The following is a 57,671-nucleotide window of genomic DNA, read 5'->3' on the forward strand; positions in this document are numbered from 1 at the left end:
GCTACGTTCGGAACTGATAAGCGCTGAAAGCATCTAAGCGCGAAGCAGGCCTCGAGATGAGTTCTCACTAGACTTTTAAAGTCTCTGAAGGGCCGTTGAAGACTACAACGTTGATAGGCAGGATGTGGAAGTGGTGCGAGCCATTAAGCTAACCTGTACTAATTACCCGTGAGGCTTAACCATACAACGCCAAACGCGTTTTATGACAGCGTAACGAACAGAAGTTAAGTTACTAAAGTAGATTTTACGAAGCTGTAAGCCATAAGCTTTAAGCTGTAAGAAAATATCAGATTTCCAGATTTATGTAGGGTGAACCGCAACGCTTAACGCGAAATCAGTTCACCTTGCGCAAAGGACTCGTAAGCGCTACGCGCTTTGTCGAGAATCCTTTCCACGCCTTTTGCTTGGTGACAATAGCGTTTTGGACCCACCTGACCCCATGCCGAACTCAGTAGTGAAACGAAACAGCGCCGATGATAGTGTAGCAGCTGCTATGTGAAAGTAGGTCATCGCCAGGCTCCAAATAAGAGAAAGCCCGATTCGAAAGAGTCGGGCTTTTTTGCGTTTTAGCTGTCAGCTATCAGCCATCAGCCATCAGCGGTCAGCCGTCAGCTGAACTGTGGGGTTTTTTAGTACAGAGACTCCCTCAGCAACAACCCCCGTAGGAGGCACTTCAGTGCCGAATTCAGGCCATAAAAACACATTCACGTCTAAAGCCATTCCTACAAGTACACTTTGCCTAGAGCCTAGAGCCTAGAGCCTAGAGCCTAGAGCCTAGAACCTAGAACCTAGAACCTCCACCTATCGGCTGATCGCTGACGGCTGAAAGCTGATAGCTCTGTGATGTGTTGGGTTTCGCTCCGCTATACCCAACTACGCCAGACATTAAAACTTTCCCCTCGCTAACTTTCCCCTCGCTAACTCCCAACTTGTAACTCACGAACTTGCTCAGCTACTGTTCATTAAATTAACTTTGCTTTGTTTATGGCTTTGATTTAGGATCAAATCAGTTTAAAAGCAAGAACTAATGGCCTGTGTCTAGATTACTTATTTGTTTATTATTATTATTTTCGAGTGCTTCAACTTTCGCTGTTGAGGTGACTAATTTATATCAAGATACTCTTAAAGTTGCAGACAAATCACGTGATGCTCGTTTGGCAGCAAGCCGTGAAGCACTGCTAAATGTGCTGGTGAAAGTGAGTGGTGATACAAGCGCAGATCAAAACCCTGTTGCTAAACAGCGCACGCGTGACATTTCAGATTACATGCTCAAATTCGAATATGACGAAAAAGCTGATGGCAGTTTAAATCTGGTTGTTAAGTTTGAAGCCAATAAGATTAATGCATTAATCAAAGATCTTGGCTTGCCATTGTGGGGGACACGTCGTCCTTTAGTGGCTATCTGGTTAGGCATTGAAGATAACTGGCGCCGTGAACTGGTGACTCAAGAGTCTTATCCGCAGCTTGAACAGCTTATATACGACAAAGCAGGTCGTCGTGGTTTACCTGTGGTTGTGCCATTACTTGATTTACAAGACCGCGCTATTGTTGGCATACCAGAAGTATGGGGTAATTTCTCTGAACCCGTAGAGCGGGCATCGAGTCGTTATAGTGCAGAGCGCAGTATTACTGCAAGAATGTATCAACAAGCTGATTCAGAAACCTGGATCCTAGATTGGCGTTTCACTAATGCAGAATTATTCGATACTAATCGCTTGATGGGTGATAAGCAGCAAATTGTTGCAGATATGATTGACAGTTTAGCAGGTGGCTTAGCAGCAGAATATGCCATTGATCCAACAATGATTGGCCAACTTGCAACAGCAACTTTCTATCTTAAAGGTATTAATAACTTTGTTGATATTGAATTTGCTAAACGCCGTTTAGAGAGCTTAAGTGTTGTTACTCGCGCTGTGATATCTGTACGTACGCCTGATACCGTACAATTTATAGTTAATCATACTGGCAGCATGAACGACTTTAGAAAAGCGTTAGAACTTGATAGTGCCTTTAAAGCCTATCAAGACCCGCGAGATTTTTATCAAGTGGTGAATAGCGACGAACTTGAATATCAGTGGCAGGGGCTTTAATCGCAGTGCAAGAACCAATGCAAATGGCATTGCCAGTTACTTTGCCTGATGATGAAACATTTACTTCTTATTTTGGTGGCGAAAACTCTCTTGAAGTGAGTCATCTTAAAGATGCGTTCACAAAGCTCAGTAATAAATTTCAATATACCTACTTATGCGGTTTAGGTGATTCTGGTAAATCCCACCTATTGTACGCGACCTGTATTCATGCCCAAGAACGTGGTTTATCAACCATGTTACTTTCAATGCGTGAAGTGATTGATTATGGTCCTGTTGTGCTTGAAGGTCTGGAAAATCTTGATGTGTTATGTATCGATGACGTGCACTTAGTGGCAGGCAACGATGCATGGGAGAAAGGATTATTTAACTTTTTTAATCGCTTTAATGAGCCGGGTAAATACCTTGTGGTCACAGCTGATTTATTACCTGACATGCTGCATATCAATCTTCCTGATTTAGTATCGCGTTTGAAGTGGGGCACAACATTACAAATTCGCTCTATGAGCGATGATGATAAAGCGGAAGCCCTCGTACGCCGTGCTCATATGCGCGGCCTTGAACTAACTGATGAATGTGCGCGCTTTTTATTAACGCGATTAAGCCGCGATATGCGTGCATTATTAGACGTTTTAGACAAACTAGACCATGCCTCAATGGCTGCACAAAGAAAATTAACAATTCCTTTTATAAAATCAACGTTAAAGCTTTAGTAGGGCTAGAATCTAGTCCTTGCTTTCAGTTATCATTAGCTATTACAAAAATCCTTCTGTGAAAGACCAGGTACTCAATGAACTTAGAAAATATTTTAGCGCAAGCACTTGAGGCAGTCGCCAGTGCGAATGAAATCGCGCAACTAGAAGATATCAGGGTTAATTACCTTGGTAAAAAAGGTGAAATCACCAGCTTACTTAAAACGCTAGGCAAGATTGCCCCTGAAGAGCGTAAAGAAGCGGGTCAAGTGATTAACCAAGCAAAACAAGAAGTACAAACAGCCATTAACGAAAAGCGTGAGTTACTAGCAAGTAAGGCTCTTGAAGAGAAACTAGCTGCAGAAACGATCGACGTAACTTTACCGGGTCGTGTTATGCCAACAGGTGGCTTACACCCAGTAACTCGTACTATTGAACGTATTGAAAGCTTTTTTGGTGAGTTAGGTTTTGAGGTTAAATCAGGTCCTGAAGTTGAAGATGATTTTCATAACTTCGATGCGCTAAATATTCCTGAGCACCACCCAGCGCGAGCTGATCACGATACTTTCTATTTCAACCCTAAGCTTGTGTTACGTACACAAACGAGTGGCGTACAAATCCGTACTATGGAAACTGAGCAGCCACCACTACGTATCATTTCACCAGGTCGTGTTTATCGTAACGATTATGACCAAACACACACGCCAATGTTCCACCAAGTGGAAGGCTTAATGGTTGATACAGATGTAAGCTTCACTGAGTTAAAAGGTATTCTGCACGACTTCTTACGTAACTTCTTTGAAGAAGATATGGAAATTCGTTTCCGTCCTTCTTACTTCCCATTTACTGAACCATCAGCTGAGGTTGATGTTATGGGTAAAAACGGCAAGTGGTTAGAGGTATTAGGCTGTGGCATGGTTCACCCTAACGTTCTTAAATCAGTGGGTATTGATCCAGAAAAATACACAGGCTTCGCATTCGGTATGGGTGTAGAGCGCTTGACTATGTTGCGTTACGGCGTAAACGACTTACGTGCATTTTTCGAAAACGATTTAAAATTCCTAAACCAGTTCCGTTAAGAGTGAAGATATAAAATGAAATTTAGTGAAAAGTGGTTAAGAGAGTGGGTTAACCCAGCAATCGACACACAGGCTCTTTCGGAACAGTTATCAATGGCTGGTCTTGAAGTTGATGGTGTTGAGCCTGCAGCAGCAGAGTTCACAGGCGTTGTTGTTGGTGAAGTTGTTGAGTGTGGTCAACACCCTGATGCTGATAAATTACGTGTAACTAAAGTAAACGTAGGTGGTGATGAGCTACTTGATATCGTGTGTGGTGCACCTAACTGTCGTCAAGGTTTAAAAGTAGCTGTTGCGACAGTTGGCGCTGTATTACCTGGCGACTTCAAAATTAAAAAAGCCAAACTTCGTGGTCAACCTTCACACGGTATGCTGTGCGCATTCGTTGAGTTAGGTATCAGCGAAGAAGGTGATGGCATCATGGAATTACCAAGTGATGCACCAATCGGTACAGATTTACGTGAGTACTTAAGCCTAGACGACAACATTATTGATGTTGACTTAACACCTAACCGTGGTGATTGCCTAGGTATTAAAGGCCTAGCGCGTGAAGTAGGCGTACTTAACAGTGTTGATGTAAACACACTTGAAATCGCACCAGTTGCTGCAACGATTGATGACAAAATATCGATTGAGCTTGTGAATGATGACGCGTGTCCTCGTTATTTAGGCCGTGTAATTAAAGGTATTAACCTTGATGCAGAAACACCACTTTGGATGGTAGAGAAGCTTCGTCGCAGTGGTATTCGCTCAATCGACCCTGTTGTTGATGTAACAAACTACGTGTTATTAGAGCTAGGTCACCCAATGCACGCATTTGATTTAAATGCGATTGAAGGTGGTATTAAAGTACGTAGCGCAAACGCGGGTGAAGAGTTAGTTCTGTTAGATGGCAACACAGCTAAACTAAACGAGTCTACGCTTGTTATTGCTGATCACAACAAAGCGCTTGCTATTGCAGGTATTTTTGGTGGTGAAAAATCAGGTGTAACTGAAGCAACATCAGATATTTTATTAGAAAGTGCGTTCTTTAACCCTGTCGCTATTGCTGGTCAAGCACGTAGCTACGGTTTACACACTGATGCGTCACACCGTTACGAGCGTGGTGTCGATTTTGCACTGCAAAAAGATGCAATGGAACGTGCGACAGCATTACTTCTTGAGATTGTTGGCGGTGAAGCAGGCCCAGTTGTTGAAGCAGTCGCAACTGACAAATTACCAAAAGTAACAGAAGTACGTTTACGTCGAGAGCGTTTAGACCGTGTTATTGGCCACCACATTGATGATGCAAAAGTAACTGACATCCTAACGCGTTTAGGTTTAGACGTGAAAATTGTTGATGGTGTATGGAGTGCTGACGTACCTAGCTATCGCTTTGATATTCGTATCGAAGAAGATTTAATTGAAGAAGTTGCGCGTGTTTACGGCTATAACAGTATTCCTAACGTTGCACCAACTGCTAAATTAAAAATGACTAACCATGACGAGTCACATGTTACGGTTACTAAATTCCGCAATACGCTTGTTACTCGTGGTTACCAAGAAGCAATTACTTACAGCTTCGTTGATCCAAAAGCACAAGCAATTTTACACCCGCAAAGTGATGCGCTTGTATTGCCACACCCAATTTCGGTTGAAATGTCGGCAATGCGCGTGAGCTTGATGCCGGGTCTATTAGCGTCTCTAGTTTATAATCAAAACCGTCAGCAACCACGAGTACGCTTATTTGAGCACGGCTTAAAATTCTTACGTGACGAAAATGCTGAAAACGGTGTAAACCAAGTTGCTGTCATTGGTGGTGTAATCTCAGGTCTTGCACACGGTGAACATTGGGTTCAAGAGAAGCGTAGCGTTGATTTCTATGATTTAAAAGGTGATGTTGAAGCACTTTTAGCGATTAGCAATGATTCATCACGTTTTGAGATAAAAGCAGAGCAGTCTGATGGCTTACACCCAGGCCAATCAGCCGTTATTTATGTTGATGGTAAAAAAGTAGGTTTCTTTGGTGCAGTGCACCCACAGGTGCAAAAGTCACTAGATATCAACAACACAGCATTTGTGTTTGAAATCGAAATGTCTGCACTAGAAAAAAGAAAATTACCAGAAGCGGTGGCAGTGTCGAAATTCCCGTCAAACCGCCGTGATATCGCGATTTTAGTGGAAGATCACGTAAAATCTGGCGATATTTTAAATGTCATAGAAAAAGTTGGCGGAAATCAATTGGTTGACCTAAACTTATTCGATGTGTATAAGGGCAAAGGTATTGAGCCAAATTATAAGAGTTTGGCGATTGCTCTAACACTGCAAGCGGTTGATAGAACGCTCGAAGAGAAAGATATCAATCAAGTAGTTGATAATGTGGTGGCCGCACTGGCCGAACAATTTAACGCATCGTTGAGGGACTAGATATGGCGCTTACTAAAGCCGACATAGCTGAACACCTATTTGAAAAACTCGGGATCAATAAAAAAGATGCCAAAGATTTAGTTGAAGCGTTTTTTGAAGAAATCCGCTCAGCGCTAGAAAAAGGCGAGCAGGTTAAGCTCTCTGGATTTGGTAACTTTGATCTTCGAGACAAGAAAGAACGTCCAGGCCGCAATCCGAAAACAGGTGAAGATATTCCTATTTCGGCGCGCAGAGTTGTGACTTTTAGACCAGGTCAAAAGCTAAAAACTCGTGTAGAAGTTGGCACAAGCAAAGCAAAATAAGAAAAGGCAGCGTTAGCTGCCTTTTTTATTTATCTGAGCACTGCACATTAGCGAGTTGGAATTATCAAAACCCGCGTGGTGATACGAAGCTTCCTTCTTGGATACTGTCGTAGGTTTTTTGTGCTAAATCATCTAAGCTGCCTAGGCTTTTGCCTGCGGCAGCGAGTTGATGCTCAATAGGTAAAATATCGACATCTTCATACCCTGATAATTGTGCTACACGTGCAAAGGTGTAGGCATGTTTATACTTTTCGTGTTTGTAGAATAAGCTCACAAGAGTAGGGTAGATCTCAGGATTGGGTGCTTCACCTGCTTTATTTAACTCTAGCGTTTTGTAGAGCAAATCAATGGTTTTTTCATCATCAAACTTCACGTAGTAGCTTGCCAAGAAAAACTGCATTTCGGCATCTTCAGTCACCCGTTTATCTTGCTTTTCTTCCAAGGCGAGCAATTTAGTTAACGCAGATTGGTCGTTATTACGCGACCAATGGTAATACAATAAACCTGGGTGGTCAGTATTTTTGGTATCTTGAAAGATTCGAGTCATTTCTTTGATGCTTGTTAAATGACCTTCAACACGAGACGTGGTTTTTTCTTTTAGTTTTATGTGCTCAATCTTGGCGGCAAGCGATACACATTGATCGTATTTCTCAAAGTCTTTTAATAATTGGTATTTGTTTTCGTCTGTTGGTGACTTATATTCAACATAACGTTGAATGATGACCTCGGCACGTTGCTCTTTACAGTGACTGTCTTTATTTAAATCACTGCAGAAGCCAGGTGTTTCGTCGCACACTTTCGCTAGTGTAAGCGGATCTTCACAGCCTGCTAATGCCAATAAACCAAGCAACACGCTTGCTCTTAATAACATTCCTTAACCTCTACTTAATTTGTACTACTTTATTCTAGCGCAATGATTTGTTCTGTAACAGTGGAGAATCGTTCGAGTTTAAATTAGAATACCCCTGCCTGAGATGTGTTGCTCTCAAATCACAACACATTTTTTAAGGCTATCCGTTCAAAATTGTTTAATTAGGTAAAAAAAATGACCTCATCTCACGAGTTAGAATACACAAGCAGCTGGCAAGAACGTCAAGATTACGCAGAAAGTATGCAACCTATTATTGGTAGACTTTACCGTAATCGTGGTATCGAAATCGCTGTATATGGCCGTCCTCTCGTTAATGCCAGTACAATCGATATCATCAAAGCACACAAAACAGTTGCTCAGTTTGAAGGTACAAAACTACGTTTACGTGAAAGCTTCCCTTTCTTAGAAGCAATTAGCAAAATGGACTTAAACTCAGCACGTATCGATATTGGTAAACTAGCGTATGGTTATTTGTTTAACGATGCTGCGAAAGGTCGCTCAGTTGAAGAATACTTAACTGACGAACTAGCAGAAATCGCAAACTCAGAGCGCAAAGAGCCACGTGATGTTGTGTTATACGGTTTCGGTCGTATCGGTCGTTTATTAGCTCGTCTATTAATCGAAAAGTCAGGTCCTTATGCAGACCTACGTTTACGTGCAATCGTTGTACGTGGCGGTAAAGACGGCGACTTAGAAAAGCGTGCAAGCTTACTTCGCCGTGACTCTATCCACGGTCCATTCAATGGCTCAATCACAATTGATAAAGAGCGCAATGCAATTAAAGCTAACGGTAGCTACATTCAAGTTATCTATGCTAACTCTCCTAGCGAAGTTGATTACACAGCTTACGGCATCGAGAATGCACTTGTTGTTGATAACACAGGTATCTGGAAAGACGAAGCAGGCCTTGGCCAGCACTTAGAAGCAAAAGGCGCAGCAAAAGTATTATTAACTGCACCAGCTAAAGGCAACATCAAAAACATCGTATACGGTGTAAACAACCAAGATATCAAATCTGAAGATAAGATTGTGTGTGCAGCAAGCTGTACAACCAATGCTATTACCCCTACGTTAAAAGCACTTAACGATAAGTTTGGTATCAAAAACGGTCACGTTGAAACAGTTCACTCGTACACAAATGACCAAAACTTAATTGATAACTACCACAAAGCTGAGCGTCGTGGCCGTGCTGCTGCACTTAACATGGTTATCACTTCAACAGGTGCTGCAAAAGCGGTTTCTAAAGCTTTACCTGAGCTTGAAGGTAAACTAACTGGTAACGCTATCCGTGTTCCTACGCCAAACGTATCAATGGCTATCTTGAACTTAAATCTTGAAAAAGGTACAACTGTTGAAGAACTAAATGCGTTCTTACGTGAAACAGCACTTCATTCAGACCTTCGTGATCAAATCGATTACACAGCGTCTACTGAAATCGTATCGACTGACTTAGTAGGTAGCCGTTACGCAGGTGTTGTTGATTCACAAGCGACAATCGTAGATGACAACCGCGTTGTACTTTACGTTTGGTACGATAATGAGTTTGGTTATAGCTGTCAGGTAGTACGCTGTATGCGTGATATGGCTGAAGTAACTTTCCCAAGCTTACCTCGCTAATACCTAAGTTATAAAGAATCTAGAAGCCAGCATTATGCTGGCTTTTTTAGTCGTGAAAGTTTTTGCAAATTTTCAGCATGTGATAGGCTGTTAAGGGTCTACACCATATTACTAACAAAACGTTCTAACTACAGAGCGTTGACTTAATTCTTAACTAACAAGCGAATAGCTAAGAATTATTTTTAACCAATAGGTTTATAGAATGAAAATCACCAGCAATTTTGACAGTGGTAATATCAAGGTTATTGAAGCCGTTGATCCACTGAATATTCAATTAGAAATCAATAAAGACAATCAGTCTGATTTTTTCCAGTGGTTTCACTTTCGTCTTGAAACAACTGCGTTTCAAAACCATAAATTACACATTAATAACCTAGAGAACTCAGCATACCCTGATGGCTGGGAAGGTTATCATGCGGTTGCATCATACGACCGTCAAACTTGGTTCCGTGTACCATCAGAGTACGCAAACGGCACACTATCATTTGAAGTAGAGCCTGAGTGTAGCAGCATGTACTTTGCTTACTTTGCGCCATACAGCTATGACCGCCACTTAGATTTACTTGCATGGGCACAAAGCCAGCATGCTTGTGAATTAGAAACATTAGGCGAAACCCTTGATGGTCGTGACATGAGTGTTTTACGAGTGGGTATTCCTAGCAGTGAGAAGAAAAAAATCTGGATCACGGCGCGCCAGCACCCAGGCGAAACTATGGCTGAGTGGTACGTTGAAGGTTTACTTCATAAATTACTTGATGATGAAGACCCACATGCAGCGGCACTATTATCTAAAGCGGTATTCTACATCGTGCCAAATATGAACCCAGATGGCAGTGTGCGTGGTCACCTACGTACTAACGCTAAAGGCGTTAACTTGAACCGTGAATGGCAAACACCGAGCATGGAAAATAGCCCTGAAGTTTTCTTAGTGCTTAACAAAATGCGTGAAACGGGCCTTGATATGCACTTAGATATTCATGGTGACGAGGCAATTCCTTATAACTTTGTTGCGGGTAGTGAAGGTATCCCAGGCTACGATGATCGCTTAAAAGAGTTAGAAGATAGCTTTAAAGCTGCGCTTTTAACTGTGACGCCTGAGTTCCAAGACGAACATGGTTATCCAAAAGATGAGCCGGGCCAGGCTAACTTAACTGTCGGTTCTTCTGCTGTCGCGCATGAATTTAATGCATTAGCTTACACGGTAGAGATGCCATTTAAAGATAACGATGATTTACCAGATCCAGATTACGGCTGGTCAGACCGTCGCTCGTATCAATTTGGTCAAGATACGTTAGCGGCTATTGTTAACGTGGTTGATAAATTAAGATAACGAACCTTACGGGCATCAGCAAAACTGATGCCCGTAATTGTATCTGTTGACTGAAAAATGACGGTGTAGAGCAGGATGCATCAAATGTTAACGAGGTAGGTACATTTAGCATATTGAAAATTAACTGTTAACAAACTTGGTGGGTTTAAGTTAATATTCAATATGTTCAGCTGTGAAGTAACAAAATCTCATTTTTATTTCTCACAGTCATCGTGTCGCGCATTCTCACAAGCTCACGCTGAGTATCGTAACTAACAATAAAAAATATAATCATAGAGGATATCCATGGAAGCTTTAGTAAGCGCCGTTAATGACATAATTTGGAGTAGTGCACTCATTTATTTATGTCTAGGTGCAGGTCTGTTTTATTCCGTTTTAACCCGATTCGCACAAGTTAGACATTTTAAAGAAATGTGTAAATTATTGCTTAGCTCTAATAATTCAGATACGGGTATTTCTTCGTTCCAAGCACTTGCTGTATCGTTATCAGGCCGTGTAGGTGTCGGTAATATTGCCGGGGTTGCTGCAGCAATCGGCTTTGGTGGTCCAGGGGCGATTTTTTGGATGTGGATAGTTGCGTTCCTTGGCGCAAGTACTGCGTATGCCGAGTCAACTCTTGGTCAGATTTATAAATCAGAAGAAGATGGTCAATATCGTGGTGGTCCAGCATTTTACTTCGACCGCTGCTTACAGCAAAAGTGGTTAGCCGTATTATTTGCAGTATCGGCGATTATTGCTTGTGGTGTGTTCCTTCCGGGCGTTCAAGCGAATGCGGTAGGTAATGCATTCACACAAGTTTTTGGTGAAGGCACATTGGTTAGCACCAGCTTTGGTGAAGTAGGTAGCTTTAAGCTTGTTGCTCTTGCAATCATCTTAATTGTGCTTGCATTTATCATCTTTGGTGGCATTAAACGTATCGCAAACTTCACACAAATCGTGGTGCCATTTATGGCACTAGGTTACATCGTGTTAGCTTTAATCGTGGTGTTCTTAAACCTAGATAAAGTGCCAGGTATCTTCTCAATGATCTTATCTGATGCATTCACCGCGCAAGCAGGCTTTGGTGCTGCTATTGGTTGGGGTGTTAAACGTGGTATTTACTCAAACGAAGCAGGTCAAGGTACGGGTCCACATGCAGCATCAGCTGCTGAAGTTGATCACCCAGCTCAACAAGGTTTAGTGCAAGCATTTTCTGTTTATGTTGATACCATTTTTGTTTGTACAGCAACGGCGTTAATGATTCTAATCACTAAACAATACAACATTGTGGGTGAGTTACCTGCAGGTCAATTCATTGTGCAAAACGTTGATGCTGCAACAGAAGTAGGCTCTGCTGCTTTCACACAAATGGCATTATTTAGCGTATTTGGTGGCTTTGGTGAAGCATTCGTTGGTATTGCTTTATTCTTCTTCGCATTTACCACAATTCTTGCTTATTACTATATTGCTGAAACGAACGTTGCTTACTTAAACCGTTATTTCAAAGGCAATATTCCACTGGTTATTGTTAAGCTTGTCATCATGTTTATGGTGGCTTACGGCATGGTAAACAGCTCTGGTTATATCTGGAATATTGGTGATATTGGCGTAGGCTTAATGGCCTGGATCAACATTGTCGGTATTTTGGCTATTTTCTTTGTGGCAAAACCTGCCCTTAACTGCTTACGTGATTACGAAGATCAAAAGAAAGCCGGTGGCGAAATCACTTTTGATCCAGTTAAATTAGGCATTAAAAATGCGACTTTCTGGGAAAAGCGTCTAGCTGAAAAGGCGAAACAGAAACAATAAATCAGGTTTTTGAGTTTTTGTAGTGAATTTAGTTGTGCAGGTTTTCGAATCTTCACAAATGAATGAAATTCAAATAAGACATCGACTCATAAAACAAGTACAATAAAGGGCGCCTAAAGGCGCCTTTTTTATGCGTAGTATGGAGAAAGATATGGCGATTATTAGTTGCCCGCAGTGTGCAAAATCAATATCTGACAAACATAAGCAATGCCCGCATTGTGAATGCCAAGTCACCGATCTAAGCAATGAGCAATTGCAGCAAATGCAAAAAGAAACGCGCATTCGTAGACAACAAAAGTTTATGAATCAGTCTTTCCTCGCACTGATTTTATTTTTAGGGGGCTTTTTCTGTTATTACTTTATGCACCCCGAAGCAAAGTCTCTTGAGTGGTATGCCTATACATCGGCAATGGCAGTAGGTTTTGTGTGGTATCTTGTAAGCCGCATCTATTTAGTTGTTTTAAAAAAGAAAAAGTAACATGAATATTGATCACATCGTTAAAAATATCACCCCAGAAGTATTTGAACGTCTTCAGTATGGTGCCTCAACGGGTAAGTGGCCTGACGGCACTCCTTTGTCTGAAGAACAAAAACAACAAACCGTTCAACTCGTGATGCTTTATCAAGCTAAAGTTTCGCAAAGCAATGAGCAGTTTACCATTGGCGCAAATGGTGAAATGGTGCAAAAGAGCAAAGCTCAATTGCAAAAAGAATTCGCATCAGAAAATGAAATAGCTAGGTTTAGTGAAAATGATCTTTAAACACCTGTTTACTCCAAAGTGGAAGCATCCTAAAAACCAAGTGCGTTTAGCTGCGGTAGAACGTCTTGATACAGAGCGTGACCTTAGCATCTTAAATAGCATTGCCCTTGAAGACAGCTCAGCTGAGATCCGCAAAAAAGCATTAAACAAAGTGAACGATATTGTTTTATGGTGGCAAGCATACAAGCAAGACCAAGCACTTAAAGACGTTGCAGAACAGCATATTAACCAAGCGGTTTTAAATACCGATAGCCAGCTAGATGCAAATATCAAAAATGAATTTATTGAGCGTTATGCACCAGTCAAAACTCTTGAGAAACTCGCCTTTGCAGAAAAAGAACTTCAAGTTCGCGTTAAGTTATTAAAGCGTTTAGCAAACCCAAGCTTAATTGATAAAGCTTTTAAAGAAGGCCGTGAAGAGCTGCAATTGCAACTTGTTGAGCTTGTGATTAATCATCAACTTGCTAAATCACTATTAAAGCATGCAAAAGGTGAGGCACACACACAACTGGCGACTCATCTTGACAATGAACGCTTAGCGATAGAAATGCCTGCCAAAGTAGAAGCTGATACACGTGTAGTATTAGCAAAGCTTAATGCGCTTCGTGATAAAAATGACTTTCAGTTAGTGTCGATGCAACATGCTGAGTTATTACAGCAGTGGCAAGCTATCGAACTAAAATGGCTGAGCGATGAGCAAGTAAGCACGTTAGATAAGAAATATTCAGCTATTACGCAAAAGCTTGAATCTCATATTGCAGTTTTAAGTAAAGAGCATGAAGCAACGCAGCAAGCGTTAGCTGAACAACAACGTCAGGTATTAGCACTGGCAAGTCTTGAAGCAATTGGCGAAGAAATTGAAAATGCATTGCAATTAGGCTTAGAAACGCCAGAGCAAATTCAGCAAGATTGGCTCGAGGCAAAAGTTGCAGAGGCAAAAGATGCGTTAGCAGAGGCGAACTTATCTGAGAACAAACATGTTAGTGATGTAAAACTGCACTTAACAAATTTATTTAACCAAGTCGAACAGTTACCGCAACTGGTTAGTGCTATTGCTGAGTTTAAAGGGGCATTTGATCAATTAAACTCAGTTGCGACAACCGAAGACGAAAGCGAGTTTGACGGGCTAAAACAGCAGTTTGAGCAACAGCAAAAATTAGCACGCAAAAAGCTGGCAAGTATTCCTAGTCGTTTACAGGGTCGCTTTAAAGCCAATTTAGCTGAAGTAGTAAACAGCTGGCAGCAAGCGATGGCACCGCTGACGAATAAGTTTGAGAAAAATCAACAAACAGCGAAGCGTAAAGCTCGTGATGTAAAACGCTTAATTGACCAAGGTCGCTTTAATGTTGCCTTTGGTGTGTTTAAAGGTTTTGAAGAGCTATACGCAACACTTACAGACTATTACAAGCAGCCATTAAATAGCTTGAAAGCTGATTTAGAAACACAGTTAGCCGAAGCAAAAGATTGGCAAAAATACGCATCAGCGCCAAAGCGTGATGCATTACTTGTTGAAGTAAATGAACTTGTTGCAACCGAGTGCACTGACCCTAAACAACGCGCGGAGCAAGTTAAACAGTTACGTCGTCGTTGGAATGAGTTAGGGCGTTTAGATACTGATGCAGAAAAGCAACAAGGCGAGTTATTCGATCAACAAATTGAATTACTGTTTGCGCCGTGTCGTGAGTATTTCGCAGAGCAAGAGCAACAACGTGAGCAAGCTAAAGCACAGCGCGTTGAAATAATCTCGCAAATGCAGCAGTTAACAGAGCTTGATACCTCTTCTGATGAGTTTGATTGGAAGCAGTTTGAAAGCAAGTTTAACCGTACCGCTAAAGCGTGGCGCTCTGCAGGTAACGTCGATCCTAAAACATATCGTGAACTACAAGCGCAATTTAAAGCTGTGCAATCACAAGTTCAAGGTCAACTTGTTGCATTTCATAAAGCAAATGCTGAGCAAAAAGCTGCACTTGTTGAGCAAGCAACACAGTTATCGCAAAGCGATGATTTAGCTGCTGCGTGCCAAGAGCTAAAAGCACTTCAACAAACATGGCAGACTATTGGCTTTGCTGGAATGAAAGCTGAAAACACTTTATGGCAGCAATTCAGACGAGTTAATGACGACACCTTTGCTAAGCGCAGTGCCGAGTTTGAACAGCAAAAGCAAGTTCAGCAACAAAATGACGAAGTTGCCGCAGAGCAATTAAGTGAGCTTGAGTCTGCACTTGAGACCGTGGTGCACCTTGCACAGCTTAAAGATTTAACAGTGAAGCTTGCAGAGCTTGAGTACTCAAAAGCATTATCGGCACGCGTGACTCAGTTAGAGGCAGCGATTAGCGCAAAAACAGCGCAGATCAGTAAGCAAGCAGAGCAGTCTAAGTTAACGGCTTTATTTGCTGCTCTTGAGAGCCACAGTGAACTGCCTTCACAGTTTCAAGCTTCATTAACAACTAGGCTAAACGCTGCGCAGCTGTTAACTCGTATCGAAATTCTGGCAGGCGTAGAATCGGCCGATAGTCAGTTACGTATGACAGAGCAAGTTGCGATGTTAGATGATAAACACCGTGGTGAGCACGCAGATGTTTATTATTACTTAAAGCAATTACTTGCAGTCAGTGAGGGTTCAGTTTCAGCTGACACACTAGCAAGGCTTAAAGCAATATTTGCAATTTAACGAATAAAACCGCTTTTTAAAGCGGTTTTTTTCCGTGTGTTTTTGAGGAAAACAATGAGAATTTTATTACTACTTACCTGTTTATTTTTAGGAGCATGTAAAAGTACAGACCAAGGGATGTCTGTTTACTCGTTTACCAATTCTGAGATTGAAGCAGCACTTGCTAATCAATTACCAAAACTAAGTGAACAGATTAAGCTGATGGGCTTACCAGTTGATTTTGCAGTAAACGACCTGAGTGTCAATGTTGGCCCAGATAAGCGTGATGTGGTGGTTTTAGGAGCTGATTCTAGTGCTGTTATCAAAGCGTTTGCGCTTAAGTATCCAGTACGCTTAAAACTACAAATTGAAGGCAGCCCATTTTATGACAGCGAGAAAAAAGCGGTCTTTTTACGTAATGTAAAACTGGTTGATACAACAATCGACACCGCGGGTTTTAAGGGCAGCTTAAACTTATTAGATGACCAAGCAATGCAAGTGATTAACGGCTTTTTAGCGGTTAACCCTGTCTATAAGCTAAATATGAACGACCCTAAAGTCGCACTGTTGAGCAAACTACCATTAGATATGAAAGTATCTCAGGGTGAAATTATTTTAGTGCCCACACTGTAAAACTATTTGATATTTTAAAGCGGCTTCTAGCCGCTTTTTTTGTAATTGCTTGTTAAGCATGTTCAACCTTGTCATAATTTCTCGTGATATTTCGCGAATTGAGTGATAGCTATGATCAAGGAATTTTTAAACGACCCCACATTACTGCTAAATGCCGTAGGTGAAGGTATTTATGGCTTCGATTTATCGGGTAATGCAGTTTTTGTAAACCCTGCTGCGGAGCGCATGACAGGCTGGAAAGCAGACGAACTCCTTGGCAAAAAAATACATCAATATCATCATCACACTCGTAAAGATGGCTCACCATACCCGGCGGATGAATGCCAAATATATTGCACTATGTTCGATGGCAAACACCGTCATGTAAACGATGAAGTATTCTGGCGTAAAGATGGAAGCTATTTTGCTGTTGAGTATACTTCAACGCCAGTTTATAAAAATGGTGCCTTGATTGGGGCAGTCGCGATTTTTCGCGATGTATCCAAACAACAGCAAACAGAAGTGGCGTTGCGTGATGCCTTAGCACAAGTTCAGCACTTATCTGAGCAGCTACAAGCTGAAAATGCTTACCTGATTTCAGAGTTAAATGAAGATTGGCAAGACTCTGGCTTAGTTGGGCAAAGTCATTCATTTCAAAGTATGCTCGAGCAAATTACCTTGGTAAGCCAAACCAATAGTACGGTTTTGATTTTAGGTGAAAACGGCACGGGTAAAGAGCTGGTGGCACGAAACCTTCACCGCTTGAGCAATCGTGCTGAGCAACCTTTCATAAAAGTAAACTGCGCGGCGTTTTCCGCCAACTTAATTGAATCTGAGTTATTTGGTCATGAGAAAGGGGCGTTTACTGGCGCTAACGAACGCAGAAAAGGGCGTTTTGAACTGGCTGATAAAGGCACTTTATTTTTAGATGAAGTGGCAGAGCTGCCATTAGAGGCGCAAAGTAAATTACTGCGGGTACTACAAGAGCAAGAGTTTGAGCGTGTCGGTGGTAGTCAAACTTTAAAAGTCGATATCCGAGTGTTGGCTGCAACAAATCGTAACTTGTGGCAAATGGTTGAGCAGGGTAGCTTTCGAATGGACTTGTATTATCGCCTAAATGTGTTTCCTATTCGTGTGCCTGCGCTTCGTGAACGCAAGGAAGATATTCCACTACTTGCAGCAAATATTATTACGCAGTTAAACAAGCGCTTAGGTAAACAGTTAAAAGGGCTAAGCAAAGCAACACTCACTAAATTGGCTAATTATGATTGGCCAGGTAATATTCGTGAGCTACAAAATATCCTTGAGCGTGAAGCTATTTTGTCTAAGCAAGCTGTATTACAGCTGTCTGCACCTTTGAGTAACGAGCAATCAAATGAGCAGGTGGTTTCTCTTGATGCTGTACAAAAGCAGCATATTTGTGAGGTGCTAAAACGCTGTAACGGGCAAATATCAGGTGAAAATGGTGCTGCAACCTTGCTGGGCCTGCCAGAAAGTACCCTTAGATCAAAGATGAAAAAGCTAGCGATAAAGCGTTGATTCGTGATATACCGCGAGCATTCGCGATATATCGTGCTTTTGAATGTTCAAATATAAATTTAACCATTTAATATCAATGACTTACTTTTAATTTATGTTGGCCTGATTGTTGCTCTGTCAGGTTATTACCGACACAAAAGTAAGTAGCAAAATGAAATTTGATATTAAAGAGCAAGACTTAATCATCAAGCCCTACAACCAAGAAGGGCCAATTTATATTCGTGAGCAAAAGGGGTATTTCCAACGTATCCGCCGTTACTTAGGCTGGGTGCTAATGCTGACGTTCATCGCCATTCCGTGGATCCCCTATGATGGCCGTCAAGCTGTTTTACTCGACGTAGCCAGCCAAAAATTTACTTTATTTGGCTTAACGCTATTACCACAAGATTTTATGATCTTAGCCATGTTATTTATGACAGGGGCGTTTGCTTTGTTTTTCGTCACTAACTGGTTAGGTCGTGTCTGGTGTGGTTACACTTGCCCACAAACAATTTGGATGCTGATGTTTACTTGGGTCGAACATAAAGTGGAAGGTAACCGTAATCAGCGTATTAAACTTGATAAAGCTGATTGGTCAGTGAGTAAATGGCAAAAGAAAATCACTAAGCATGCAGCTTGGCTGTTGATCTCTTTGCTTACATCTATGTCATTTATGGCTTATTTCATCCCTGCTAAGTCTCTATACATGAGCTTATTTACCTTAGAAATGTCTGGGATCGTCAGCTTTTGGGTATTCCTGTTTGCTTTTTGTACCTATGGCAATGCGGGATTCTTACGTGAAAAAATGTGTACTGTCGCATGCCCTTATTCACGTTTTCAATCAGTAATGTTTGATAAAGACACGTTAGTTGTTACCTACGATCAAGCGCGAGGGGAGTCTCGTGGTGCGCGTAAGCGTAAAGCCGATCCTAAAGAGTTAGGCTTAGGTGACTGCGTAGACTGTAACCTATGTGTTGAAGTATGCCCAGCCGGTATCGATATTCGTAATGGCTTGCAGTATGAATGCATAAACTGTGGCTTATGTATTGATGCGTGCGATAGCACGATGGAAAAATTCAACTATCAAAAAGGCCTTATCAGGTACGCCTCTGAAAAACAAATGGAAGGCAAAACGACCAATCCATTTAGGTTAAAACTGCTTGGCTATGGTGGTTTAACAGCGCTGTTTGTCGTTGGCATGGTTGTGTGGATGGCAATGCGTACACCTATTGAGGCTTCTGTCATTCGTGACCGTAATGCCCTGTACCGTGTAAATTTTGAAGGCTTAGTAGAAAACCCATATACCTTATCAATTATCAACAAAACACAGCATAGCTTGAGCTATTCAATTGGCATCAGTGGTATTGAAGAAGCAAGCTTACAAGTGCCTGAAACGATAACTGTTGAGGCAGGTCAGATGAAGCGTGTGCCTGTCACTGTGGTTGCAGATGGCTACGAGCTGAAATCAAAAGTAACGCCTATCAGTTTTCACATTCAAGCATTAGAAGATGCTGATATCGCAATAACTAAAGAAACTAAGTTTTACCGAGATTAACCTCAATCACGGCTCCAGAAACGAAAATGGCTTGTTTTTAACAAGCCATTTCTGCAAATTCGAGCTGCTTAAGCACATAAGCCTTAGCGCTGTCTAAATCATCAAATAAACAGTCCATTATTTGAATCGGTGATTGCGCTTGTGCAATGATGCGTTTCATCTGATTAAGCACAATAGACGAGCTAAACATATAAGCGGTGGCTATACAGTTAGTGCCTTGCAGAGCACGAAATAAATGCGTGAAACCACGTTCAGCATCAGGGGTGGTAGCAAGTAATTGGGTAGAATGACTAATATATGCCCACGGCTTTCCAGCTAAAGCAGAAATATGCTTTTTTAAATCGACTGCAAAGTCATTGACCAAACGTGCGTTAATATTACCAGAAAATTGCCCAATAATAATTGGACCATCAGTGATGATACTGACACTGCCATAGTGATTCTTAAATTCCAATTTGCTTCCCTTTTGAATTAAAAAGAGCGCGAATTTTATACAATTCTATGTATGTGTCTAGTTATTTAGTATACAAATTTCAAAAAACATAACTTTTTCATTAAATTTATATATGTGTAAATTTTATCTAGTTATTCAAGGTTGGGGTGGATAAATCATTCACCCCAGATTTAAAATATAACTAACTATTTGTTAACAATATAGTTCAAAGCACCGGTAATTGAGGCTACTTGTGCATCAATACAAATGTCGTCATTTGCCTGTGGGCTATCAGGGTAAACCTCTGTTGTTGTGACATATTCTGCATCGGTTAAGCCCATACATAACCCCAGTTTTTTCGCTTGGTAATTAATCACACCAAATTGAGTTTGTGGCACACCAATCAACTGGTTATTCTCATCACTTGGTGCGATGTGGGTTACTTTCTCAACTGATTTTATAATCGCTGTTTGAAATGCATCATGCGGACGCTCACTATCAGCGACAAGATAAAAGCCATCAGGAATGTTCCAGTTATCGTGGGTCGTTGCATCACGTGCTGCTAGAGCAGGGCGAAACTCACTATTATCAGTGTCTGTCGTTTCATGTAGGTCAATATGCACATAAGGTGCAATAGCGTTGTCGGCTAAATACTGCATAATTGCTGCAGACTCTTCAGCTGGGCTATCTGCATAGAATGAGCGATTTGGATCCGTGGCATTTGGATTCCAGCGGTTAATCGTTTCATAACCCCAAGGGCTGATACACGGAGCCACTAAAATATTAAAGTCAGCAAAGTAGTCTTTGGCACTTCTCTTAGCAAACGCTAAAGCACCATGCACACCACTTGTTTCATAACCATGAACACCACCGGTAACCAGCACAACCGGTTTATTAGCTTGCCATTGCTTGCTCTTTAAAATGTAAAGTGGGTATTTGTCTCTGTCGTAACTCAATGCGCCATATTGCTCAATATTGAAATCGCTTGATAAAGAGTTTAGTTGCGATACAACATCATCTAAATAGCTACGCTTTACTGACTGTAATTCAAACCATGCTTTCTTATCTGCGTCGTTCCACGGTTTACCTGGGGTTCCAATAGGGTAACTCATAAAATACCTTGTTGTGACTTGCTGCAAAACGCCAAGCTTATCTAAGCTGTTAAGCTGCTGCAACTAGATAAGCTCAGTAGTAAAGTTACCTTGCTCGTACAGCTTTGCATGATGATGCTTATGGGTCTCAAATAAGTATTTACGCAGTGCATCTTCACCCTGACACACTTTCACTATTTTTCCGGCAATCCCTTTACTGGTCGTTCGTATTAGCTTTACGCTAAGGATAACGTGTTCTTCACTAGGTAAATTAAATGCCAACAGTATCTCTTTATTAAGATCGGGTGATTGACGCTTCGGCTTGAGTAACACGCCCGTACTTGATAAAGACAATATTTGAAATTGTTCGGTGTGTATTTCAAGATCTGGCGTACGCCAGCTGCGTTCGATGCCTTTGGTATCTATTACTTCTGGTGCGCTAAGTACAGGGATCAGTTGGCCATTCTCGTCCTTGCTAAATTCAAGCGGAAACCACAACTGATAAATCCCTACTTCAGCCAGTAGTGTCAGTTTGGCATTGGTAAGTAAACCATTTAATTTATCAGGCAAATTAAGCCTAACAGACATTTTTGTATCGGTTGGATCGCTATCAGTCCGTTCAGCCTCGAATAAACGGTTGAAAAAAGAGAGTTCTTGTTCGGATAAATGTGCCATATAAAGCTCCTTTTAAAGCACGCTTACTTATATGTATCATAAATTGTTCAAATTATGCACGTATAATGAGCATTAATTGTGCCAGCTGCTTTGTGATTTCTTTTGCGGCGTATTTCACTTACACTGATAAAAAAACTAACAAGGATTTTATTTTGTCGAGCCTGACTGGTGTAAATAAAAGTTTAGTGATATTTGCTGCTTTAGTCGTTGTTTTAGCGGGTATTAAAGCCGCAAGTGTGATTGTTATCCCATTTGTGTTGGCAGCCTTTATTGCCATTATTTGTAATCCCTTAATTCGTTTCTTTGCCAAATACGGTATCCCTAAAGGGATTGCTGTTGTGTTTGTTATGTTGATGATTGTTGGTGTAGGGATAAGCCTTGCCGGATTGGTTGGGCAATCGATGACCGATTTCTCTGAAAAGCTGCCTGAGTACAAAGCACAACTAAAAGAAGAGTTTGTCTGGGTAGTTAATGTTGCAGCGAGTTATAACATCCTGATTGATAAAGAACAGATTATTTCTTTATTCGATCCGGGCAAAATGATTGATGTTGCAACCAACATGCTCACAGGCCTCGGTGGCGTGATGGCGAACCTGTTTTTGATCATCCTAACCGTGGTGTTCATGTTGTTTGAAGGACCTATGCTGAGCAAAAAAGTGCATTTAGCACTGGATGATCCTGAAATGAAAATGCAGCAGGTTGACCGATTCTTAGATTCAATTAATTCTTATCTGGCTATTAAAACGCTGGTTAGCTTAGGCACAGGTATGCTTGCAGGCTTTATGCTTTGGGCACTTGATGTTGATTACTTTGTACTTTGGGGTGTAGTGGCGTTCATGCTTAATTATATCCCTAACATTGGCTCTATCATTGCTGCGGTGCCTCCTGTGTTACTTGCTTTGATCACTCAAGGCCCACTGGTTGCAGGGTTTATTGCTGGTGGTTATTTAGTTATAAACACGGTGATGGGTAATATCGTCGAGCCGCGTTTTATGGGTAAAGGGCTGGGTTTATCGACGCTGGTGGTGTTTTTATCCTTGATTTTTTGGGGCTGGCTGATGGGGACCGTGGGTATGCTGTTATCAGTTCCATTGACCATGATAGTTAAAATAGCCTTAGAGACTAGTCAAGAAGGGCGATGGCTTGCTACCTTGCTTGGCAATGGCGAAGAGCTAAAACTTGAAGATTAAAAAAGGCGCTTAAGCGCCTTTTTACTTTTCAATATGTTTATGTGTTATCACTTTAGAGGTCGCTGTAAAACCTGCACATGGTTTTTTAGGATCTCAATTTCACATTGCTTGTAGGCAATAGCGGCTTTCGTACCATTTGGCATTTTTTGTAAATAACGCCAACGACAGCTGTCTTCTAAATAACGTTCTTGGTTCTTGATGCTGCGATTAAAAATCGGTAGCAATTGGCTGTTACCGGTATCTTCTTTAATTTTCTCAAGATCCATAGTGAGCTTATTAATCCACATCTTTTGGTCACGCTGAATATCGGCGATAACTTGATCTAGACATTGAATATAGCGTTTTGTGTCATCGGTATTGTTGCTCGCAAGCTCACACGTTTGCTCTGCTTGAGCCTGCGATGCACTTGCAATTAAAGCTAAAAAGCTGCCTTTTACGAGTATTGATGTTTTATTTTTTATCATGGTAATTAAACTCTAATATAAACTCAGCACCGGCTAGTTTCTCTGCATCTTTAATGGTTAATGTGCCATTATACGAGTTGACTAAATCCGACACGATAGCCATGCCGACACCATGGCCGCTTTCGTAGGTATCGAGTCTGGTACCGCGAGTTAGTAATGATTCACGCTTGTGCTCAGGAACACCTGGGCCATCATCACTTATACTGAGCGTTAACTTTTTGTTCTGCTTAACCTTTATATCGACCTGTGAACGGCAAGCTTTACAGGCATTATCGATTAAATTACCAAGTAGTTCCATCAAATCTGTTTTATCACCCAAGAAATAGTCTTTTTCACTAACCTCTGAGGTAAATATAATATCTTTGTCGCGATAAACCTTGCTCATCGCGCTTAAAATTGAATCAATAACAGGCTTGATATGGGTTTGTTTCTTCCAGGTGTCAGACGCACCTGTTGCAGCGCGCTTTAACTGGTGTTCGATCATCACATTAATGCGGTCTAACTGCTCTTGTGCATCCGCATCATTGGCTAAAGGGCTTGATTTAAGCACTGCCAATGGCGTTTTTAATGCATGAGCAAGGTCGCTTAACGATGCACGATAACGCTCTTTTTGGCGCTGCTGCGATTCAAGTAATAAGTTTAAATCGGCTTTAATGGTTTGTAGTTCAACCGGGTAAAGACCTTTAATTTGTTGGTTATCACCCGACTCAATGGCTTTAATTTCTTTATCGAGTCGTTGCAGTGGCCTTGCGCTCCAAACAAAACCAATCGCCATAAGTGCTGCAATGGCCACACCCATCACATACATCCAATTTACGAGTGTTTGCTTAAAACCATCCATCAGCCTCAGTAGGGCATCATTACGCTTTAATAAAATAAAACGTGCATGCTCTGATTGGTCAATGTTCTCTAAAATAACAGTAAGCGTTAACTGCCAGTATACGGTATTGTTGTATTCAACACGGCGAAAATCAGCAGAGCCTGCAGGGGCTTCAAAGTTATCAGGAATAAAATTGATATTGGTCGCCGATTCAGAATACCAAACCGGTAAGTCACCGCGGTAAATCATCGCGTAGGTGTCTGAATTTAGTCGGTTTAGTTCTGGCGTTAAGATAGTACTTGGCATAACGATGCCGCGTTCAGTGAAATCAACTTCAGAAATTAATGAATATAAGTGAGCTTCGAGGGTTTTTTCGGTCGCTTCGACCAAAGAGGCGTAGTAAGCCTTACCAATTGAGAAAAACAGAATTGGTAGGGCGACTAATAAAACAAAGACAAGGATAAATCCTTGCCTTACTTTAAGCGGTATTTGCGATGCTACCACTGACTTTTTAGCCTATAACCACGGCCGCGTAATGTTTCAACTGGGTTTAGGGTACCATCAGGGTCAAGCTTCTTACGTAAACGCAATACGAAAACTTCAATTACGTTTGAATCAAGGTCGAAGTCTTGGTCGTAAATGTGCTCTGTTAGTTCAGATTTAGAAATTACCTTTTGTGGATTAACCATTAGGTACTCTAAAACTTTGTATTCGTACGCCGTTAAGCTAAGTTCTTTATCGTTAACCCATACTTGTTGTGAGCGAGTATGAATTTTAATTGGGCCAGCTGTCATTTCTGGGTTTGCTTTACCTGCGCTACGGCGGATAAGCGCATTACAGCGGGCAATTAGCTCTTCAACGTGGAAAGGTTTAGTTAGGTAGTCATCTGCACCTGCATCTAAGCCTTCTACTTTATCTTGCCAACGGTCACGTGCCGTTAAAATCAAAATAGGAATGGTAATACCTTGTGCACGTGCTTTGGTAATTAATTCAATACCATCTACTTTTGGTAAGCCTAAATCGACTACCGCCATATCTAGCGGGTATTCGGTAATATGGAATAAACCAGCTTCACCATCGTGACAAAGGTCAACGCTGTAACGCTCTTTTTCTAGGGCATTACGAAGGTTATCTGCTAAGTGTAAATCATCTTCAATTACTAAAATTCGCATTCTTAATCCTTTTTCACTTCGCCAGTCTTTTTGTTCACATGGACATCAACCACGTGGCCGTTCGTTTTTAAAATTCTTACGGTAAATACTTTATCTTGCTCTGTGATTTTTAGGGTTCGGCCGTCTTCAGATTTTTTGGCGATCGTTACAGCCTGCTTTTTAGTCACCTCTTGGGCTTGTTTCTTATTGGCATCAGCATGAAAGCTTGATAATGCAAATAAAAGACTAAAACTGAAGGCTAATAATATGCGCATGACGGGGAACTCCTAAACCAGACCCATTTAGTTTAATTAACCAATTAACTAAAATTCAAGTAATTACGTTAAATTCTGTAATTCAATAGCCAAATCTTAGTTAATAAGCCGTGAACAAACACTGAATTATTGATTCAGTTAAGTTCAGAGGTTAACCAAATACTTTTTTAAATGGTTTTACGACTGAGTTGTCGTAAACACCCGCCGCAATATACGGATCGTTTGCAGCCCATTCGCGTGCTGCTTCTAACGACTCAAACTCAGCAACCACTAATGAACCAGTAAAACCAGCGTCAGCCGGATCTTCACTATCAATGGCTGGCAATGGGCCTGCCGTAAATAAACGGTTTTGATCGTCTAATTCTTGAAGGCGTGCTAAGTGAGCTGGGCGTGCAGATTTGCGAGCTTCTAAACTATTTTCAACATCAGTTGAATAAATCATATACAGCATGGTGTGTTCTCAATGTTATTTTTAAAAAATAGTAGCATATTCTTAGCAATAGACGAGAGATTATTCGCGTAATAATCTTTACACAAACCCATATAACTTTAACTTATAAAGCTTGAAATACGCGGTGTAACACTGGTAGAGTCGCTGGGTTGAGAAAATAATAATAAGGTTTTTAAATGAGCGAAAAACGCGAGCATTTTAGCTCCCGCCTCGGTTTTATTTTAGCGGCAGCCGGTTCTGCTGTAGGTATCGGAAACTTAGTGGGTTTTCCTGTTTCAGCTACAAAAAACGGCGGTGGTGCTTTCCTTTTAGTCTATGCATTGTTTGTCATTTTCATCTGTTTGCCAGTGATGATGGCTGAAATGGCCATGGGTCGAAAAGCGCAAAAAGATCCACTTGGTTCATACAAATTTTTAGCGGGCAATGATCCAAAATGGAACTTTGCTGGCTTTTTAGCCGTATTAACGCCATTTATGATTGCTGTTTTTTATATGGTGATCACTGTATGGATTTTCGGTTATTTATCGCAAACCGCTTTTGGTAATCTAGATGCCTTGGCCCAGCCAGATAACTTTGGCACCTTTATCAATAGCTACACCGTGTTTGGTTATATGGCCGTGGTTGCCATCATCGTTAATTTGATTTTAGTGGGCGGTGTTAAAGAAGGTATTGAAAAAGCGGCTAAGTTTATGATGCCAGCTTTATTTGTACTACTCACCGCATTGGTTGTTTACGTACTAACTCTTGATAACGCAATGGCAGGTGTAAAGTACTATGTTGTGCCTGACTTTTCAAAAATGGATGCCAGCGTATTAAATGGTGCATTAGCTCAAGCGTTTTTCTCGTTGTCACTAGGTATGGGTATCTTAATGACCTATGCATCGTATATCTCTAAGAAAGACGATATTGTTGGTAGTGCAAAAATGGTTGCTGTCACTGATTCGATGGTGGCATTTATTGCTGGTCTAATGGTGCTTCCAGCTATTTTCAGTTTTAACCCAGATACTGACCCAAGTACTTTATCTGACTCGTCAGTATCGATGATTTTTGTCTACCTACCAAAAATTTTATTAGCGTTACAAGCTGATATTGGCTACGTGGGTGCATCAATTGTTGCGTTTGTATTCTTCTTACTTGTCTTTTTTGCTGCAATTACGTCACTTGTATCAATTGTAGAGGTGCCAACTGCAACATTAAGTGACCGTAAAGGTATCAGCCGTAAAAAAGCACTGGCTATCTTAACTTTATCTACAGGTGTATTGACTGTGCTATGTACCATGTCATTTGGTATGGTTGACTCGCTTACAAAGTTTGTTAGCTATGGCGGTGCAGATAAGAGCTTATTTGATATCGTTTATGATGTGTTTTACGACACGATTTTACCGCTTAATGGTTTAATGGTGTGTTTATTCGTTATGTATCGTTGGAAAAAAGCGAACTTATCAGCAGAGCTAAGCCAAGGCTGTGAAGGTTATATTGGCAGCTTCACAGAGAAGTATGTGAACTTCTCGCTATCAACGTTTATCCCTGCCATTTTATTACTAATCTTTGTAAATACGGTGGCCACTAAGTTTTTTGCATTTAGTATTTTCGGATTTTAAAAACCAGTTCAATACTTAGCCGCGCACTTTGCGCGGCTTTTTTATACCTACCTTTTTATTTTAAAAGGCCCCGGCATCAAGCACATCACCCAAGCCTAGGGTAAACATCCACAGTCCCCATAAACTGTGTTCAATCACACACACGAAGGTTGAGCGGCTTTGCGCGTACGTATAAGAAAACAACAGCCCTCCTAAAAATGCCAACAGTACGGCCAATACATTCGCATAGACAATATGCGCCAACGCAAACACTGATGCGCTGACAATAATACGCACTGTTTTACTTGGCATAATGCGTTTATAACGATGGAAAAAATAGGTTCTAAAAATAAGCTCTTGCGGCATCACCGATAAAATGGGGTAGAGCAATAACAACATTAGCCAGTCGTTAAATGAGTTTCGTGGCAGTGAAAACCAGTTTTCTTGATTCATAATACCGTAAAACATTCCAGAGAATAGCGCCCCTAAAAAGAAGAAACTAAATAAGCGACGTTTTACCGTACTAAATTGCCCAAGGCTTGTTAAACGAAAGCGTTTAAAATGGGGATCAGACAGAAGCAACATGCCGCACACGGCCATTAAAATAATAAGGGCAGGAATTAGCCAGTTAGCGAGGTAGGCACGAAGAAAGAAGCCTAATAGCGGCAGAGAAACAAATATGAGGGTAAATTCAAGCCAGCGGTATTGGTTAGCGTTCAATGTCGTCTCAGCGTGTTTTTTGTTTACGCTAACAAGCTAAGACGACAGATTTATGACATTAAGATTGCTTTGGATCTTTCTCTTCGTCATCTTCAGGTAAGTATTTGAATAGGGTGATGATAGTTGCTAACACGCAAACAAAGGTAATGCCCATTAAGCCAAACACTTTAAAGTTAACCCAAAAATCGAGCGAGAAGTTATAGGCAATGTAGATATTCAGCGCCGAGATACCTGCAGTCACCGCAACCCAAAATAGGTTAAGCTTATTCCAGAGCGCTTCAGGTACGTTGATTTCTTGTTTACTCTCAGAGGCATTTTCTAAAATCGAGCTAAGTGCTTTTTTCACTAGGTTTTTGCCAAGTACATAGCGGCTTACTAATAAAGTAACACTGAAAATGGCATACACAATGGTGGCTTTCCATTTAACAAACTGCTCATCGTGGAACACTAAGGTGAGGGTACCCAACACCACCGCTATGGCAAAAAACACCCAGTGACGGGTCGGCACTTTACCATCTTTAAAATAACAGTAAGCAACTTGAATTAAGGTGGTTAGCATCAGCAAGGCTGTTGCCCAATAAATATCAACTAACTTGAAAACCGCAAAAAATAAAATCAGCGGGATGTATTCAATAATCGCATGCATAAATTTATAAATGCTCTAATTTAAAAAGATACTGGGTTGTATCAAGTTATCACGCAAGATACAAGGTTGACTTAACAGCCCTGAAAGCTTAGCCTCCCGAGCCAATCTGGCCTAAACCTGCGTTTAGGTTGTTTTACCTTATCTTTTTCCGCTTAACCTCAGATGATTAAGCGGCGTATTTTGGAGCACTTTTTATGAATAAAGCCGCGTTAGTATCGCAAATGGCTGCCCACAGTGAATTAACAAAAAAAGACACTCAAGCTGCCTTAACCAGCATGTTAAATGCTATCGAAAAGTCTCTTTCTGAGGGTGACCAAGTGCAAATTAATGGCTTTGGTACGTTTGCTCTAAGTTATTACCCAGCACGCAAAGGACGCAACCCACAAACCGGTGAAGAAATTGAAATAGAAGGCGCTAACAAGCCAGTTTTTAAACCTGCTAAAGCACTCAAAGACGGTTTATAAGCAGGATTTGCAAAGCGGGTGTAGTATTTACAGAGCATAAATAGAACACCTGAAAATTTATTCAATATTTTCAATGCATTAAGTTTGGCATGTTGTCTGCTGTTAATCATTTAGGTTTACCTAAATAAGGAGATAACATGTCAAATTTAAACAGCCAACTGAATGGTAAAAAGATTGCCATTCTTGCAACCAATGGTTTTGAGCAAAGCGAGCTATTGTCACCACGAAGCGCATTATTAGAAGCTGGTGCACTTGTCGAAGTTGTGTCACTTGAGCGTGGCGATATCACCGCATGGGATGAAAACCAATGGGGTGAGCGAGTCAGTGTTGACCGTGTAGTCAGCGAAGCAGACTCTGCAGAGTATGACGCGTTACTTCTGCCTGGTGGCTTATTCAACCCAGATACGTTACGTCAAGATAGCGAAGCAAAAGCCTTTGTTGATGGTTTTTTCAGTGCCGGTAAAAACAAACCTATCGCCGCGATTTGCCACGGTCCATGGCTATTAGCTGAAATTAACAAACTACGGGAGCGCAAAGTAACCTCATACCCAAGTATCAAAACAGATTTGATCAATGCAGGAGCTAATTGGGTTGATCAAGAAGTATGTGTTGATGAGGGTATAGTCACAAGCCGAAGCCCAGCCGACCTGGAAGCCTTTAATCGAAAATTCATAGAAGAGATTAAAGAGGGTGTGCACCGCCATCATTAATCATAAATTGTTAAGTACAAAAAAGGGCCTTTATGGCCCTTTTTTAAGTAATAAAACAAACTTACTTTGTAGCTGCTTTCATACTAGCTACAAACTCTTTTAAACCAGTTAGCATTGCTGCTTGATCATCAAGATTTGCCTCGATGATTTTAACAACCGCAGAGCCTGAAATCGCACCAGCAGCTCCTGACTCAAGAGCTGATTTAACATCTTCTGGTGTTGATACACCAAAACCAAGTAATGCCGGTGCAGCATGGTAGTCTTTTAGTTTTTTAACTAATGAATCTGCTGGCATTTGTGCCTTGGTTTCTGTGCCTGTTACACCTGCGCGTGAAAGAAGGTATGTGTAACCACGACCATATGACGCACACTCTCGTAAAGTGTCATCATCAGCATTCGGTGTAGCAATAAAAATTGGGTCGATGCCATTTTTCATTGCTGTTTGGCGAAATAGCTTTGATTCATGTAGCGGCACGTCAGCCACTAAAATTGAATCGACACCGGCCTCTTTAGCATCTTGATAAAACTTCTCAATGCCACGTTTAAACACTAAGTTTGAATACAATAACAGGCCAATTGGAATATCAGCATTATACTGGCGCACTTGTTTGATGATATCAAAGCAATCTAGGGTATTGATGTTTTCATCAAGTGCACGAATGTTGGCCGCTTGGATCACCGGGCCATCTGCAATCGGATCAGAAAATGGAATACCTAGCTCAAGGGCATCGGCGCCGCCATCAATTAAGCTTTTGATGATTTCTACGCTCAGTGCTTTATTAGGATCGCCAATCGTAACAAAGGGTACAAAAGCACCTTGGTTGGTTTCATTTAATGTGGCGAACAGTTGTCCGTAACGGTTAGTCTGGCTCATAGTGCGCCTCCTTCTGATAAAACACTGTGTACGTGAGCCAAATCTTTATCGCCTCGGCCGCTTAGGTTAACCACTAAAATAGTGTCTTCGGTTTGTTGCTCGGCATATTTAAGGGCATATGCTAGGGCATGGCTTGATTCAAGTGCTGGAATGATCCCTTCGTTCTTAGCCAGTAGTTGGAATGCTTCAAGCGCTTCATTATCGCTAATTCCAACGTACTCAGCACGGCCAGTTTCATGCAAGTGAGCATGTTGTGGGCCAACAGCAGGGTAATCAAGACCTGCTGATACAGAGTAAGACTCTTCAATTTGACCATCATCATCTTGCATAATGTAGGTATAGGTACCGTGTAAAATGCCTTTGGTGCCTTTACATAAGGTTGCACCATGCTGGTGGGTATCTAAGCCTTTACCAGCAGGCTCTACACCAATTAGTTTAACGCTTGGCTCATCAATAAAGTCTGTAAACATACCAATGGCGTTAGAACCACCACCTACACAAGCCAGCACCGCATCCGGTAAGCGACCTTCAGCTTTAAGCACTTGTTGTTTTGCTTCTTCACCAATCATTTTTTGGAACTCACGTACCATTGTAGGGAATGGGTGAGGGCCTGCTGCAGTGCCTAGTAAGTAGTGAGCGTCTTTATAATTTGCTGACCAGTCACGCAGGGCTTCATTTACGGCATCTTTTAAGGTGCCAGAGCCCGCTGTGACAGGAATAACCTCTGCGCCCATTAGTTTCATACGAAATACATTTGGTTGCTGACGTTCAACATCTTTTGCACCCATGTAAACGCGGCATTTTAAGCCAAGTAGTGCACAGGCTAGGGCCGTTGCAACACCGTGTTGGCCGGCACCTGTTTCTGCAATCACTTCTTTTTTACCCATACGTTTGGTAAGGAGTGCTTGACCAAGTACTTGGTTGGTTTTGTGCGCACCACCATGGAGTAAATCTTCACGCTTTAAATACAGTTTTACCTTAGGGTTTTTAACTAAGTTACGTGTCAGTGTTAATGGTGTAGGGCGACCTGCGTATTCATTTAATAGTTTTTCAAACTCAGCCTGAAAAGCTGGATCGTTTTGTGATTTATTAAACTCTGCTTCTAGTTGCTTGAGTGCTGGCACAAGCAGCTGTGGTACAAACATACCACCGAATTCACCGAAATAAGCTGGATTTTGCATTCTAACCTCAATAATTTCTGATATGCGAAAACGCATTTTGTAATTTTGTTTGGCACTTTTTACCCGCTGACGCTTCAACGCCAGAATTTAGGTCAAGGCCGTTAGCACCGCGATAAAGCGCTGCATGGATATTTTCTGGGTTTAAACCCCCGGCTAACATAAACGGCACGGTTGCCGCCTCTAGCACTGACCAATCAAATGCTTCGCCTGTGCCGCCTTTTTGGCTTTTGCTGTAAGTATCGTATAAATGGCGATCAACCCCTTCAAGCGGTTTAGGTAATTCACCTTTAACGGCTTGGGCTTTCCAAATTTCACAGCCAAGCGGTAATTGCTTTCTGAGACTTTGAATATATTCGCTATTCTCATCGCCATGTAATTGCACTGCAGCTAATTTTAAGCTTTGTGCATAATCGACCACTTGTTCAAGCGGTGCATTGACAAACACACCCACATACGCGAGTGGGGCACTTTGCGTAACTTGCTTGGCACAGTCGATATCAACATAGCGCGGTGACTTAGGATAAAAAATTAAGCCACCATACACAGCTCCACTTGCGTAGGCTGCCATCGCATCTTGTGAACGGGTTAAACCGCACACTTTGTTCTCACCTAAAATCACTTTACGACACGCGGCCTCTAAGTCGCGCTCAGCCATCAGTGAGCTGCCAATTAAAAAGCCATCGCACAATGGTGCAAGGCGTTTTACATCTTTATGGGTATAAATGCCCGACTCTGAGATCACTACTTTGTCATTTGGGATAAGCTGACGTAAACGCTCTGTTGTTGCAAGGTCAGTACTTAAATCACGAAGGTCGCGGTTATTAATACCGATAAGGCTGGCATTCAGTGCAAGAGCACGACTGACTTCTTGCTCATTACTAACTTCAGTGAGTACTGACATATTTAAAGAATCAGCCACTTTGTGAAGCGCTAAATATTGCTCGTCATCAAGGACTGAGAGCATTAATAAAATGGCATCACCACCAGATAAGCGTGCTAAATAAACTTGGTACTCATCAATAAAGAAATCTTTACAAATAAGCGGCTGTTCAACTTGGCTGCGCACATACTCAAGGTACTGATAGCTGCCTTGGAAATATTTTTCATCCGTTAGTACGCTCATACAGGTTGCGTACTTTTTATAAACCGATGTAATTTCCTCTAAATTGAATGGTTCACGAATAAGCCCTTTTGACGGTGAGGCCTTTTTACATTCTAAAATAAACTGCGTACCGGTTGCTGCTAATGCCGCTTCAAAGTCTCGCTTGGTTGGCACAACCTCGCTAATGAATGACTCAAGCGGGCGCTGTGCTTTTCTTTGTTCTAATTCAATACGTTTGTCGGCAACAATTTTGTCTAACACGTTAGCCATGACTTACCTCAATAATTGCGTTCAATGTGTCCATCGCTTTGCCTGATGCTAATAATTCGCTTACTTGATCTGCGGCTACTTTTAAATCACTTGCTTTATCAGTTAAATAAAGAAGAGCGGCAACGTTGGCTATAATGGCTGCGTTATGCGCCATTTCACCTTGACCTTGTAAAATCGCTAAGCTTGCTTTTGCGTTATATTCTGGGCCTTGGCCTGCTAGTTGTTCAAGTGAATAGTTTGCAAGACCAAAATCGCTCGCTATTAGCGTGTATTCGCTCAGTTCACCGTTATTAAGTTCAACCACTTTGGTTGTCCCGTGTAAGGCAATTTCGTCAGTGCCTGCACCATGAACCACCATAGCGCGTTTTGTGCCAAGGGTTTTTAAGGTTTCGGCCATTGGTAAACACAGCGAAGGGTCATAAACACCAAGTAATTGCACCTCAGGGGCAGAAGGATTGGCCAGTGGCCCTAAAATATTAAAAATTGTGCGGCTTTTAAGGGCCGTACGCACGCCCATCGCATGGCGTACACCACTGTGATAATGCGGTGCAAATAAAAATGTAAAGCCGGTATTTTCTAAACAACGGGCAGCTTGCTCAGGGCTCATATCAATATTGATACCCAAGGCTTTTAGTAAATCCGCAGAGCCCGAATTACTCGACACACTGCGATTACCATGTTTGACCATGTTGATGCCCGCAGCGGCGGCAACAATAGCAGCCGTGGTACTAATATTAATTGTGTTTGAGCCATCGCCACCGGTACCACAGCTATCGGCAAGCAAGGTTTTGCTGGTTTGAAATGGCACTGCATTGGCGCGCATTGATGCTGCAGCACCGGCGATTTCATCACTTGTTTCGCCTTTTAGTTTTAGGGCGATAAGTGCTGCAGTTAATTCAATATCATTAAGCTTGCCATTCATGATGGCGTCAAACAGTGCAGTTGCTTGCGAAAACGATAAATCTTGCTTTGCTAATAATTGGTTTAACTGGGTTTGAGTTGTTGCTTCCATGTTATTCCTCTACTGCACGCGTGCGGTTAAAAATTCAATGCTTTGCTGTAATAGCAATGCGCCATTTGGCGTTAAAATTGACTCAGGATGAAACTGATAGCCAAGGGCATTATCTTGTTGATGGTAAATTGCCATTGGAATATTTTCATAACAAGCAATTACTTCAACGTCATCAGGGACTTTGGTTGCCATTAATGAATGATAACGAGCAACCGGCATTTTATCGCCCATACCTGCAAATACAGGGTGCTCAGTCAACTCAATAATTGATGACTTGCCATGCACTGTTTCACCTGCATGACCAATAATCCCACCGTAGCTTTGTGTTAGTGCTTGCTGGCCTAAACAGATGCCCAGCATAGGGAAGCGGCCTTTACACAGCTCAATGAGTTCCATTAAACAACCCGCATCAGATGGTGCGCCAGGGCCGGGTGAAAGTACTAATAACACAGGTACGGTTTCTTGGCACATTTTGTCAAAGATGCTTTGTGCACTGATGTTATTACGGTATACCACTAACTGGCACCCTAACATAGAAAGTTCATCGACTAAGTTATAACTAAATGAATCAAAGTTATCTAAAAAGTAGATTTTATAGGCTGATGTTGTCGTCATTATTGTGCCTCGTAAGTCGATTGAATCGCAGTGATCACAGCTTGTGCTTTAGCGCGGGTTTCATTGGCTTCTGATTGTGGGTCTGAATCAAACACTACACCTGCACCTGCTTGTACGTAGGCGGTGCCGTTTTTAACAAACGCAGAGCGAATAACAATACAGCTATCCATGGCGCCATCGCCCGTTAAATAACCCACTGCACCTCCATAGCTGCCGCGGCGTTTTTGTTCGGTTTGACGAACTAACTCAGCAGCGCGTACTTTAGGTGCACCCACTAAGGTGCCCATGTTCATACAAGCTTGGTAAGCATGCAGCGCATCGAGTTCAGGTTTTAAAGTACCCACCACGCGTGAAACTAAATGCATCACTTGTGAGTAGCGGTCTACTTTTAATAACTCTTTAGCGTGACGTGTGCCTGGTACGCTAATACGGGCTACATCATTTCGTGCTAAATCAACTAACATAAGGTGCTCGGCACGTTCTTTTTGGTCGTTGCGAAGTTCAAGCTCAATGCGGCTGTCTAGGTCTGGATTAATTTGCCCGTTAGCAAACTTGCCACGAGGGCGAGTACCAGCAATTGGGTATACCTCAACTTGTTTACTCTCTGCGCAATATTTGAGGGCTGACTCGGGTGATGCGCCGAATAACACGAACTCTTCATCGCGCATGTAAAACATATATGGGCTTGGGTTTTGTTGTTTTAGTTGGCTGTAAGCATGAAGTGAGTCAGGGCAGGCGAGAGAAAAAGTACGTGATGGAACAACTTGGAAAATATCGCCATCAACGATGTTGTTTTTTAACTTGATGACATGTTCGCAGTATTGCTCGTCGCTAACATCAACAGAAATTGGGTTTGAGCCGGTTTGCTTTTGCCCTTGGTAGCTTTGTGCGTTGTCACATACGGCATTTAAACGCTCTAATTGTTGACCAACCTCAAAGCAATTAGCATGAACTTCAGGGCCGTTAAATACATTGCCAATTAGCTCGGTTGTTTTTGCTTGATGGTCGATGACAACTAACGTTTCGGCTAGGTAGAAAACATAATCTGGGCAGCTGTTTTCGCCGTCAGGCACATCAGAAAGAGTTTCGAAATTAGCAACCATATCGTAGGCAAATACACCGCCTAAGAACACAGAAAATGGGTTATCTGTGGTGCTTTTAATACTATTAATACAGCTACGTAGCGCGCTAAATGCGTTATCTGCTACTAATTTACTGGCTTCATCAATGTCGCTTGCGACTTCGTTGTAGGTTAACGTTAATGTGTCTTCTACAAGCTCAGCAGAGCAGTTTTGCACATGAGTTTGTAAATAAGGCAGTAATTGTTTGCCGTTATTTGACTGTGCAGTGAGTATGACCTGTTTGCCTTGGCAAACAATACGTAGCGCTGAGTCAACCAAAATTAGACTTTTTACACTGTCTTTAGAATCAATTTCAGCAGACTCTAACAGCAGTGAATTAGGCTTATCGAGTAAACTGTATAACGCAAGTGGGCTACTGATGTAGTCGCGCACTTGAGTGATACTGGTTACTTCACCCGGTGTCGTTGTTATATGACTAAAAATCAAACCTCATTCTCCCTCATTCCCAAAAACTCTTTAAAAAACAAAACCCCGCGAAGCTATGCTTGGCGGGGTTCGTATAAAAATGCCTATAAATTAGATAGACCCTTACCGTCCCGCTAAGCCAGGCGCCACCACCAATGATGTGTAAGAGTTGCTATGTAATTCATAATAAAACCTTAAAATTTAGATATAAAAAAACCCGCTACATGAGCGGGTTTTGAAATCGTTAGACACGACAATTCGTCACCCGCTAGTTACGAGTGCCACCACCAAATTGTGATTTGAATTGTTTTGTTCATTGTTATTGCTTATTTAACGTGTCTGAAAGTGCATACAGTAAAGCGTACCTGAGCCGATACTGTCAAGCATTAATTTACATATTAGTACGAGTTCGGCATTTACCCATCGCAATTGCCCATTTATGAGGGTATATATGTCTAACCTAAAAAGATAATCACGCCTTGGCACTAAATTTTTGTTATACTCACATCATTGATTCAAGAACTTACGTAAAGCAGTCTTTCCCTTTGATAAAATACGATTTACATAGCCACACCACATACTCAGATGGTCAGCTATCAGTCGAGCAATTGTTACACCGCGCGGTTGAGAAAAACATAGATGTGTTCGCAATTACCGATCACGACACATTAAATGCGATAAAACCAGCTCGCCAAGTCATTGCAGATGATAATTTACCGCTTAAATTAATTGCTGGCGTTGAAGTATCAACAAAATGGGAAAGCTTTGAAATTCATATTGTTGGTTTAAATGTTGATGATGAAAATGACGCACTGTTGTCATTGTTACAGGTGCAACAAGCCAAGCGTGAAGAGCGCGCTTTAGAGATCGGTCGTCGCCTTGCTAAAAATGGTTTTGAAGGCATTTACGACCAAGCAAAAACATTTGCTGAAAACGCACAGATCACACGAGCGCATTTTGCCCGAGCGCTGATTGAGCGTGGTGTTGCTAAAAACTTTCCTGGGGTATTTAAAAAGTACTTAGGGCGAGGAAAAACAGGCTATGTACCAAGTAGTTGGTGTGATATGCAAACCGCAATTGCTGCCATTCACCAAGCCGGTGGGGTTGCCGTTCTTGCTCATCCTGGGCGTTATCAAATGTCTAACAAATGGCTACGTAAGTTAATTATTGAATTTAAAGACGCAGGTGGCGATGCGATGGAAGTTGCACAACCACAGCAAGCACCCAGTGAGCGCCAGTTTTTAGGTGAACTGAGTCGTGAATATGGCTTACTTGCGTCACAAGGGTCAGATTTTCATTTTCCGACCAGTTGGTTGGAGTTAGGTAAAAATTTATACTTACCAAAAGATTGCCAAGGGGTTTGGCAAGCATGGGAAGGGCAATAGGAGCGTGTAATGAGTCAGTTTTTTCATATTCATCCAGATAATCCGCAACCACGCTTAATCAGCCAAGCGGTTGATATTATCAAGCAGGGCGGTGTTATCGTATACCCAACCGATTCGGGTTATGCACTTGGCTGTAACATTGGTAATAAGCAAGCAAAAGAGCGCATCGAACGTATTCGTGGTATTGAAAAACACCATAACTTTACTTTGGTCTGTCGTGACTTATCAGAGCTATCTACCTATGCTCGTGTTGATAATCAGTTATTCAGATTAATTAAAAATAACACCCCTGGGCCTTATACTTTCATCTTTAAAGGCACTAAAGAAGTACCAAAGCGTTTATTAAACGAAAAGAAAAAAACCATTGGTATTCGTGTTATCGAACACCCAATCACCTGTGCTTTATTGGCTGAATTAGGTGAGCCGTTAATGTCGTGCTCTTTAATTTTACCGGATGAGCAATATACCGAGGCTGATCCTGATGAAATTCGAGATCGCATTGAAAAGCAAGTTGATTTAATTATTCATGGTGGTTATCTTCCTGAACAGGCAACCACAGTAATTGACTTGTCGGATGATGATATCGAAATCTTACGTGTGGGTTGTGGTGATACTAAACCATTTGAGTAGAGACTTCATTGACTAGCCCAGAGCTTGACGCGCCAGATAATTTACAAGAGCCAGTACAGCAAAAGCTGCCACTGGCTTTTTTGCATGGCAAAGCGGTGGTCGATAAACCTGAAGACTTATACATTCCACCCGATGCGTTAGAGATCATTTTAGAAACCTTTGAAGGTCCTCTCGATTTACTTCTGTATTTAATCAAAAAACATAAACTCGATGTACTAGAGCTCTCTATTTTTAGTATTACAGAGCAATACGTTAGTTATGTTGAAATGATGAGCGAGTTTCAGCTTGAACTGGCTGGTGAATACCTTGTGATGGCGGCGTTATTAGCACAAATTAAATCACGATTATTATTACCAAAACATGAAGAGCTTGAAGAGGAAGAAGACCCACGAGCTGAGCTTGTAAGACGTTTACAAGAATACGAACAATTTAAAAAAGCCGCAGAAAATCTTGATGAGATCCCTCGCGAAGGCCGCGATATATTTGTAGCCGAAGCACTGGTGCCAGAATTCAGTGAACGTGAGGTACTGTTACCTGACGTTGACATGAAAGACCTGTTAGTTGCGCTAAGCGACGTTATGGCCCGAGCCAAAACATTTGAACACCATCATATTACCGCAGAAGCCTTATCGACCCGTGAACGGATGAGCTTAATCTTAGATAAACTCTCAGAAGCCCAATCACAGCTACCTTTTAGTACTCTTTTTACGGTAGAAGAGGGCAGAAGTGGTGTTGTCGTTAGCTTTATCGCCATGTTAGAGCTGGTGAAAGAAAACCTGATCAGCTGCTTTCAGGTAGATGCCAATAGCCAGATTTATGTTGGTTTGGTGGAAGAAGGCGAATAGCTGGAGGTTAATAGCTTTAAGCTTTACGCGGTAAGTTTTAAGTTAGCTGTCATAGTAATACCAATCCGCAATAATACTTAATCATTTTGAGGGATTAAACCTGTCGCTATCTGCGTTAAAAATTTCTGATTTAGAACAACTAAATAACGAAATTTTTGCCTTGCTATCAACGAGGTTTTATTGCCTCAAAATAGATCACTTAATTAAGCGAATTGGTATAAACTGAAAATATAAGGAAAGCAGATGCATAGTAAACACTTTACAATCAAAACCATGATCAAGAAGGAAGTCGAACTCATGATTGATTGGACAGCAGCAGAAGGCTGGAATCCAGGCCTTAATGATGCAGAGTGTTACTTTGCAGCTGATCCTGAAGGGTTTCTTGTTGGTTTTCTTGACGATGAGCCTATCGCTACAATTTCTGCCATTAATTACCACGATGCTTTTGGCTTTATCGGCTTTTACATTGTTAAACCTGATTACCGTGGTAAAGGTTACGGAATGCAAATCTGGAATGCCGCATTAAAGCGTCTTGAAGGGTTGAATATTGGCCTTGATGGTGTGGTGGAACAGCAAGAGAACTACAAAAAGTCTGGTTTTAATCTGGCCTATCGCAATATCCGTTTTGCAGGAGTAGGTGGTGGTAGTTCACCACAAAATTCAGATATTGTTGATCTTAATGCCGTGCCATTCGAAATTATTGACGCATACGAACAGGCTTTTTTCCCTGCTAATAGAGCAAACTTTACTAAAGCATGGTTAAACCAACCCCAGAGCGACGCGTTGGGCGTAATGAGCAATGGGAAATTGGCAGGATACGGGGTAATTCGCAAATGTCAGAATGGCTTTAAAATTGGCCCTTTATTTGCCGACTCACCAGAATTGGCCGAACCTTTGTTCCTTGCTTTAAAATCTAAAGTGAGTGCATCTGACGCTATTTTCCTTGATACGCCAGAAATCAATCAAGCTGCTGTTGCTTTAGCACAGAAGTACAACATGCAGGTGTCATTTGAAACCGCCAGAATGTATACCAACGACTCTCCGAGTTTGCCATTAAACCGTATTTTCGGTGTTACTTCTTTTGAAATCGGCTGAGTTTATTGGGGTGAGCGATTAATCGGTTGTGAGAAAACTAAAAATTTATCACGTTAAGAATTAGACGCTTTTATCAACGAGTATTCATACTACTGCTAACACCTAGCACCTAGCACCTTTTGTCTTTTTCCTTTCCCCTTACAACTTTACCCTTTCCCCTAAGGTGTGCATATATGCACAGAAGCTGTTCGTTTTACGCTATTTTCATTATATAAGCCGTCATTTAAGATGTATCTAGTTTCACGGTTCTCATGGGAAATGAGTATGTTAAAGAATTCAAAGTCAAGTTATGGCTGGGTGGCCATCTTAGTACACTGGTTAATGGCACTTGGGGTGTTTGGTTTGTTTGGCTTAGGCGTTTATATGGTTGAGCTAACCTATTACGACGCTTGGTATAAAGGCTCATTGGACTTACATAAAAGCGTGGGTATTACCTTAGCTGCATTATTGTTGTTTCGTTTTGGTTGGCGCTTATTAGGCACCCAACCTGAGCCTGTTGCAGGTAGTTCAAAAGCAATGAATCGAGTTGCACACTCAGTCCATAAACTAATTTATTTAGCTTTAATTGTCATTGTGACATCTGGCTATCTAATCTCTACGGCTGATGGCCGTGCAATTGAAGTATTTAATTTATTTGCTGTACCGGCATTACCCGAGTCGGTCGCAAACCAAGAAGATATTGCAGGTAAAATTCACTTTTATGCCGCGTATGGGCTAATAGCTGTGGTTGTTTTACATGCTTTAGGGGCACTAAAACATCATTTTATCGATAAAGATAAAACCTTAATTAGAATGATCAAACCATTGAAGGATGATTAACATGAAAAAATTACTATTAGGCACAGCACTCAGTGCTGCACTTTTCTCAACAGCAAACGCAAATGCAGCTGACTACGTTATTGATACAGACGGTGCACACGCATTTGTAACTTTTAAAATTAAGCACTTAGGTTACAGCTGGTTACATGGTCGTTTTAATACTTTCTCAGGTGATTTTAGCTATGACGATAAAGCGCCTAATGCATCTAAAATCAATGTAACGATTGATACTAAAAGCATCGACTCAAACCATGCTGAGCGTGACAAGCACTTACGCGGTAAAGACTTCTTAAATGTTGATAAATACCCAACTGCAACATTTAAAAGTACCTCAATCAAGTTTGATGAGGACGGTGACGAAGCAGATGTTACAGGTGAATTTACCTTAAATGGTGTAACCAAAACCATTACTTTTGAAATTGACAAAATTGGTGAAGGTAAAGATCCGTGGGGTGGTTACCGTGTTGGTTTTGAAGGCGAAACAAGTCTTAAATTGACTGACTATGGTATTGACTACAACCTTGGTCCGGCTTCAACCCATGTTGATATTGGTTTATTCATTGAAGGTGTACGTAAGTAAGCACCGTTAATACGACCGCCAATTCGCATAACTGTGGGTTGGTAAAATTAAAAGTGCCGCTTAATGAGCGGCACTTTCGTTTCTATCTTTTAATCTCTTTTCTAAAATGGGCTGCAAATTATCCGGTAGCCAGCGAACTAAAACATCATGAAAAGCATCTGTATGAGCGATTTTCTCAAGAGCTTCATCTAATAATTTTACCGTTACTTCACCTTGCTTGTTTTTAGTGCAGCCTATATAGCCAATGCTTAACGCCGGAGCTTCAGTAAGTGATAGTTGAGTTAAGTCATCTTCAAAGCCCATGGAATGAGCCAAGTAATAATGTTCGCTAGGGTAGCCAAGTAATATATCAATACGCTTTTTTTGTAGCATATAAGTTAGGCTTGCGAGGGTGTCTCTGCCGGGGCGTGAGATAATATTAGCGTCATGACTTTCGTTAATAACTTTGTCGATATTTGCTCCAAAAGAGCGGCTCATAGAGACCCCTAAAGCAAGGTTTTCGGCTAGTAATGATTTAAGTGACACAGGTTTTGTTGAGTCTAGCTTAAGTTTTGTTGCTAACTCTTTACGTATTGCAATAGACGGCGACAAACCAACAGTTGATGAATGTTCAGTAAACTGAATATGCTGCTTGCGGTGCTCGCTTTGATATAACGACAGCATACAGTAATTATTTTGTGGGTTTGATAGTTCATGCACAGCACGACTGGCTGGCAATAAAGTGCGTTTAAATGAAACCTCAGGCAGTGCTTTTTCTAATAATTTGATCACACTTTCATCACGACCTGTGCCTTCATATTTATCATGCATGATGTAGTAGGGGGCAAAATCAACCATGATCCACTCAATGGCTTTAGGTTGCTTATTTGCATAAGCTGGCAAGCAAAAAAGTAATAGTAAAATAGACCACACACTACGCATAGTTACTACCTATTTAGGAACTAAAATATAAGTGTAGCAGGAATATAGGCTTATGTGGCTGGTGGTGAAAACTAAAACGCCAGCTTGTTGGCTGGCGTTTATCGGTAGGGTTTAGTTGGCTTTTAACCACTTCACAAATTGGCGTGCATCACTAGCCTTTTGGAAGATGGCATTTTTTAAGCCCTGCGTGTCACTAAAAATTACACGCTGTTTATTTACCGAGATTGATTGCACTGGATGTGCGATCTGGATCAAAGATCCGTTGTATTTATATGACATAATAAAACTCACTTTTTCTTTTGTCTGTGTCTGTAGAGCTTTAATAGGCATTTAAAAAATACAGACCGACATTTGTTGTCTTGCTAACAGTGTCGACTAAGTTTGTGACAGTTTGGTGATGATTTGAAAATTCATCAAAATGTCATTTAGTGAACAAGCTGCAAGTATTTATACGAATATGCGGGAATTACTGGATCAAGGTAAGGGGTTAACCGCGTGGTTTCTAAAAACCAGACAATCAGAGTACTGTAAGAATCAATTAAGCGCAAGGTTTATTTTTTAAACATCAAAAATAATCTCTGGATGTTTAACAGAAACAGGCGTATTGTGATTAGGCACAAAATAACAATAAGAAGTATGCTTATGAATTACCTTTTGGTATCAGATATATTCGGTAAAACAGCGCATTTATCGCTGCTTGCTCAGCAGCTTCGTGGTAAAGTGAGTCTTTGTGACCCTTACATGGGGGAAATTCAGCTCCCCATAAATGAGCAGTTTCAATATCAACATTTTATGACTCAATGCGGCCATGACAGTTATTTTGAGCTAGTACATTTAAAAATGGCTACTATTCGTCAGCCAACCACGATTATTGCATTTAGTGCAGGCGCAGCTGCCGTTTGGCGAGCTCAAGCAGAGTTAAAAAATTTATTTATTAAAAAAATTATTGCCTTTTATCCATCCCAAGTTAGACATCACCTTGAGCTTGAGGCTAACGTTCCTTGTCGATTTATTTTTCCCCACAGTGAAGAGCATTTTGATATTAAGCCAGTGATTGCTTCATTAAAAAGTAAAGCCAAGGTGAGCTGTGAAATAGCCGACTATGGTCATGGGTTTATGAACCCGCTATCTGAGAATTTTAATCAGCTCGGTTATCAGCAATTTACCGAACAGCTATTAAAAGAGTGTTGTAACTCAGAACTTGTCCCCAACGATTAAAAAACTGGTCTATAGTCATTACTAAACAACAATATAAGTAATGACTATGACGGACCAAATAAATTACAGCCACTTCTTATCTAACCCGGTTGCTAAACCACCTTGTCGAATGATCAACGCGCAAATGTATGGTTTTTTTGTGTCTGGCTGCGAGCAAAAAATGCAGTACTATGTTGATGCAACTTTAAATCTACTAGCAACTGAATCAACCTCGTTTAATGTGTTAGGGAGTACTTGTTTACTTACCTTCACTGATATCGAAAAAATTTCTTCATTAACGCCACCGTTTTCAGAGCATGGCTGGATGCAAGAAACCGATATTATTATTTGGCTGCCGGTAGCAAAAATGCAAGATGGTGATATTAGCCATTTATATTGGTATCCGGCATTTATTAGCGTTAATAACATTTATGCTTTGATTAATGGCCGGGAAGCCTGGGGCTACAATAAATACCTCTGTGAATATCAAATGCCAACTGCTGTGAGTGATGCAGGCGCCTTTAGTATTTCTTTAGAATGTTTTGATGTGTTTAACCCAGACTCTAAATTAGCATTGCATGAGCTATTAACCATTGAGCAAACACAGGCAAGTACCAAGGAAAACCTACTCGATAACTTATCGCATTTTTCTAAACACGTTACCGATTTGTTTGATGCGCAAATTAAAGGCATTGATTTATCGCTTCTTAAACAATTGTTAGACGGGTTTATTCATCCGCAGATGGATCAGATTTTGTTTAAACAATTTCCCGATGGCCAAGGAGATAAAGCCGTTTATCAAAGCGTGGTTCACTCACCATCGTTAATCAAAAAAATTCACCAATTAAAACTTTTACACAATGATTTTAGTTTGGATGTAAAAGCTCTTGCGAGCTTTCCTTTGAATGACATGTTTGGCATCGCACTTGGCAAACAAGCAGTTCATTTACCTTTTTACGTCAATATGGATTTTGACCAGCTTGGCGCAACACAACTGTTACCAGCACAGGGGTAACCATGGAAAAAGAAAAAATCACCATTGTTGGTGGCGGTGTTGCAGCGATGACTGCGGCAGTGTATTTAACCGAGCAAGCTAATTGGCAAAGCCAGCGCGAAATTACCGTTTATCAACAGGGTTGGCGCCTTGGCGGTAAAGGGGCGAGTGGCCGAAACGCCCATTTTGGACAGCGCATCGAAGAGCATGGTTTACATGTTTGGTTTGGCGCCTATGTGAATAGCTTTCGCACCTTAGAAGGGGTATATAACTCACTCAATCGACCTGCTAGTTGTTCATTGGCTACTTGGCAGCAGGCATTTAAACCACACAGTTTTATTGCCTTACAAGAGTTTATTGATAACGAATGGCAAACTTGGCCAATTGATTTTCCAACTGTTGAAGGCAACCCCGCTGATGGCAGCCTAGATATAACAGTGTGGGACTTTGTCACCATGACATTAGCATGGCTAAAAAAATGGACCGAAGGCATTGAGCATGTTTGTCAGCAGCAAGCTGCTAAAACCATTTTAGTGACTAAAAAATCACGGGATCAATCGTTACTCAAACACATGTATCAAGAAATCAAAGCAGACATTGATACCCATTTAAATGGCGCAAAGCAGTTTATTGATGATATTGAAGCAGGTGCAACTGAAATTGCCTCGAACCCACGAACATTGATAACTCATTTGCTGCAGTTCACCGAAAAGCAGGCCACCCATACAGATAAGCAGGCCGATCGGCTGGTGATTTGGTACATCGTCAGAAAGTTAAAACGTTGGTTTAAAGACCAAGTTATTGATCTACTAGATGACAACCCAGAGCTGCGCAGACTTTATATTTGTGCCGATCTTGCGATTGCAATGCTCACAGGACTGATTAAAGACAAAGTATATCGCGACGGTTTTGGTGTCATTAATTGCTACGATTTTCGTCAGTGGCTCGAAAAAAATGGTGCGAATAAAACTTACAGCGTCGATTCAGCGCCAGTGCGCGGCTTTTATGATTTGGTGTTCGCTTACCCTAAAGGTGACTTTAGTAAACCCAATGTTGAAGCAGGCGTTGCCGCCCTTGCTATGCTACGTATAGGTCTTTGCTATAAAGGCGGCGTGATGTGGAAAATGCAAGCAGGCATGGGCGATGTTATTTTCGGACCAATTTATGAGCTTTTAAAGCAGCGCGGTGTTAAGTTTAAGTTTTTCCATCAGTTAACTAACTTATCTGCTGGGCAAACTGCCCAAGGTGAGCCGCAGGTAAGTGAGATTGAGCTTTGCCAACAGGTGAGTTTAGTTGGCCAAGATTATGACCCGCTCATTGATGTAAAACAGCTGCCATGCTGGCCAAGTGAGCCACTGTATGAGCAAATCAGCCCTGAACAAGCGCACTTATTGCAAGAATATCAAATTAATTTAGAGTCATTTTGGAGCAATTGGCCCGAGGTGTATCAAGAACACTTTAGCACCCCCTTGCCAACAGTGACGCTTCGCCATGGTATTGATTTTGATACACTGATTTTAGGTGTATCGGTTGCCTCTCTTGAACACGTTGCCTCTGAACTTTTAGCTGTAGATTACGCGCTTTCTCAACAAGCAACAAAAGTGCAAAGTGTGGCGACTCAGGCTTGCCAAGTATGGTTGAATAAAACCGACCCACAACTTGGCTTTACGCAAACTAATGCTGCTCATGAAGGGCCTATTTTAAGTGGCTTTGTAGAGCCGTTTGATACTTGGGCTGCAATGGGCAACTTGCTCGATAAAGAAGATTGGCCAAGTGACAACTCACCAGTTAATGTTGCCTATTTTTGCAGTGCGTTTAGCTGCGAAAACTACCCACCTGCCAGTGCACATCAATTCCCTGAGCAAATGAAAGCCGAAGTAAAATTGAATATGCATAATTTGTTTAGCGCAGATATGCGGGCACTTTGGCCTGAAGCCTATATTGATAACAAGTTTGATTGGCAGGTATTTTACAGTGATCCGCATAGCATTTTACCTGTTCTTGAGCAGCAATATTGGCGCGTCAATATCGATCCCAGTGAGCGCTATGTCTTATCTGTGGTTGATTCGAGTAAATACCGCCTGGCTACAGATGGCAGTCAGTTTGTTAATTTGCGCATCACTGGCGACTGGATAAAAACCGGGGTTAATGCAGGCTGTGTTGAGGCTGCTGTGATGGCCGGTATGCAAACAGCGCGGGCAATATGTGGTTGGCCAAGCGAAATCAGCGGAGAGCATGCATTCGAAAAAGGTTAGTGTGAATAAAGCTGTAAAAAAGTATGCGTATAAGTCATGAAATTACATGATTTATATGCGACTTTAATCTATTGTTTGGTCTATACTTACCACTAAATTACAACAATTTAACAAGTTTCCCTCTTTTAAGGTCTAAAAGCCAATGAAGCGTCCTTTTCTTAAAGATCCTAAGTTTATGATGTTGTCGAGCACCAGCTTGGCGGCATGTGTAATGGCAAGCGCTGTTGCACAAGGAGCTGAGACTGAAAAAGACATGGAAGTTATTAGCGTTTATGCACAAAAGCGTCCTCAAGCAATTGAAGACGTAAGTGTGGCGGTAAGCCAAGTGAATGGCGAAATTTTAAAAGCTCAGCATTTTAAAGATTCAACTGAAATTGGTTTGTTTGCGCCAAACGTTAAAATTACCCAAAACGCCGCAGAAGGGACGCCTCCCGCTGTGAGTATCCGTGGGGTGGGGTTACTTGATTATAATACGGCGAACACTTCACCTGTTGCCATGTATATTGATGGCGTTGCGGTGGGGTCTGCCAATAATCAAATTGTTAACTTGTACGATATTGAACAGCTCGATATTTTACGCGGCCCGCAAGGTACCTTGTTTGGTCGTAATTCTACCGGTGGTGCAATACTAATACGCTCAAATCGCCCTGAGTTTGATAGCTATGGCTCGCTAACATTAGGTGTTGCCAATAACAACGCCACCAGCGTCGATGGTATGTGGAATCAGCAACTCTCAGATTCCAGCGCAATGCGTATTGCTGTTAACTATCAAGACTACGAATATTCAACAAAAAATACCTATGCAGACTCACCAACAGCAGGCATGGAGCAAAAAAATGCCCGTGTGTCTTTTTTGTCCGAGTGGGATGACGTTGATCTTTACCTGCAAGCGCATATTGAAGATTGGAATGGTATTGCCCAGCCAGTTGGTAGTATTGGTATTGTCGCGAACCCTTTAACGGGTGAGCTGTGTTCACCAGCAGATGCGGGCTCAACACGCTGTTTTGATAACTTTGGTTTTAATGATGGCAGTGATGATTTTTTTGCGGTGAGCGTTAACAATGACTCACCTCATAAATCTGATGGTTATGGCTTTATTGCTGAACTTAATTGGCATTTAAACGAGCAAAGTACATTTACTTCACTGTCGAGCTTTAACGATCTCGAAAGAAGCCACGCTTTTAACTGCGATGGCTCGCCAGCTCGTTTGTGCGAAGGAGTATTAGGTTTAGATACTCAACTATTTAGCCAAGAATTCAGGTTATTAAACGAATTTGCTGATCACACACTCACCAGTGGTGTTTATTTTGCCGATGAGACGATTGAGCAAGATAATCTAAATGATATTTTGCGTGATTTCCGGGGTATTTTACCGACAAATTTAACCGCGACCTTTATCTACGATAACGAAATCAAGATGCAAAATTTGGCTGTATTTAGCCAAATTGAAGTGCCTGTCGCAGATAGATGGATGATCACAGCCGGTCTTAGATATGACTATGAGTCACTTGAATATGACTCAATCGCCACGTTAAATGCGGTGGTTGATGTGAATGACTTAGACGGAGTGCTTGTACCATTTTATCGCGTTACCGATGAGCAATCAGACAATGGCTTTACTGGTCAATTTGCCGTTAATTATCGCTATTCAGATGCAAGCAATCTTTATTATCGTTTTGCTAATGGTAGTAAAAGTGGTGGCTACAACGGCGGCTTTTTGTCATCTGAAGAACAAGCAATCTTAGCAAACTACGGTAAAGAGCGCTTAAATGCCCATGAAGTTGGCTTAAAGTCGTTCTGGCCTGGCAAGCAACTTAGAATGAATTGGGCGGCGTTTTACTATGACTATAACGACCAACAAGTGTTTATGAACCAAGCGTCAGAAACACCGCAAATGCCTCCTGTGCAATTACTTGAAAATGTTGCCGATTCAACTATTTATGGTCTTGAAACTGAAATCAATTACCAAGCAGCTAAGCAATTAGCCATGCTACTTTCAGTTGGCTATATCCCTCATGCTGAATTTGAAGATTACGTTGACCCACTTGGCAATAGTATTACCGATAACCAACTACCATTTACTTCTAAATGGAATGTATCAGCGGGATTAAAATATGATACCAGCTTGGCGTCATATCCGTTATCGGCCAACATTATTTACGATTATCAGTCTGAGTTTTATTTTGATCAGAACATGAACCCTTATGCCCGCCAAGACGGCTTTAGCATTGTTAATGCGCATCTAAAATATGATGTTGATAATTGGTCATTTACTTTATGGGGCAAAAATTTATTTGATACTGAATACAGTCAGTTAAAGTTCGATTTAAGTTCGTTCCTAGGCATGCTTGAAGACTTTAAAGGGGAAGGGCGTCGCTATGGCTTTGATGTTTCACTGCAGTTCTAGTCGTTGCCAACTCCACGATGGTACAGGGGTTTTGTGAATGCGGTTAAAGCTGTATTTTAGCACTCTGCTGTTTGTGGTTTTATTAAGTGTTTCGGCTAATGCACAAGATACGTTTGTCTATACCGACGCTGTAGCTGAGCAAAATCTTCATGATGTCGGTGAAGTGTTTACGGCAAACGATAATATGTTTCCGCAATCGGTGGCTGCGATTTATGCTTGGCGAGCCAGCAAAAAACCGCAATCTCGAATAAGTTCTGTCGGCGGTAGCTATTGGTTAATTGTTGAAATTGAAAATCAAAGTAATATCGAAGATTTAGTTCTCTATCCGTATAACACCTTGGTTTCGAAAATAGAAAGCCGCATTTACGATATAACTGATCCAACTGCCCCGATACAGCACTTTGTAACCGGTGGGGTCGAGCCGAATCAATTTGCTTTTCACTATGGTAATCGCTTATCTCTTGAAAAAGGTAAGCACTATATGCTTATCACTTATTTTGAGAGTGACTACTTTTATACTCCCGCAAAGCTGGTATTAACGCCTTATCAAGATTATTTTCAAAACATAACCATTGAAAATATGATCATGATGCTGTGCTTTGGGGTGGGCATTGCACTTGGTTTATATAATTTATTAATTTACTTGGTTTCTCGTGATGTCACACACCTTTACTACGCGCTATTTACTGCATCCTGGGTGTTTGCTTGGAGCCATTTTTTCCATATTTCTGATCAGCTGTTTGGTTACTATAATCCTCATCTTCATTGGCTCGGCTTTGCCCTCACACCCTTAACCAATATTCTGTTTTACAACAACTTACTCAAACTTAAAGAGACATTTCCCAAACTGGCGCAATTATCCCTGACGGTGGGTGTAATCGCTACTCTGGGTATTCCGTTTTGTATTTTATGGCCAAGCTTTGGTTTTTATTGGTCAACGTTAGTAACGGGTGTTGCTTTATGTTTAGGCTTATACATAGGTATTCGCTGTATGCTCATTGGCTTTAAGCCAGCACGCTATTTTGTGCTGGCTTACATTGCCATGATGCTACCGAATATGGTCGGTAATTTAACTAATTTAGGCTTGCTGCCAGCTACCTCCATTAATTTATATTTATTGGGTTTGATAGGCACAGCCATGGACGCCATGTTGCTGGCGTTTGCTGTGGCCGATAAGTTTAGGCTGCTTCACGATGACAACGTAGAGCTCAACAAAAATTTAGAAGAAAAAGTACATCTAAGAACTTTGGAGCTTGAAGAACTTGCCTCTGAGCTTCGCGATGCGAATGAAGCTAAAAGCCGCTTTTTAGCGAATATCAGTCATGAAATTCGTACCCCAATGACATCAATTATTGGCTATGCAGATGGCATTATGCTCGGGGACATTAAGCCTCATGAGCGCAACCATGGGATTGGAGTTATATTGCAAAATAGCCGCCATGTTCTTGGATTAATAAACGATATTCTCGATATGTCGAAGATTGAAGCCAACAAGCTAGAAATAGATTTAGTCGAAACAGACTTGTTTGCCACGATTGCCAATATTGAGTCACTTATTGGCAAGCAAATCCGTGATAAGGGCTTAAAGTTCAGTGTTGATTATCAGTTCCCGTTGCCAGACTACCTAATTACCGATCCGAGTCGTTTAAGGCAAATTTTATTAAACCTAACAACCAACGCCCTTAAGTTCACTCAAGTCGGGCGTATAACTTTAACGGTGAGCTGTCATAACGATAAGTTGTCGATAAGCGTAAAAGACACCGGTATTGGCATGACAGACAAAGAGCAACAAGCCCTGTTTAGTGCCTTTTATCAAGCGGATTCAAGTATTTCTAGGCAATATGGTGGCACGGGTCTTGGCCTTAATATTTCAAAGAGCCTTGCGCAGAAATTGGATGGGGATATCAGCGTTAAAAGTAATGTTGGCTCTGGCAGTGAGTTTATTTTCACCATGTCGGTGTATACCACAGATAACACACGTTGGCTCAATGATATGAGCGAAGTGAAGCTCGTTGAAACCTCACCGTTTAGTAAGCTTGATGCACCAGAGAACTTAAAGGGCAGAGTATTACTTGCCGAAGACCACCCAGACAACCGACGTTTAATTGCGCGAATATTAGAGCGTATGGGGCTGACAGTGACCACCGTTGAAAATGGTAAAGACGCAGTGCAAGCAACCCTCGAAGACAGCTTTGACCTTATTTTACTCGATATTCAAATGCCGATTATGGACGGTCAAGAAGCATTAAAAATGATGCAAGCAACGGGAGTGAGTGCGCCAATCATTGCACTGACAGCGAATACCATGAAGCATGAAATTGCCCGTTATATGAAGCAAGGCTTTAATGATTTAATCGCTAAACCAATTGATAGAAACGCGTTTAGCCATAAAATTGCCAGTTACTTAGATTGCGATGAGTTAGCCGATATCAAATTACCTGAAAAAGAATTTCAGGCGCTGAAAGATGACTACATAAAAGGTCTTGAAGAACAATATAGAGAAATGCGCGAGCAATACAAAAATATGGATATAGATGGCTTAAGCAGAAATGTTCATATGCTCAAAGGCGCTGCGAACATGTTCGAATGTGAAATGCTCTATGTTAAAGCCGTGGCAGTAGATACTGCGCTTAAAAAAGATACCGTCACGCTCGATACGCAGCTTATTGCTTCCTTATTTTGTGCTATGCAAGACGAAATAACCAAGGTAACGCATTGATTGCTTGAATAGCGGCTATTTCTTTGTAAGCACAGACAAATTCGCTATTTCTTGATATTAATATTGTTAAAACACCTTGCTGGGAAGGCATGATGCAGTATCAACATATTTCAGTACCCTCGAATGGCGCGCAAATTACGATTAATAGTAAGGGCCAATGGCATATTCCTGATAACCCGGTTATAGCTTATATTGAAGGCGATGGTGTGGGTCAAGATATAAGTCCGGTGATGCGTGATATTGTCGACGCTGCGGTGAAACATGCTTATCAAGGCGATAAACAAATACATTGGATGGAAGTGTTCAATGGCGAAAAAGCAGCTGCGCTATACGATGGCGACTGGTTCCCGCAAGAAACCCTGCATGCGGTTAGGCAGTATAAAATTGCCATAAAAGGGCCATTAACAACCCCCCTCGGCGGTGGTTTTCGCTCTTTAAATGTGGCCCTTCGTCATGAGATGGATTTATTCGTTAACATGCGGCCTATTCGCAGTTATCCGCATTTACCATCCCCCTTAAAAGAGCCTGAAAAAACTCAAATCACAGTAATACGCGACAGCTCTGAAGATGTTTACTCAGGCATTGAGTGGCAGGCTGGCAGTATCGATAACGAGCGTATGCTTGATTTTCTGTGCCAAGAAATGGGTGTCACCCGACTTCGTTTTGATAACCAATGCGGTATTGGTATTAAAAATAGCTCGAAAGAGGCGGCAGAGCGACTAATGCGTTACGCCCTAAACTTTGCCCTCAAAGAGCACAGTGAATCACTGACTGTGGTGCACAAAGGCAATGTACTTAAATTTACCGATGGCGCCTTTAAACGCTGGGCATTTGCCCTAGCAGAGCAAGAGTTTAACGCTGTAGCGCATGAAAATGGTCGTTGGTTAGTGATCAAACGTGACGAGCAAGATGATTTAATTATCAAAGAAGTCATTGCCGATAACATGCTACAACAAGCGCTGCTCACCCCAGAGCAATTTGATGTGGTGGTAACAACCAATCAAAACGGCGATTACTTAGCTGATATGCTAACCGCACAAGTCGGTGGGGTAGGTATTATGCCTGCGGCAAACTTAAATAATGAAGTGGCCTTTTTTGAACCGACTCATGGCACATTTAATCGCATAGCCGGGGAAGACAGTGCAAATCCAACAAGCAGTATTTTAAGTGCGGTTATGATGCTACGTTTTATGGGCTGGCACGAAGCGGCGAATAAAATAGAAAAAGCCCTAGAGCAGACGCTTAGCGCAAATGAAATGACGTTTGATTTGGCTAACCTAGTAGCCGATGCGACGATGCTTAGTTGCAGTGATTTTGCAACAAGCATCATCGCGCGAATAAGTAACTCAAATAATGAACCATATTAAGCGGCATTGGCGCTTTTAACTGCGTAGACACATGGTTTACCTGTTAACTGTGCTGCACGTTGGTAAATGTGCTCTGCACCAGGTTCGTTGCTTGTCATGCCTGTTAATGTATCCATTAACGCAACCACTAAAATTGCTGGTACTTGGCAGCAGTATTCATCTAACACTGCAGTTGTTGTTTGTGCATCAACATGACAATGCGGGTGAGTACGTACTGTGCTATACGCTTTTAACAGTGTCTCTGCTTGTAGAACATCATCATCTTGATGTTTGGTTTTACGGCATTGGCAACCAAACTCATCAACCATTGTTGCCAGTGTTTGGTAAATCTCATCGCAGGCTAAATCGCTTTTTTTACAAAGCTGCTGCTCGATGAATGAGTGTAATTGACCATTGATGTAAAGGCCGTCCTGTTGAGTGAATTGCGCTGAAGTTTCCATAATCATTTTCTCTTTGTTTATGTGCTTAACTTCACTCTAGCCCTTCACTCATTATTTATGAAATTGTTGTTTTCAATAACTGATATTGATTTAATCAATATTGTGTTGTTTTTAGCGATCAGCCACCGTACTGGCAAAGGCAAGTAGCTCTCTGCGCAGCCATTGGTGCGGGTTTGCGTGGTGTAGCAAAGGGCTCCATAACATTTTTACTTCAATAGGCACGATTTGAAATGGCACTGGACTTATTACCAAATCAGTGTGTTTTGCGAGTAACATGGCTTGGCGACGGGGCAATGTTGCTATGAGTTGAGGTGATTGGCAAAGTAGGCTCGCCACCATGTAATGGCGGGTGAATACGCGAATATTGCGGGTTTGTTCTAGTTGCCATAATGCCTCATCGACCCAGCCGAGTTTTTGGCTGCCTGATTTATTTGTTACTGCCGCTTCTACGCCCCAACCAGCCCGATTCACCCAAATGTGTTCTTGAGCAAGGTAGCCTTCAAGGTTTTGCTGTTGTAAGTAAGAGTTGTCTGGGTGTGTTAAGCAGCAGTAATTGTCGCGCCACACACTTGCCTGGTGGAATGAGCGGGGCAGGCCGTTAAAGCGATTAATGGCAAGGTCGATGGTGCCTTTTTCCATATCTTGAAGGTTAACATCGCTTGGGCTCAAAATATCAAAATTAAGCCCCGGATTTTTTGCTAGCTGCTGGGTGATAAACGGCGCAATAAGCGTTGATTCAAGATAGTCGTTTGCCATGATCCGAAACGTAATATTCGCGGTGCTCGGGTCGAATACCTCACTTGGCTGAGTAATTTCCTCAGCCATTTTTAACAGTGATTCTATTTCAGGTTTAAGGCTGAGCGCTTTTGCCGTTGGCGTCATTGTGCCAGCGGCTCTCACTAATAATGGATCATCAAATAAATCACGCAAACGTTTAAGGGCATTACTCATTGCAGGTTGAGTCAAAGCTAGTTTATTGGCGGCTTTAGACACACTTTGTTCGTCAATGAGGACATTTAAATACACTAATAGGTTGAGGTCGACGTGCCTAATATTCATTTGATCAATCTTATTTATTATCTTTATTAATTACCTAAATTAAAGCGCGCTTGCTATTGTGTGTAAACAAGGCGACTAAAATAATCAGCATAAGCGATAAAAATAATGCCACAGCAAAGTTCAAGTTTGGCTGTTAAATCACACAGCGAACAGTTAAATCAGGTCGTAGCGACTAAGCTTGCCCGTGCGGTGTATGCTGGCTTTGAGGCTATGTTTGCAGAGTTTTTAAATATTACCCTCGGTGCACAAAGTCGTTTTGAACAGCGCCAGTGGCATCAAGTTCAAGGGGCTATGAAATCGCGATTGCAAGTTTACGAAGGGCAAGTAAAAAAGGTAAGCCAAGCGGTAAAAATTATTGCTTATAGCGAAGTAGACGACCCAGCGCTTTGGTTATTAGCCAAACAAATATACGCAGAAATGGTGCAAAGCCATGAAAACCAGCCTATTGCTCATACCTTTTTTAACTCAACCTTCGGTGCAATTTGGGACTCACGAAAAATCCGCAATGTGCACTTGTTTGTACTAAAAGCACGATATCAACTGGGGCCAAGACCCTTTGATTCATTGGTTAGCCGCATTTCCCTGCAAAATGGCTTTGAAAGTGCGATTAGTAGCTTGATCAAGCGCCATGTATTTCGGTCACAATACGCTGATTTTACTGATGATATTGCCATGTTACAGCGTACCTTGATTGCTGGAGCGAAACAACAATGCCCACAAGTTTATGAGCTGCTTGCTCTCAACGATGGCTATATTGAATACGCTAATTCATTGTTTTTCAGAAATAAAGCGTGCTACATCATAGGTCGTTGTATTGCTAAAAATGGCGATAACATGCCATTTGCGATTGCGCTATTAAACAGTGAAAAAGGTCTTCACATTGATGCTGTGATGATGGGAGCTGATCAACTCAGCTTGTTGTTTGGCTTTGCGCGTACTTATTTTATGGTCGACACTGACCAACCCGCCCGATATGTTGATTACCTCAGTGTTTTAATGCCTCATAAGCAACGTTTTGAGCTGTTTAATGCCATAGGCTTTATCAAACACGCGAAAACCGAGTTTTATCGTTATAAAGTTGATACCACCCGTAATAGCCCCGTTGACGATAAATACACACTTGCGCCGGGTACGCCGGGCATGGTGATGCTGGTATTTACCACCCCAGGCTCAGATTATGTGTACAAGGTAATAAAGGATAAATTTAGTGCGCCAAAAACGGCCACCAAACAACAAGTAATGGCTAAGTACGACTTTGTTAAACAAGCCGACCGAGTAGGCCGGCTAGTTGATACCCACGAATTTCGTTATTTAGCGTTTGATTTAAGCCGATTTAGTGATGAGCTTATACAAATAATGCAGCAGCAAATTGGCGATAGCTTAGTGATCTCGGGTAATGCACTTATTTTGCGCCATGTTTATGTAGAGCGAAAAATGACGCCGCTTAATTTGTATATAAACGACTGTGATGAGCGAAAACTGCAGCAAGTAATGGTTGATTACGGTAAAGCGATAAAAGAGCTTGCGGGGGCTAATATTTTCCCCGGTGATATGCTGATGAAAAACTTTGGTGTAACCCGTTGGGGAAGAGTGGTGTTTTATGACTACGATGAAATTTGTCCGATGACAGAGTGTCAATTTAGAGAGCTGCCAAAAACCGATGACTCATTAGATGAGCTCAGCAGCGAAAGCTACTTTGATATCGCAGAAAACGACGTATTTCCGAGCCAGTTTAAAGTATTTTTTAGCGCTAATAAGCGAGCGTTTGATCACTTCAATGCTGCACATCAAGATATTTTCACTGCCACGATGTGGCAGCAATTACAAACTGCGATAAACGATGGGCAATTGCTTGACGTTTATCCTTATAAGCAGTCTTGGCGCTTTTCGTCGATGAGAGCTCAAATGAAAAAATCTCAACCTATAACTGTTTAATAGGAACATAGTGTTAGCGTATGCTATTGAAAAAATTGCTAAGGAACGCACTATGAAAAACACACTGTTATTATCGAGTTTATTTATTTCGTCTATGGTAAGCGCCAATCCGTTATTAGGTAGCTGGCAATTTGTTGAAGGCAAATATGCAACCAATGACGGCTATGTGACGGCAAAAGCGCCAGAAATTACCTCTGTTAAACTGATTACACCCAGTCATTTTAGCTATATCACCCAAAAACAAGGCAACTTTCATTATGCTGGTGGCGGCAAATATGTTTTGCAAGACCAGCAATTTATCGAAACTTTTTCCTATGGTAATGTTCCTTCACTACTTGGTAAGACCATGGCATTTGATTACAAAATAAAAGGTGACTTGTGGCACCACACCTTGTATGAAAATGGCAAATTAGTCGAAGCTGAGATCTGGCAACGAATTAAATAGAAGGTGATATGCGTTATATTAAGCACGAAGACTCACAGTTAC

At 41.5% G+C, this 57,671-nt stretch carries 53 protein-coding genes and 2 rRNA genes (1 of these 55 running past the window's edge); 35 read left to right on the top strand and 20 right to left on the bottom strand.

The window, feature by feature from the left end:
• The 7 genes from AOG26_RS03185 to ihfA all read left to right on the top strand — a co-directional run.
• Window positions 1-183, top strand: a 23S ribosomal RNA gene (locus AOG26_RS03185); the annotation flags it as partial.
• A gap of 220 nt (window positions 184-403) precedes the next feature.
• A 5S ribosomal RNA gene (gene rrf, locus AOG26_RS03190) occupies window positions 404-518 on the top strand.
• Between the two features lie 516 nt (window positions 519-1,034).
• The gene (locus AOG26_RS03195; protein WP_054561206.1) at window positions 1,035-2,090 is read left to right on the top strand and encodes a DUF2066 domain-containing protein; all 1,056 of its coding nucleotides are present in this window, start codon (window positions 1,035-1,037) and stop codon (window positions 2,088-2,090) included.
• Window positions 2,090-2,800: a DnaA regulatory inactivator Hda gene (gene hda, locus AOG26_RS03200; protein ID WP_171038282.1), complete on the top strand. Its 711-nt coding sequence runs from the start codon at window positions 2,090-2,092 to the stop codon at window positions 2,798-2,800. Before AOG26_RS03195 ends, hda begins: the two co-directional genes overlap by 1 nt.
• Before the next feature lie 77 nt (window positions 2,801-2,877).
• Window positions 2,878-3,858: a phenylalanine--tRNA ligase subunit alpha gene (gene pheS / locus AOG26_RS03205; RefSeq protein WP_054561207.1), complete on the top strand. Its 981-nt coding sequence runs from the start codon at window positions 2,878-2,880 to the stop codon at window positions 3,856-3,858.
• A gap of 15 nt (window positions 3,859-3,873) precedes the next feature.
• Complete coding sequence (pheT, locus tag AOG26_RS03210; protein ID WP_054561208.1) at window positions 3,874-6,261, top strand: phenylalanine--tRNA ligase subunit beta; 2,388 nt, start codon at window positions 3,874-3,876, stop codon at window positions 6,259-6,261.
• Window positions 6,262-6,263: 2 nt separating this feature from the next.
• Window positions 6,264-6,563, top strand: coding sequence for an integration host factor subunit alpha (gene ihfA / locus AOG26_RS03215; protein ID WP_002960690.1), 300 nt, complete (start codon window positions 6,264-6,266; stop codon window positions 6,561-6,563).
• Window positions 6,564-6,627: 64 nt separating this feature from the next.
• On the opposite strand, the gene AOG26_RS03220 is transcribed toward ihfA, so the two are convergent.
• Window positions 6,628-7,434 carry a DUF2989 domain-containing protein gene (locus tag AOG26_RS03220; RefSeq protein WP_054561209.1) on the bottom strand — a complete coding sequence of 269 codons (807 nt, stop codon included), beginning with the start codon at window positions 7,432-7,434 and terminating at the stop codon, window positions 6,628-6,630.
• 174 nt (window positions 7,435-7,608) lie between these two features.
• Between AOG26_RS03220 and AOG26_RS03225 the strand changes: the two genes are divergently transcribed.
• The 9 genes from AOG26_RS03225 to ccoG all read left to right on the top strand — a co-directional run bounded on the left by AOG26_RS03225 (window position 7,609) and on the right by ccoG (window position 19,265).
• Window positions 7,609-9,051, top strand: a complete 1,443-nt coding sequence (locus AOG26_RS03225) for a glyceraldehyde-3-phosphate dehydrogenase (RefSeq protein ID WP_054561210.1) — start codon at window positions 7,609-7,611, stop codon at window positions 9,049-9,051.
• Between the two features lie 202 nt (window positions 9,052-9,253).
• A complete protein-coding gene (locus tag AOG26_RS03230; protein WP_054561211.1) occupies window positions 9,254-10,381 on the top strand; it encodes a M14 family metallopeptidase in 1,128 nt (375 codons plus the stop codon).
• Between the two features lie 285 nt (window positions 10,382-10,666).
• Complete coding sequence (locus AOG26_RS03235; protein ID WP_054561212.1) at window positions 10,667-12,169, top strand: alanine/glycine:cation symporter family protein; 1,503 nt, start codon at window positions 10,667-10,669, stop codon at window positions 12,167-12,169.
• Window positions 12,170-12,320: 151 nt separating this feature from the next.
• Window positions 12,321-12,647: a hypothetical protein gene (locus tag AOG26_RS03240; protein WP_054553080.1), complete on the top strand. Its 327-nt coding sequence runs from the start codon at window positions 12,321-12,323 to the stop codon at window positions 12,645-12,647.
• Between the two features lies 1 nt (window position 12,648).
• Window positions 12,649-12,930, top strand: a complete 282-nt coding sequence (locus tag AOG26_RS03245; protein ID WP_054561213.1) for a YeaC family protein — start codon at window positions 12,649-12,651, stop codon at window positions 12,928-12,930.
• Window positions 12,920-15,601, top strand: coding sequence for a DUF349 domain-containing protein (locus AOG26_RS03250; protein ID WP_054561214.1), 2,682 nt, complete (start codon window positions 12,920-12,922; stop codon window positions 15,599-15,601). Before AOG26_RS03245 ends, AOG26_RS03250 begins: the two co-directional genes overlap by 11 nt.
• Window positions 15,602-15,655: 54 nt before the next feature.
• A complete protein-coding gene (locus AOG26_RS03255; protein ID WP_054561215.1) occupies window positions 15,656-16,213 on the top strand; it encodes a DUF1439 domain-containing protein in 558 nt (185 codons plus the stop codon).
• A gap of 111 nt (window positions 16,214-16,324) precedes the next feature.
• Window positions 16,325-17,731 (top strand): sigma-54 interaction domain-containing protein, encoded by a 1,407-nt coding sequence (locus AOG26_RS03260; RefSeq protein ID WP_054561216.1) that lies wholly within the window; start codon window positions 16,325-16,327, stop codon window positions 17,729-17,731.
• A 151-nt stretch (window positions 17,732-17,882) separates the two neighbouring features.
• Complete coding sequence (ccoG, locus tag AOG26_RS03265; protein ID WP_054561217.1) at window positions 17,883-19,265, top strand: cytochrome c oxidase accessory protein CcoG; 1,383 nt, start codon at window positions 17,883-17,885, stop codon at window positions 19,263-19,265.
• A 37-nt stretch (window positions 19,266-19,302) separates the two neighbouring features.
• Here the strand turns inward: ccoG and AOG26_RS03270 are convergent, their stop codons facing one another.
• The 3 genes from AOG26_RS03270 to AOG26_RS03280 form a co-directional block, all read right to left on the bottom strand.
• On the bottom strand, window positions 19,303-19,719 hold the full coding sequence (locus AOG26_RS03270; RefSeq protein WP_054561218.1) for a hypothetical protein: 417 nt from the start codon (window positions 19,717-19,719) through the stop codon (window positions 19,303-19,305).
• 185 nt (window positions 19,720-19,904) lie between these two features.
• Window positions 19,905-20,810: a M14 family metallopeptidase gene (locus AOG26_RS03275; RefSeq protein ID WP_054561982.1), complete on the bottom strand. Its 906-nt coding sequence runs from the start codon at window positions 20,808-20,810 to the stop codon at window positions 19,905-19,907.
• A 63-nt stretch (window positions 20,811-20,873) separates the two neighbouring features.
• On the bottom strand, window positions 20,874-21,464 hold the full coding sequence (locus AOG26_RS03280) for a hypothetical protein (RefSeq protein ID WP_054561219.1): 591 nt from the start codon (window positions 21,462-21,464) through the stop codon (window positions 20,874-20,876).
• Between the two features lie 152 nt (window positions 21,465-21,616).
• Between AOG26_RS03280 and AOG26_RS03285 the strand changes: the two genes are divergently transcribed.
• Window positions 21,617-22,654, top strand: a complete 1,038-nt coding sequence (locus AOG26_RS03285) for an AI-2E family transporter (RefSeq protein ID WP_054561983.1) — start codon at window positions 21,617-21,619, stop codon at window positions 22,652-22,654.
• A gap of 47 nt (window positions 22,655-22,701) precedes the next feature.
• On the opposite strand, the gene AOG26_RS03290 is transcribed toward AOG26_RS03285, so the two are convergent.
• From AOG26_RS03290 to AOG26_RS03310, 5 genes are all read right to left on the bottom strand, one after another.
• A complete protein-coding gene (locus AOG26_RS03290) occupies window positions 22,702-23,118 on the bottom strand; it encodes a hypothetical protein (RefSeq protein ID WP_054561220.1) in 417 nt (138 codons plus the stop codon).
• A complete protein-coding gene (locus AOG26_RS03295; protein ID WP_054561221.1) occupies window positions 23,105-24,442 on the bottom strand; it encodes an ATP-binding protein in 1,338 nt (445 codons plus the stop codon). Before AOG26_RS03295 ends, AOG26_RS03290 begins: the two co-directional genes overlap by 14 nt.
• Window positions 24,436-25,110 carry a response regulator transcription factor gene (locus tag AOG26_RS03300; protein WP_054552907.1) on the bottom strand — a complete coding sequence of 225 codons (675 nt, stop codon included), beginning with the start codon at window positions 25,108-25,110 and terminating at the stop codon, window positions 24,436-24,438. Before AOG26_RS03300 ends, AOG26_RS03295 begins: the two co-directional genes overlap by 7 nt.
• A 2-nt stretch (window positions 25,111-25,112) precedes the next feature.
• A complete protein-coding gene (locus tag AOG26_RS03305) occupies window positions 25,113-25,364 on the bottom strand; it encodes a PepSY domain-containing protein (protein ID WP_054552908.1) in 252 nt (83 codons plus the stop codon).
• Window positions 25,365-25,515: 151 nt separating this feature from the next.
• The gene (locus tag AOG26_RS03310) at window positions 25,516-25,815 is read right to left on the bottom strand and encodes a YciI family protein (protein WP_054552909.1); all 300 of its coding nucleotides are present in this window, start codon (window positions 25,813-25,815) and stop codon (window positions 25,516-25,518) included.
• 176 nt (window positions 25,816-25,991) lie between these two features.
• Here AOG26_RS03310 and AOG26_RS03315 point away from each other — a divergent pair, with 176 nt between their 5' ends.
• Window positions 25,992-27,416, top strand: coding sequence for a sodium-dependent transporter (locus tag AOG26_RS03315; RefSeq protein WP_054561222.1), 1,425 nt, complete (start codon window positions 25,992-25,994; stop codon window positions 27,414-27,416).
• A gap of 60 nt (window positions 27,417-27,476) precedes the next feature.
• On the opposite strand, the gene AOG26_RS03320 is transcribed toward AOG26_RS03315, so the two are convergent.
• Entirely contained in the window at window positions 27,477-28,115 is a 639-nt protein-coding gene (locus AOG26_RS03320; RefSeq protein ID WP_054561223.1) for a CPBP family glutamic-type intramembrane protease, read from the bottom strand.
• Window positions 28,116-28,173: 58 nt separating this feature from the next.
• Window positions 28,174-28,761, bottom strand: coding sequence for an inner membrane-spanning protein YciB (locus tag AOG26_RS03325; RefSeq protein ID WP_054561224.1), 588 nt, complete (start codon window positions 28,759-28,761; stop codon window positions 28,174-28,176).
• 194 nt (window positions 28,762-28,955) lie between these two features.
• Here AOG26_RS03325 and AOG26_RS03330 point away from each other — a divergent pair, with 194 nt between their 5' ends.
• Entirely contained in the window at window positions 28,956-29,225 is a 270-nt protein-coding gene (locus AOG26_RS03330) for an HU family DNA-binding protein (protein ID WP_054561225.1), read from the top strand.
• Window positions 29,226-29,362: 137 nt separating this feature from the next.
• Entirely contained in the window at window positions 29,363-29,935 is a 573-nt protein-coding gene (locus AOG26_RS03335; RefSeq protein ID WP_054561226.1) for a type 1 glutamine amidotransferase domain-containing protein, read from the top strand.
• A gap of 61 nt (window positions 29,936-29,996) precedes the next feature.
• Here the strand turns inward: AOG26_RS03335 and trpA are convergent, their stop codons facing one another.
• Genes trpA through AOG26_RS03365 form a run of 6 tightly spaced genes read right to left on the bottom strand, consistent with a single transcriptional unit; the run spans window position 29,997 to window position 36,557 of the window.
• Window positions 29,997-30,809: a tryptophan synthase subunit alpha gene (trpA, locus tag AOG26_RS03340; RefSeq protein WP_054561227.1), complete on the bottom strand. Its 813-nt coding sequence runs from the start codon at window positions 30,807-30,809 to the stop codon at window positions 29,997-29,999.
• Window positions 30,806-31,990 carry a tryptophan synthase subunit beta gene (gene trpB / locus AOG26_RS03345; RefSeq protein ID WP_054561984.1) on the bottom strand — a complete coding sequence of 395 codons (1,185 nt, stop codon included), beginning with the start codon at window positions 31,988-31,990 and terminating at the stop codon, window positions 30,806-30,808. The genes trpA and trpB overlap by 4 nt, the downstream gene beginning before the upstream one ends.
• Before the next feature lie 7 nt (window positions 31,991-31,997).
• Window positions 31,998-33,362: a bifunctional indole-3-glycerol-phosphate synthase TrpC/phosphoribosylanthranilate isomerase TrpF gene (gene trpCF, locus AOG26_RS03350; protein WP_054561228.1), complete on the bottom strand. Its 1,365-nt coding sequence runs from the start codon at window positions 33,360-33,362 to the stop codon at window positions 31,998-32,000.
• Window positions 33,355-34,374: an anthranilate phosphoribosyltransferase gene (gene trpD / locus AOG26_RS03355; protein ID WP_054561229.1), complete on the bottom strand. Its 1,020-nt coding sequence runs from the start codon at window positions 34,372-34,374 to the stop codon at window positions 33,355-33,357. The genes trpCF and trpD overlap by 8 nt, the downstream gene beginning before the upstream one ends.
• A 9-nt stretch (window positions 34,375-34,383) precedes the next feature.
• Entirely contained in the window at window positions 34,384-34,989 is a 606-nt protein-coding gene (locus AOG26_RS03360; RefSeq protein WP_054561230.1) for an aminodeoxychorismate/anthranilate synthase component II, read from the bottom strand.
• Complete coding sequence (locus tag AOG26_RS03365) at window positions 34,989-36,557, bottom strand: anthranilate synthase component 1 (RefSeq protein ID WP_054561231.1); 1,569 nt, start codon at window positions 36,555-36,557, stop codon at window positions 34,989-34,991. The genes AOG26_RS03360 and AOG26_RS03365 overlap by 1 nt, the downstream gene beginning before the upstream one ends.
• Before the next feature lie 524 nt (window positions 36,558-37,081).
• Between AOG26_RS03365 and rnm the strand changes: the two genes are divergently transcribed.
• The 6 genes from rnm (at window position 37,082) to AOG26_RS03395 (ending at window position 41,890) form a co-directional block, all read left to right on the top strand.
• A complete protein-coding gene (gene rnm, locus AOG26_RS03370; RefSeq protein WP_054561232.1) occupies window positions 37,082-37,921 on the top strand; it encodes an RNase RNM in 840 nt (279 codons plus the stop codon).
• A 9-nt stretch (window positions 37,922-37,930) separates the two neighbouring features.
• Complete coding sequence (locus tag AOG26_RS03375) at window positions 37,931-38,551, top strand: L-threonylcarbamoyladenylate synthase (RefSeq protein ID WP_054561233.1); 621 nt, start codon at window positions 37,931-37,933, stop codon at window positions 38,549-38,551.
• Between the two features lie 8 nt (window positions 38,552-38,559).
• Window positions 38,560-39,396: a segregation and condensation protein A gene (locus AOG26_RS03380; RefSeq protein WP_054561234.1), complete on the top strand. Its 837-nt coding sequence runs from the start codon at window positions 38,560-38,562 to the stop codon at window positions 39,394-39,396.
• Between the two features lie 243 nt (window positions 39,397-39,639).
• Window positions 39,640-40,491, top strand: coding sequence for a GNAT family N-acetyltransferase (locus tag AOG26_RS03385; protein ID WP_054561235.1), 852 nt, complete (start codon window positions 39,640-39,642; stop codon window positions 40,489-40,491).
• Window positions 40,492-40,755: 264 nt separating this feature from the next.
• Window positions 40,756-41,310 carry a cytochrome b gene (locus AOG26_RS03390; RefSeq protein ID WP_054552924.1) on the top strand — a complete coding sequence of 185 codons (555 nt, stop codon included), beginning with the start codon at window positions 40,756-40,758 and terminating at the stop codon, window positions 41,308-41,310.
• A gap of 1 nt (window position 41,311) precedes the next feature.
• Window positions 41,312-41,890, top strand: coding sequence for a YceI family protein (locus AOG26_RS03395; RefSeq protein WP_054561236.1), 579 nt, complete (start codon window positions 41,312-41,314; stop codon window positions 41,888-41,890).
• A gap of 60 nt (window positions 41,891-41,950) precedes the next feature.
• Here the strand turns inward: AOG26_RS03395 and AOG26_RS03400 are convergent, their stop codons facing one another.
• Window positions 41,951-42,811: a TIGR02285 family protein gene (locus AOG26_RS03400; protein WP_054561237.1), complete on the bottom strand. Its 861-nt coding sequence runs from the start codon at window positions 42,809-42,811 to the stop codon at window positions 41,951-41,953.
• Between the two features lie 642 nt (window positions 42,812-43,453).
• Between AOG26_RS03400 and AOG26_RS03410 the strand changes: the two genes are divergently transcribed.
• From AOG26_RS03410 to icd, 6 genes are all read left to right on the top strand, one after another.
• Window positions 43,454-44,029, top strand: a complete 576-nt coding sequence (locus AOG26_RS03410) for a hypothetical protein (RefSeq protein ID WP_054561239.1) — start codon at window positions 43,454-43,456, stop codon at window positions 44,027-44,029.
• Window positions 44,030-44,075: 46 nt separating this feature from the next.
• Window positions 44,076-45,023: a hypothetical protein gene (locus AOG26_RS03415; protein WP_054561240.1), complete on the top strand. Its 948-nt coding sequence runs from the start codon at window positions 44,076-44,078 to the stop codon at window positions 45,021-45,023.
• Between the two features lie 2 nt (window positions 45,024-45,025).
• Window positions 45,026-47,257, top strand: a complete 2,232-nt coding sequence (locus tag AOG26_RS03420) for an NAD(P)-binding protein (protein ID WP_054561241.1) — start codon at window positions 45,026-45,028, stop codon at window positions 47,255-47,257.
• A gap of 142 nt (window positions 47,258-47,399) precedes the next feature.
• A complete protein-coding gene (locus AOG26_RS03425; RefSeq protein WP_235575460.1) occupies window positions 47,400-49,664 on the top strand; it encodes a TonB-dependent receptor in 2,265 nt (754 codons plus the stop codon).
• 37 nt (window positions 49,665-49,701) lie between these two features.
• Complete coding sequence (locus AOG26_RS03430) at window positions 49,702-52,383, top strand: 7TM diverse intracellular signaling domain-containing protein (RefSeq protein WP_054561242.1); 2,682 nt, start codon at window positions 49,702-49,704, stop codon at window positions 52,381-52,383.
• Between the two features lie 92 nt (window positions 52,384-52,475).
• Window positions 52,476-53,750, top strand: coding sequence for an NADP-dependent isocitrate dehydrogenase (gene icd, locus AOG26_RS03435; protein WP_054561243.1), 1,275 nt, complete (start codon window positions 52,476-52,478; stop codon window positions 53,748-53,750).
• Here the strand turns inward: icd and AOG26_RS03440 are convergent.
• Window positions 53,747-54,190: a hypothetical protein gene (locus AOG26_RS03440; RefSeq protein ID WP_054561244.1), complete on the bottom strand. Its 444-nt coding sequence runs from the start codon at window positions 54,188-54,190 to the stop codon at window positions 53,747-53,749. The two genes, icd and AOG26_RS03440, sit on opposite strands and share 4 nt — an antisense overlap.
• A gap of 111 nt (window positions 54,191-54,301) precedes the next feature.
• Window positions 54,302-55,249 carry a LysR family transcriptional regulator gene (locus AOG26_RS03445; RefSeq protein ID WP_054561245.1) on the bottom strand — a complete coding sequence of 316 codons (948 nt, stop codon included), beginning with the start codon at window positions 55,247-55,249 and terminating at the stop codon, window positions 54,302-54,304.
• A 105-nt stretch (window positions 55,250-55,354) separates the two neighbouring features.
• Here AOG26_RS03445 and aceK point away from each other — a divergent pair, with 105 nt between their 5' ends.
• The 3 genes in view from aceK to AOG26_RS03460 are tightly spaced (at most 52 nt apart) and all read left to right on the top strand, a layout consistent with a single transcriptional unit that may run on beyond the window.
• Window positions 55,355-57,184, top strand: coding sequence for a bifunctional isocitrate dehydrogenase kinase/phosphatase (gene aceK, locus AOG26_RS03450; RefSeq protein WP_054561246.1), 1,830 nt, complete (start codon window positions 55,355-55,357; stop codon window positions 57,182-57,184).
• A 52-nt stretch (window positions 57,185-57,236) separates the two neighbouring features.
• A complete protein-coding gene (locus AOG26_RS03455; protein ID WP_054561986.1) occupies window positions 57,237-57,629 on the top strand; it encodes a hypothetical protein in 393 nt (130 codons plus the stop codon).
• An 8-nt stretch (window positions 57,630-57,637) separates the two neighbouring features.
• Window positions 57,638-57,671: the 5' end (the start) of a zinc-binding dehydrogenase gene (locus tag AOG26_RS03460; protein ID WP_054561247.1), read on the top strand. Its footprint extends 929 nt past the window's final position; 34 of the gene's 963 nt are visible here — the first part of the coding sequence; the start codon lies at window positions 57,638-57,640; its stop codon lies off the right edge, out of view.

The organism is Pseudoalteromonas sp. UCD-33C (assembly GCF_001306895.1).
Lineage (GTDB): Bacteria > Pseudomonadota > Gammaproteobacteria > Enterobacterales > Alteromonadaceae > Pseudoalteromonas.

What these genes read in the sequence shown, in the direction of transcription:
- pheS (WP_054561207.1), top strand. Translation starts at nt 2,878, where the DNA reads ATGAACTTAGAAAATATTTTAGCGCAAGCACTTGAGGCAGTCGCCAGT.
- pheT (WP_054561208.1), top strand. Translation starts at nt 3,874, where the DNA reads ATGAAATTTAGTGAAAAGTGGTTAAGAGAGTGGGTTAACCCAGCAATC.
- ihfA (WP_002960690.1), top strand. Translation starts at nt 6,264, where the DNA reads ATGGCGCTTACTAAAGCCGACATAGCTGAACACCTATTTGAAAAACTC.
- AOG26_RS03220 (WP_054561209.1), bottom strand. Translation starts at nt 7,434, where the DNA reads ATGTTATTAAGAGCAAGCGTGTTGCTTGGTTTATTGGCATTAGCAGGC.
- AOG26_RS03225 (WP_054561210.1), top strand. Translation starts at nt 7,609, where the DNA reads ATGACCTCATCTCACGAGTTAGAATACACAAGCAGCTGGCAAGAACGT.
- AOG26_RS03230 (WP_054561211.1), top strand. Translation starts at nt 9,254, where the DNA reads ATGAAAATCACCAGCAATTTTGACAGTGGTAATATCAAGGTTATTGAA.
- AOG26_RS03235 (WP_054561212.1), top strand. Translation starts at nt 10,667, where the DNA reads ATGGAAGCTTTAGTAAGCGCCGTTAATGACATAATTTGGAGTAGTGCA.
- AOG26_RS03240 (WP_054553080.1), top strand. Translation starts at nt 12,321, where the DNA reads ATGGCGATTATTAGTTGCCCGCAGTGTGCAAAATCAATATCTGACAAA.
- AOG26_RS03245 (WP_054561213.1), top strand. Translation starts at nt 12,649, where the DNA reads ATGAATATTGATCACATCGTTAAAAATATCACCCCAGAAGTATTTGAA.
- AOG26_RS03250 (WP_054561214.1), top strand. Translation starts at nt 12,920, where the DNA reads ATGATCTTTAAACACCTGTTTACTCCAAAGTGGAAGCATCCTAAAAAC.
- AOG26_RS03255 (WP_054561215.1), top strand. Translation starts at nt 15,656, where the DNA reads ATGAGAATTTTATTACTACTTACCTGTTTATTTTTAGGAGCATGTAAA.
- AOG26_RS03260 (WP_054561216.1), top strand. Translation starts at nt 16,325, where the DNA reads ATGATCAAGGAATTTTTAAACGACCCCACATTACTGCTAAATGCCGTA.
- ccoG (WP_054561217.1), top strand. Translation starts at nt 17,883, where the DNA reads ATGAAATTTGATATTAAAGAGCAAGACTTAATCATCAAGCCCTACAAC.
- AOG26_RS03275 (WP_054561982.1), bottom strand. Translation starts at nt 20,810, where the DNA reads ATGAGTTACCCTATTGGAACCCCAGGTAAACCGTGGAACGACGCAGAT.
- AOG26_RS03280 (WP_054561219.1), bottom strand. Translation starts at nt 21,464, where the DNA reads ATGGCACATTTATCCGAACAAGAACTCTCTTTTTTCAACCGTTTATTC.
- AOG26_RS03290 (WP_054561220.1), bottom strand. Translation starts at nt 23,118, where the DNA reads ATGATAAAAAATAAAACATCAATACTCGTAAAAGGCAGCTTTTTAGCT.
- AOG26_RS03300 (WP_054552907.1), bottom strand. Translation starts at nt 25,110, where the DNA reads ATGCGAATTTTAGTAATTGAAGATGATTTACACTTAGCAGATAACCTT.
- AOG26_RS03305 (WP_054552908.1), bottom strand. Translation starts at nt 25,364, where the DNA reads ATGCGCATATTATTAGCCTTCAGTTTTAGTCTTTTATTTGCATTATCA.
- AOG26_RS03310 (WP_054552909.1), bottom strand. Translation starts at nt 25,815, where the DNA reads ATGCTGTATATGATTTATTCAACTGATGTTGAAAATAGTTTAGAAGCT.
- AOG26_RS03315 (WP_054561222.1), top strand. Translation starts at nt 25,992, where the DNA reads ATGAGCGAAAAACGCGAGCATTTTAGCTCCCGCCTCGGTTTTATTTTA.
- AOG26_RS03325 (WP_054561224.1), bottom strand. Translation starts at nt 28,761, where the DNA reads ATGCATGCGATTATTGAATACATCCCGCTGATTTTATTTTTTGCGGTT.
- AOG26_RS03330 (WP_054561225.1), top strand. Translation starts at nt 28,956, where the DNA reads ATGAATAAAGCCGCGTTAGTATCGCAAATGGCTGCCCACAGTGAATTA.
- AOG26_RS03335 (WP_054561226.1), top strand. Translation starts at nt 29,363, where the DNA reads ATGTCAAATTTAAACAGCCAACTGAATGGTAAAAAGATTGCCATTCTT.
- trpA (WP_054561227.1), bottom strand. Translation starts at nt 30,809, where the DNA reads ATGAGCCAGACTAACCGTTACGGACAACTGTTCGCCACATTAAATGAA.
- trpB (WP_054561984.1), bottom strand. Translation starts at nt 31,990, where the DNA reads ATGCAAAATCCAGCTTATTTCGGTGAATTCGGTGGTATGTTTGTACCA.
- trpCF (WP_054561228.1), bottom strand. Translation starts at nt 33,362, where the DNA reads ATGGCTAACGTGTTAGACAAAATTGTTGCCGACAAACGTATTGAATTA.
- trpD (WP_054561229.1), bottom strand. Translation starts at nt 34,374, where the DNA reads ATGGAAGCAACAACTCAAACCCAGTTAAACCAATTATTAGCAAAGCAA.
- AOG26_RS03360 (WP_054561230.1), bottom strand. Translation starts at nt 34,989, where the DNA reads ATGACGACAACATCAGCCTATAAAATCTACTTTTTAGATAACTTTGAT.
- AOG26_RS03375 (WP_054561233.1), top strand. Translation starts at nt 37,931, where the DNA reads ATGAGTCAGTTTTTTCATATTCATCCAGATAATCCGCAACCACGCTTA.
- AOG26_RS03385 (WP_054561235.1), top strand. Translation starts at nt 39,640, where the DNA reads ATGCATAGTAAACACTTTACAATCAAAACCATGATCAAGAAGGAAGTC.
- AOG26_RS03390 (WP_054552924.1), top strand. Translation starts at nt 40,756, where the DNA reads ATGTTAAAGAATTCAAAGTCAAGTTATGGCTGGGTGGCCATCTTAGTA.
- AOG26_RS03395 (WP_054561236.1), top strand. Translation starts at nt 41,312, where the DNA reads ATGAAAAAATTACTATTAGGCACAGCACTCAGTGCTGCACTTTTCTCA.
- AOG26_RS03400 (WP_054561237.1), bottom strand. Translation starts at nt 42,811, where the DNA reads ATGCGTAGTGTGTGGTCTATTTTACTATTACTTTTTTGCTTGCCAGCT.
- AOG26_RS03410 (WP_054561239.1), top strand. Translation starts at nt 43,454, where the DNA reads ATGAATTACCTTTTGGTATCAGATATATTCGGTAAAACAGCGCATTTA.
- AOG26_RS03415 (WP_054561240.1), top strand. Translation starts at nt 44,076, where the DNA reads ATGACGGACCAAATAAATTACAGCCACTTCTTATCTAACCCGGTTGCT.
- AOG26_RS03420 (WP_054561241.1), top strand. Translation starts at nt 45,026, where the DNA reads ATGGAAAAAGAAAAAATCACCATTGTTGGTGGCGGTGTTGCAGCGATG.
- AOG26_RS03425 (WP_235575460.1), top strand. Translation starts at nt 47,400, where the DNA reads ATGAAGCGTCCTTTTCTTAAAGATCCTAAGTTTATGATGTTGTCGAGC.
- AOG26_RS03430 (WP_054561242.1), top strand. Translation starts at nt 49,702, where the DNA reads ATGCGGTTAAAGCTGTATTTTAGCACTCTGCTGTTTGTGGTTTTATTA.
- icd (WP_054561243.1), top strand. Translation starts at nt 52,476, where the DNA reads ATGCAGTATCAACATATTTCAGTACCCTCGAATGGCGCGCAAATTACG.
- AOG26_RS03440 (WP_054561244.1), bottom strand. Translation starts at nt 54,190, where the DNA reads ATGGAAACTTCAGCGCAATTCACTCAACAGGACGGCCTTTACATCAAT.
- AOG26_RS03445 (WP_054561245.1), bottom strand. Translation starts at nt 55,249, where the DNA reads ATGAATATTAGGCACGTCGACCTCAACCTATTAGTGTATTTAAATGTC.
- aceK (WP_054561246.1), top strand. Translation starts at nt 55,355, where the DNA reads ATGCCACAGCAAAGTTCAAGTTTGGCTGTTAAATCACACAGCGAACAG.
- AOG26_RS03455 (WP_054561986.1), top strand. Translation starts at nt 57,237, where the DNA reads ATGAAAAACACACTGTTATTATCGAGTTTATTTATTTCGTCTATGGTA.